At 63.4% G+C, this 57671-nt stretch carries 45 protein-coding genes and 1 tRNA gene (1 of these 46 running past the window's edge); 26 read left to right on the forward strand and 20 right to left on the reverse strand.

The genetic code is table 11. The annotated features are described in order from the left end of the window. On the forward strand, nt 1-704 hold a 704-nt coding region (locus tag HMPREF2526_RS03120; protein WP_070545816.1), incomplete at its 5' end, for an ABC transporter ATP-binding protein. Further along, nucleotides 701-1462: a hypothetical protein gene (locus HMPREF2526_RS03125; RefSeq protein WP_049156979.1), complete on the forward strand. Its 762-nt coding sequence runs from the start codon at nt 701-703 to the stop codon at nt 1460-1462. The genes HMPREF2526_RS03120 and HMPREF2526_RS03125, both read left to right, overlap by 4 nt. A gap of 14 nt (nt 1463-1476) precedes the next feature. Here the strand turns inward: HMPREF2526_RS03125 and HMPREF2526_RS03130 are convergent, their stop codons facing one another. Further along, complete coding sequence (locus HMPREF2526_RS03130) at nt 1477-2232, reverse strand: class I SAM-dependent methyltransferase (protein WP_049156958.1); 756 nt, start codon at nt 2230-2232, stop codon at nt 1477-1479. A gap of 24 nt (nt 2233-2256) precedes the next feature. Here HMPREF2526_RS03130 and HMPREF2526_RS03135 point away from each other — a divergent pair, with 24 nt between their 5' ends. Then, the gene (locus tag HMPREF2526_RS03135; RefSeq protein WP_070545818.1) at nt 2257-3339 is read left to right on the forward strand and encodes a glycosyltransferase family 4 protein; all 1083 of its coding nucleotides are present in this window, start codon (nt 2257-2259) and stop codon (nt 3337-3339) included. Here the strand turns inward: HMPREF2526_RS03135 and HMPREF2526_RS03140 are convergent. Further along, nucleotides 3263-4768: an MmpA family trehalose lipid delivery protein gene (locus tag HMPREF2526_RS03140; RefSeq protein WP_246819851.1), complete on the reverse strand. Its 1506-nt coding sequence runs from the start codon at nt 4766-4768 to the stop codon at nt 3263-3265. The genes HMPREF2526_RS03135 and HMPREF2526_RS03140 overlap by 77 nt on opposite strands. Nucleotides 4769-4779: 11 nt before the next feature. Beyond that, complete coding sequence (locus HMPREF2526_RS03145) at nt 4780-5751, reverse strand: PorA family protein (RefSeq protein ID WP_070545820.1); 972 nt, start codon at nt 5749-5751, stop codon at nt 4780-4782. A 53-nt stretch (nt 5752-5804) separates the two neighbouring features. Between HMPREF2526_RS03145 and HMPREF2526_RS03150 the strand changes: the two genes are divergently transcribed. After that, a complete protein-coding gene (locus tag HMPREF2526_RS03150) occupies nt 5805-7019 on the forward strand; it encodes an acyltransferase family protein (RefSeq protein ID WP_070545822.1) in 1215 nt (404 codons plus the stop codon). Nucleotides 7020-7178: 159 nt separating this feature from the next. Here HMPREF2526_RS03150 and HMPREF2526_RS03155 read toward each other — a convergent pair whose 3' ends face one another. The 3 genes from HMPREF2526_RS03155 to HMPREF2526_RS03165 are packed head-to-tail and all read right to left on the reverse strand — an operon-like array spanning nt 7179 to nt 11191. Continuing rightward, on the reverse strand, nt 7179-10457 hold the full coding sequence (locus tag HMPREF2526_RS03155; RefSeq protein WP_070545824.1) for an alpha-(1->3)-arabinofuranosyltransferase domain-containing protein: 3279 nt from the start codon (nt 10455-10457) through the stop codon (nt 7179-7181). 1 nt (nt 10458) lies between these two features. Beyond that, nucleotides 10459-10656 (reverse strand): DUF2613 domain-containing protein, encoded by a 198-nt coding sequence (locus HMPREF2526_RS03160; RefSeq protein ID WP_010188604.1) that lies wholly within the window; start codon nt 10654-10656, stop codon nt 10459-10461. A 31-nt stretch (nt 10657-10687) separates the two neighbouring features. After that, a complete protein-coding gene (locus HMPREF2526_RS03165) occupies nt 10688-11191 on the reverse strand; it encodes a universal stress protein (RefSeq protein WP_070545827.1) in 504 nt (167 codons plus the stop codon). A 58-nt stretch (nt 11192-11249) separates the two neighbouring features. Here HMPREF2526_RS03165 and HMPREF2526_RS03170 point away from each other — a divergent pair, with 58 nt between their 5' ends. The 7 genes from HMPREF2526_RS03170 to HMPREF2526_RS03195 all read left to right on the forward strand — a co-directional run bounded on the left by HMPREF2526_RS03170 (nt 11250) and on the right by HMPREF2526_RS03195 (nt 23449). Next, nucleotides 11250-12311, forward strand: coding sequence for a glycoside hydrolase family 3 N-terminal domain-containing protein (locus tag HMPREF2526_RS03170; RefSeq protein WP_070545830.1), 1062 nt, complete (start codon nt 11250-11252; stop codon nt 12309-12311). Between the two features lie 34 nt (nt 12312-12345). Next, nucleotides 12346-14037 carry a VanW family protein gene (locus HMPREF2526_RS03175; RefSeq protein ID WP_070545832.1) on the forward strand — a complete coding sequence of 564 codons (1692 nt, stop codon included), beginning with the start codon at nt 12346-12348 and terminating at the stop codon, nt 14035-14037. Nucleotides 14038-14040: 3 nt separating this feature from the next. Continuing rightward, on the forward strand, nt 14041-15822 hold the full coding sequence (locus HMPREF2526_RS03180; protein WP_070545834.1) for an ABC transporter ATP-binding protein: 1782 nt from the start codon (nt 14041-14043) through the stop codon (nt 15820-15822). 639 nt (nt 15823-16461) lie between these two features. Continuing rightward, on the forward strand, nt 16462-17937 hold the full coding sequence (locus HMPREF2526_RS03185) for a SpaH/EbpB family LPXTG-anchored major pilin (protein ID WP_070545836.1): 1476 nt from the start codon (nt 16462-16464) through the stop codon (nt 17935-17937). 193 nt (nt 17938-18130) lie between these two features. Continuing rightward, nucleotides 18131-19039, forward strand: a complete 909-nt coding sequence (locus HMPREF2526_RS03190) for a class C sortase (protein ID WP_070545838.1) — start codon at nt 18131-18133, stop codon at nt 19037-19039. A 4-nt stretch (nt 19040-19043) separates the two neighbouring features. Beyond that, nucleotides 19044-19958 (forward strand): isopeptide-forming domain-containing protein, encoded by a 915-nt coding sequence (locus HMPREF2526_RS12835; RefSeq protein ID WP_083295509.1) that lies wholly within the window; start codon nt 19044-19046, stop codon nt 19956-19958. Continuing rightward, on the forward strand, nt 19958-23449 hold the full coding sequence (locus HMPREF2526_RS03195; protein ID WP_070545840.1) for a prealbumin-like fold domain-containing protein: 3492 nt from the start codon (nt 19958-19960) through the stop codon (nt 23447-23449). The genes HMPREF2526_RS12835 and HMPREF2526_RS03195 overlap by 1 nt, the downstream gene beginning before the upstream one ends. A gap of 85 nt (nt 23450-23534) precedes the next feature. On the opposite strand, the gene HMPREF2526_RS03200 is transcribed toward HMPREF2526_RS03195, so the two are convergent. Continuing rightward, nucleotides 23535-24464 carry a class C sortase gene (locus HMPREF2526_RS03200; RefSeq protein ID WP_070510971.1) on the reverse strand — a complete coding sequence of 310 codons (930 nt, stop codon included), beginning with the start codon at nt 24462-24464 and terminating at the stop codon, nt 23535-23537. A gap of 356 nt (nt 24465-24820) precedes the next feature. Continuing rightward, nucleotides 24821-24894: transfer RNA gene (locus HMPREF2526_RS03210), tRNA-Gly, on the reverse strand. 87 nt (nt 24895-24981) lie between these two features. Here HMPREF2526_RS03210 and dcd point away from each other — a divergent pair. Both dcd and HMPREF2526_RS03220 read left to right on the forward strand, forming a co-directional pair. Further along, a complete protein-coding gene (gene dcd / locus HMPREF2526_RS03215; protein ID WP_046645898.1) occupies nt 24982-25554 on the forward strand; it encodes a dCTP deaminase in 573 nt (190 codons plus the stop codon). Nucleotides 25555-25608: 54 nt separating this feature from the next. Next, on the forward strand, nt 25609-26943 hold the full coding sequence (locus tag HMPREF2526_RS03220; RefSeq protein WP_070545842.1) for a UDP-glucose dehydrogenase family protein: 1335 nt from the start codon (nt 25609-25611) through the stop codon (nt 26941-26943). On the opposite strand, the gene HMPREF2526_RS03225 is transcribed toward HMPREF2526_RS03220, so the two are convergent. Further along, on the reverse strand, nt 26873-28099 hold the full coding sequence (locus tag HMPREF2526_RS03225) for a YibE/F family protein (RefSeq protein ID WP_070545891.1): 1227 nt from the start codon (nt 28097-28099) through the stop codon (nt 26873-26875). The genes HMPREF2526_RS03220 and HMPREF2526_RS03225 overlap by 71 nt on opposite strands. A gap of 121 nt (nt 28100-28220) precedes the next feature. On the opposite strand from HMPREF2526_RS03225, the gene HMPREF2526_RS03230 reads away from it, so the two are divergent. Then, entirely contained in the window at nt 28221-29588 is a 1368-nt protein-coding gene (locus tag HMPREF2526_RS03230) for an HNH endonuclease signature motif containing protein (RefSeq protein WP_070510978.1), read from the forward strand. 94 nt (nt 29589-29682) lie between these two features. Here HMPREF2526_RS03230 and HMPREF2526_RS03235 read toward each other — a convergent pair whose 3' ends face one another. The 4 genes from HMPREF2526_RS03235 to HMPREF2526_RS03250 form a co-directional block, all read right to left on the reverse strand. Continuing rightward, on the reverse strand, nt 29683-30906 hold the full coding sequence (locus HMPREF2526_RS03235; RefSeq protein ID WP_070545845.1) for a pyridoxal phosphate-dependent aminotransferase: 1224 nt from the start codon (nt 30904-30906) through the stop codon (nt 29683-29685). Between the two features lie 10 nt (nt 30907-30916). Next, entirely contained in the window at nt 30917-31528 is a 612-nt protein-coding gene (locus HMPREF2526_RS03240) for a DUF1707 SHOCT-like domain-containing protein (protein WP_371326139.1), read from the reverse strand. A 19-nt stretch (nt 31529-31547) separates the two neighbouring features. Then, nucleotides 31548-32777, reverse strand: coding sequence for a cation:proton antiporter (locus tag HMPREF2526_RS03245; RefSeq protein WP_070517702.1), 1230 nt, complete (start codon nt 32775-32777; stop codon nt 31548-31550). Between the two features lie 69 nt (nt 32778-32846). Next, nucleotides 32847-35735, reverse strand: coding sequence for a (Fe-S)-binding protein (locus tag HMPREF2526_RS03250; protein WP_070545849.1), 2889 nt, complete (start codon nt 35733-35735; stop codon nt 32847-32849). A gap of 112 nt (nt 35736-35847) precedes the next feature. Between HMPREF2526_RS03250 and HMPREF2526_RS03255 the strand changes: the two genes are divergently transcribed. Genes HMPREF2526_RS03255 through HMPREF2526_RS03265 form a run of 3 tightly spaced genes read left to right on the forward strand, consistent with a single transcriptional unit; the run spans nt 35848 to nt 37475 of the window. Continuing rightward, a complete protein-coding gene (locus HMPREF2526_RS03255; protein ID WP_049154769.1) occupies nt 35848-36420 on the forward strand; it encodes a DUF6230 family protein in 573 nt (190 codons plus the stop codon). Then, nucleotides 36410-36874 (forward strand): DUF6114 domain-containing protein, encoded by a 465-nt coding sequence (locus tag HMPREF2526_RS03260; RefSeq protein ID WP_232745439.1) that lies wholly within the window; start codon nt 36410-36412, stop codon nt 36872-36874. Before HMPREF2526_RS03255 ends, HMPREF2526_RS03260 begins: the two co-directional genes overlap by 11 nt. After that, nucleotides 36867-37475 (forward strand): hypothetical protein, encoded by a 609-nt coding sequence (locus HMPREF2526_RS03265; protein ID WP_232745435.1) that lies wholly within the window; start codon nt 36867-36869, stop codon nt 37473-37475. The genes HMPREF2526_RS03260 and HMPREF2526_RS03265 overlap by 8 nt, the downstream gene beginning before the upstream one ends. Nucleotides 37476-37477: 2 nt before the next feature. Here the strand turns inward: HMPREF2526_RS03265 and HMPREF2526_RS03270 are convergent, their stop codons facing one another. The 3 genes from HMPREF2526_RS03270 to HMPREF2526_RS03280 form a co-directional block, all read right to left on the reverse strand. Continuing rightward, nucleotides 37478-39415 (reverse strand): ABC transporter ATP-binding protein, encoded by a 1938-nt coding sequence (locus tag HMPREF2526_RS03270; RefSeq protein WP_070545851.1) that lies wholly within the window; start codon nt 39413-39415, stop codon nt 37478-37480. Then, nucleotides 39416-41134 (reverse strand): ABC transporter ATP-binding protein, encoded by a 1719-nt coding sequence (locus tag HMPREF2526_RS03275; protein WP_070545854.1) that lies wholly within the window; start codon nt 41132-41134, stop codon nt 39416-39418. It lies immediately after the preceding gene. 163 nt (nt 41135-41297) lie between these two features. After that, on the reverse strand, nt 41298-41714 hold the full coding sequence (locus HMPREF2526_RS03280) for a methylenetetrahydrofolate--tRNA-(uracil-5-)-methyltransferase (protein WP_070545856.1): 417 nt from the start codon (nt 41712-41714) through the stop codon (nt 41298-41300). Between the two features lie 160 nt (nt 41715-41874). Here HMPREF2526_RS03280 and HMPREF2526_RS03285 point away from each other — a divergent pair, with 160 nt between their 5' ends. Genes HMPREF2526_RS03285 through HMPREF2526_RS03295 form a run of 3 tightly spaced genes read left to right on the forward strand, consistent with a single transcriptional unit; the run spans nt 41875 to nt 44845 of the window. Further along, the gene (locus HMPREF2526_RS03285) at nt 41875-42657 is read left to right on the forward strand and encodes a phosphoadenylyl-sulfate reductase (RefSeq protein ID WP_070545858.1); all 783 of its coding nucleotides are present in this window, start codon (nt 41875-41877) and stop codon (nt 42655-42657) included. Next, a complete protein-coding gene (cysD, locus tag HMPREF2526_RS03290; RefSeq protein WP_010188641.1) occupies nt 42657-43553 on the forward strand; it encodes a sulfate adenylyltransferase subunit CysD in 897 nt (298 codons plus the stop codon). Before HMPREF2526_RS03285 ends, cysD begins: the two co-directional genes overlap by 1 nt. Further along, nucleotides 43553-44845: a sulfate adenylyltransferase subunit 1 gene (locus tag HMPREF2526_RS03295; protein WP_070545860.1), complete on the forward strand. Its 1293-nt coding sequence runs from the start codon at nt 43553-43555 to the stop codon at nt 44843-44845. Before cysD ends, HMPREF2526_RS03295 begins: the two co-directional genes overlap by 1 nt. An 18-nt stretch (nt 44846-44863) precedes the next feature. Here the strand turns inward: HMPREF2526_RS03295 and HMPREF2526_RS03300 are convergent, their stop codons facing one another. After that, entirely contained in the window at nt 44864-45496 is a 633-nt protein-coding gene (locus HMPREF2526_RS03300; protein ID WP_070545862.1) for an LppP/LprE family lipoprotein, read from the reverse strand. A gap of 58 nt (nt 45497-45554) precedes the next feature. Next, on the reverse strand, nt 45555-46046 hold the full coding sequence (locus HMPREF2526_RS03305) for an LppP/LprE family lipoprotein (protein WP_070545864.1): 492 nt from the start codon (nt 46044-46046) through the stop codon (nt 45555-45557). A gap of 111 nt (nt 46047-46157) precedes the next feature. Here HMPREF2526_RS03305 and HMPREF2526_RS03310 point away from each other — a divergent pair, with 111 nt between their 5' ends. After that, nucleotides 46158-46736 carry a nucleosidase gene (locus HMPREF2526_RS03310; RefSeq protein ID WP_046647134.1) on the forward strand — a complete coding sequence of 193 codons (579 nt, stop codon included), beginning with the start codon at nt 46158-46160 and terminating at the stop codon, nt 46734-46736. 127 nt (nt 46737-46863) lie between these two features. On the opposite strand, the gene HMPREF2526_RS03315 is transcribed toward HMPREF2526_RS03310, so the two are convergent. Continuing rightward, nucleotides 46864-48165, reverse strand: coding sequence for an AI-2E family transporter (locus HMPREF2526_RS03315; RefSeq protein ID WP_210384383.1), 1302 nt, complete (start codon nt 48163-48165; stop codon nt 46864-46866). Nucleotides 48166-48200: 35 nt separating this feature from the next. Then, nucleotides 48201-51647, reverse strand: a complete 3447-nt coding sequence (locus HMPREF2526_RS03320) for a bifunctional proline dehydrogenase/L-glutamate gamma-semialdehyde dehydrogenase (RefSeq protein ID WP_070545866.1) — start codon at nt 51645-51647, stop codon at nt 48201-48203. A gap of 513 nt (nt 51648-52160) precedes the next feature. On the opposite strand from HMPREF2526_RS03320, the gene dnaK reads away from it, so the two are divergent. The 5 genes from dnaK to HMPREF2526_RS03345 form a co-directional block, all read left to right on the forward strand. Continuing rightward, a complete protein-coding gene (dnaK, locus tag HMPREF2526_RS03325) occupies nt 52161-54005 on the forward strand; it encodes a molecular chaperone DnaK (RefSeq protein WP_049155042.1) in 1845 nt (614 codons plus the stop codon). Between the two features lie 3 nt (nt 54006-54008). Continuing rightward, nucleotides 54009-54725, forward strand: coding sequence for a nucleotide exchange factor GrpE (grpE, locus tag HMPREF2526_RS03330; protein WP_070545868.1), 717 nt, complete (start codon nt 54009-54011; stop codon nt 54723-54725). A gap of 133 nt (nt 54726-54858) precedes the next feature. Then, complete coding sequence (gene dnaJ, locus HMPREF2526_RS03335; RefSeq protein ID WP_070517690.1) at nt 54859-56064, forward strand: molecular chaperone DnaJ; 1206 nt, start codon at nt 54859-54861, stop codon at nt 56062-56064. A gap of 13 nt (nt 56065-56077) precedes the next feature. Next, the gene (locus HMPREF2526_RS03340) at nt 56078-56500 is read left to right on the forward strand and encodes a heat shock protein transcriptional repressor HspR (RefSeq protein WP_070517689.1); all 423 of its coding nucleotides are present in this window, start codon (nt 56078-56080) and stop codon (nt 56498-56500) included. A 332-nt stretch (nt 56501-56832) separates the two neighbouring features. Further along, nucleotides 56833-57671 carry the 5' portion of an acetaldehyde dehydrogenase ExaC gene (locus HMPREF2526_RS03345; RefSeq protein ID WP_070545893.1) on the forward strand. Its footprint extends 682 nt past the window's final position, so the window shows 839 of its 1521 coding nt (coding positions 1-839); it begins with the start codon at nt 56833-56835; the stop codon falls past the right edge of the window.

A 57671-nucleotide genomic window follows, 5' to 3' on the forward strand; every position in this document is an offset into this window, starting at 1 on the left:
CCCCGCTACGCACTCTAAAACCGGAAGAGCCCCTTTCTTGCACCTTCGCTGATGGCCGCATCAATTACGTCGTGGGGCTTAACGGCACCGGAAAGTCGACGCTCCTCGGCTGCCTTTCCGGAAGCTTGCGCCCGCGCGGCGGCAGGGTCCTGGTGGACGGGCGGGAGCTGCGCGGTACCGACTATCCGTTGCGCCACGTGGGCAGCTACTTGAGCGCAGAAGATTTCTCACCGCAGCACACCGGCCTGCGCCACCTGCAGTGGATGTGCGCCCTCGCAGGCGCGCCGGTGGAAAAGGCGGAGGCGCTGGTGCGGGCCGTCGGGCTCGAGGAGGCTTCGCGGCGCCCCATCGGAGGTTACTCGTTGGGCATGCGCCAGCGCCTGGGGATCGCCAGCGTCTTGGCGGGAAACCCGCGCAACATTGTGCTGGATGAGCCGCTCAACGGCCTAGATATCCAGGGCGTGTGGTGGCTGCGTGAGTTGCTTGCCGCGTGGGCGGAGGAGGGTCGCTGCGTGATCGTGGCCTCGCATCATCTGCGCGAGGTGGAGGCCACGACCGAGGTTGCCGACGCCTTGGTAACCATCCTCAGCCAGGGCACGGCTCTTGCCCACGGCTCCCTTGAGGACGTCATCGCCTCCACCGGCGCCCCCGACCTCGAATCCGCCGTGGCGGCGCTGATCCCGGAGCTAGGGGCACGGGCATGAAGGCGTGGCAACGCTGGCGGATAAGCCTGCGCGCCGAGTCTGTGCGCCTGGGCGGGGCGCGCGGCCCGCTGGTGCGGGTCGCCGTGCCGCTGGGGTTTGCGCTGCCGCTGGCGGTGACCTTCGGGGTGGCAGCGGTGGCGGAGCACGTCCAGTCCGCGGGAGGCATCCTTCAGGCGCAGTCCGTGGACACTACTAATGCGGCGTATTGGCCCATCTACCTGGGCAGCATCGTGTTTGCGGCATTGGGGGCGTGGGCGCAGGCCACCGCCGGATCGCGGGCCTTGCGTGCGGCGGCGCCGTGGTCAGGGCTGGATCAGCTGGCCCGCTGGTGCTTCCTGGGCGCGCTCGCGGCGGCCGCGACACTGCTCAGCGTCAGCCTGTGCCTGCTGCTCCTGCCCACGTTCTTCCCGGTGCTCTATGGGCAGGTGAACTTCTTCGCGGGCCTGCGCATGGTGGCTCTCGGCCCGGTGTACGCGTGGTTGGCGGTGGGCTACGGTGTGGCGCTGGGCCGGCTGCTGCGCTCCCCGGCGTTGAGCATCGCGGCGCTGACGGTCTGGGCGCTCTTGGTAGAAAACGCGCTGTGGCTCATCCCCGGCGGCGCGCGCCTCACCGGCTGGCTGCCCTTCCTCAACGGCGTCTTCGCTACCGGCCAGGACGTGGCGCTATTCCCGCCTTGGGGCCGTGACGGGGCGCTGGTGTACTTCGCGGCCGTGGGCGTGGCGCTCTGGCTGGCTTCTCTGCGCAGGCGCCTCGACTAAGTCTGACTCAGCCATCAGGCGCGCAGGACGATGACCAGGTTGGAGGTCACAAGCTCCCGCAGCACCGGCACCTTGGTCACCCACCAGGCCCAGGCAGGGTGGTAGCGAGGAAAGGCCGCGAGGAGCTGCGAGCCTTGCGACGTCACGCCGCGCGCCCAGTCCAGGCCTTCGCGTGCGGAAAGCGCAAAGAGCGAGGAGCCAAAGACGTTCTTCGGTGGGTGCCCATGGCGGCGGGTATAGCGGTCCCGGGCGAACTCGCCGCCCACGTAGTGCTCCCACAGGCCGGTCTCGTGCCCGCCGAAAGGTCCCAGCCACACCGTGTAGCTCAAGACCACCAGCCCGCCGGGCTTGGTCACGCGCAGCATTTCCTGGCCCATGTCCCACGGGTTGGGGATGTGCTCGGCCACGTTGGAGGAATACGTGATGTCGAAGGTGTCATCCGCGAAGGGCAAGCACGTGCCGTCGCCGCGCACGGCCTGGGCCACTGAGATGCCGGCGGCGGCCATTTCACCCACGTCCGGCTCCAGCCCCACATAACTGGCACCGCGCTGAGCAAAGGCGGACGCGAAATAGCCGGGCCCGCCCCCGACGTCGAGCACGCGCGCGCCGGTGAGGGACAAAGAATGATCGCGGGAGAGGGCGTCGACAAGCGCGGCGGTGTCCTCAGCCAAACCGCCATAAAAGATGGCGGGCGCTGTCTGCTCGAAGCGGAAGGAGCGCAGCAGCCGCCAGGAGCGGCGCAGGGTGGCCAAGGCGCGGGTGCGTTTCATAACCCACTAGGCTAAAGCATCGTCATGAAAATCCTTCTTTTATGCTGGCGCGATTCCACCCACCCGCAGGGTGGCGGTTCCGAGCGCTACCTTGAGCGCGTCGGCGAGTACCTCGCTGCCCAAGGCCACGAGGTGGTCTTCCGCACCGCGCGCCACATGAACGCCGCCAAGCGCGAGCGCCGCAACGGCGTGCTTTATTCGCGCGCCGGGGCCAAGTTCAGCGTGTATCCGCGTGCGTTGTTGTGGATGCTGTTTGGTGCGCGCGGCGCTGACGTCGTGGTGGATACCCACAACGGCATTCCCTTCTTCGCGCGCCTGGCCACCCGCGCGCCCGTGGTGATCCTGACGCACCACTGCCACCGCGAGCAGTGGCCGGTGGCCGGGCCCGTCCTGGCGCGGCTGGGCTGGTTCCTGGAATCTCGCGTGGTCCCCGCGCTGTATCGCGAGAACACGTGGGTGACGGTCTCGGAGGCCTCGAAGCGCGACTTGGAGAAGTTGGGGATTCACGGCGCGCACATCATTGAGAACGGCGTGGACCCCCTGCCGTCTCACGTGCCCACCTTGGAGCGCGAGGCTGACATCCACCTGGTGACGCTGTCACGCCTGGTGCCGCATAAGCAGATTGAGCACGCGATGGACACCGTGGCGCGGATTCCGGGCGCGCTTCTCGACGTCATCGGTTCCGGCTGGTGGGAATCCCACCTGCGCGAGTATGCGCGCGCCCACGGGGTGGAGGACGGCGTGCGCTTCCGCGGCCAGGTCACCGAGGACTATAAACATGCACTGCTCGCCCGGGCCGACGTTCACCTCATGCCGTCTCGCAAGGAAGGCTGGGGGTTGGCAGTCATGGAGGCGGCCCAACATGGAGTTCCCACGGTGGGTTATGCATTTGGCCTGCAAGACAGCGTCATCGACGGCAAGACGGGCGTGCTGGTCCACCACGAGTCCGAGTTCGCTCCGGCGGTGCGCATGCTTGTCGACGACCCCCTCCTCCGCACCCGCCTCGGCCAGGCTGCCCGCGAATTGGCGGCTACTTTTTCGTGGGAGAAGACCGGCGCGCGCTTCGAAGAATTACTAGAAGCGGAAGTGCGCACCAAGCGGCGCTAAGCCCCCACGGGGCGGATGCCGGTTGCGCGTTCGTGGTGGCGGCGATGCGGCCGTCCTCGACGACCGCGCCCACACCGAGCTCTTCCAGCCGGTCGAGGTCGCGGTTGGTCCAGGCCTCGGCGGCTGCGAGGTAACGCGGCGATGGCTCATCCACTGTCACACCGTCGACGGTGAGCTCGCCGGAGTCGAGTTTGTTGGCGGCTTTGGAGTAGGGGTCGAGGGCGATGCCGCCGTCGAGCGTAATCATGGCGGGGCGGTCGGCGAAGAAGGTCAGGCGCCCGTCGAGCTCTTCGGTGAGCTGGCGGTCGATGCCCGTCTCACGTGGTTTCAACACGGCGAGCTCCCGCGGGGCATCGGGGGCTTGGAGAAGGCAGGCACACAGCGCGACTGCGGCCGGAAGCTGGCGCAGGGCCCCGATTCCGGCAATGGCCAGCGGCAGGGCGAGCAAGGTGAGCTTGGAGGAATCGCGCAGCAGGCCCGCGCCGGGGATGTGCTCGACGGCGAAGGCAGTCAACCCAGGCGCCAGCGCGCCGAGGATGGCCAGGCCCATGCCGGCAACTGCCAAAACTGCGAGGGGGCGCAGCTCGCGCCGAGGAAGGCGAGTGGCGCCCAAGACGGCGAGGGCGGCGACCGCTAGTCCCGCCACGGCGAAGCCGTTCTCACGGGAAGCCGGCACGGCGGCGGCATTCCAGATGCCGCCGAAACCGAGAAGCGAGCCGACCGTGCCCACATAGGCTTCTGCGCGCGGGGCGAAGGCCGCGGCCTGGGCGGCGGGGTCCCCAAAGGCGGCTGGATGTCCAGCCACGAGGCTTGGAACCAACCACGGCAGCCACAACAACACCGAGCCGCCCGCAAAAAGCCACCTTCTTCGCCCTTCGCGCTCACAGACAACCGCGATGAGTCCCCCGAAGAGCCCGCCGGTGGGCGTCAAGGACGCGGCCCACAATGCCAGCCACGCTAGACGGGGGCGACCTTGCAGACAGCCCCACGCGATCACGGGTGCTAACCATGCGGCCACCACCAGGGACCATTGGCCCTGCAGGAGGCGCTCAATGACGAAGGGGTTGGCCACGGCACACGCCATCGCCGCGGATGCGGCCCACGGGCCAGACGTGCGTGCCCACCGGCACGCTACCCACGCCGAGGCACTCGCAGCGGCAAGGATGAAAACTCGAGCCAGCCACGCACCGCCGAGAAGAGCGAGCACGCCATCTTGCGGGGCATTGCGCGCAGGCAGGTCGCCGGCGCCGAAGGCAGAAGCGCTCAAAGCTGGCCGGTCAAGCAGGACCATATCGCGCCACACGAATTCACCCGGCAGCAGAAAAGGCCAGCACACCGCAAGCACGAGCACCCCGCCCCAGAGCCCAAGGGCCCAGCTCACCGCACGGGAACCGGACACCGGAGGAACAGAGCACTGCGAGGAGGACACAGCAGACGCCCTTAAGCGTTCTGGCCACGGCCACGCATGAACATCGCGGCCGCTACCGCCAACAACACCACGCCGATGGCCTTGCCCAGCCAGCCGACGATACCCAAGACCTTCACAGTGTCGATCACCCGGCGCACCGAGTCGAGGTGCTCGGTGAGGGTGTCAGGGGACCAGGTGAGGGGGACGTCGAGAAGCGCACGCTCCTTAGTGTCATCGGCGTCGACCATAGCCTGGGCCTGGGTGGCGTCGGTGGCCCAGAAGATGCGCGGGTGTTGCACCTCTTTCACGATGGTGCCCGTGGTGGGCTCCACCCACACCGTGCGGCTCACCGCGTAGAAGGGCTCAAGGATGACGTGCGAAGCCGGCTTCAGGTGGTAGCGCTCCAGGGATTCCGGCGAGTAGAAGTCACCCGCGGGGCCGGCGCGGTGAGCATCAAAGCCAAAGACCTGGAGGAGCGACACCGGCGCGACGTCCTGGTGGAAGACGTAGGTGGGGATGCCGTCGAGCTTTTCATCGCGAAGGAAATCGATGGGCTTGGCGCTTTGCGTCAGGGGATCGAAAAAGGGATAAGAGCGCTGCTCCGCGCCGGCGGGAAAGAAATAGCTCATGCCATCGCGCTCGATCTCGTTGTCCACGTGCAGGTCAAAAGCCGGGATCTCGATGTGCTGCGTCGTGTTCGGGCCGGCGACCGGATAGGTGGATTCGCGGTTGAGCAGGGAATCCTCGGTGATGTGCACGACGGTCTCGCCATCTACGGTGAGGTCCATGGTGGACTGTGTGCGTGCCACCGAATCCTTGTCCACAGGTGCGGTTGCGGTGTGCCGGGTCAACGCGGCGCCGTCTTGTTCCGCGCGGACCTCGAAGGCCAGGTCCGTGGCTAGGGGCCTCGACTGGTTGTTGTACAGCGGCGGCAGGATGGACCCGAGGATGAGGAAGACCGCGGCGGCAATCGTCACCTGCGCTAGGCGCGAGCGAAGGAACACGTCAGCTCCGATCGGTCGAGGGATGTACTGCAAAAATAGTATCGTAGTGGGCCATGCGCTTTCTCCCTGAGCTCGAAGGCGTGCGTGCGCTGGCCGCATTGGCGGTCGTGGTCACGCACGTGTCCTTCCAGACGGCTACCGGCTGGGCCTGGGCCGAGCGCTTGGACTACGGCGTGGCGGTCTTCTTCGTGCTCAGTGGGTTCTTGCTGTGGCGCCGGCGGCACGCGCATACGGCGCGGCAGTATGTGCTCTCCCGCGTGGCGCGCTTGGCACCGCTTTATCTGGTGTGTGTGGTGGCGGTACTCGCCTTGCTTCCCGACGCCTCCCCCTTAACCCTCCCGCAACTCCTCACCAACCTGACCGGCACGCAGCTGTATATCGCCGATGGGCTGGTGCCTGGGCTGACGCAATTGTGGTCGCTGAGCGTGGAGTTCGCCTTCTATGCGGTGTTGCCGCTTTTGGTGTGGATGTTGGATAAGCTCTCGGCGCGCCCGCGGGTGGTGCTTATTGCTGGTGCTGGCGTGCTGAGTCTGTTCTGGGGTTTCCTGCCATTTGTGGCCGGGTATGAATCCGGTGATGTCAATACGCAGATTTGGCCACCGGCGTATTTTTCATGGTTCGCGGTGGGCATGGTGGCTGCGGAGGCGGAGTCGGCCGGCGTGCGCGTGCGCGCTGGGCGGATCGTGCGTCCGGTTTGCTGGGTGGTGGCTGCGGGCTGCGTGTGGCTGGCCAGCCGCGAGTGGTTCGGGCCGCAGGGCTTGGTCCACCCGGAGCCTGGCGAGTTCGCGCGCCGCATTGCGGTGGGCGCTGTGTGCGGGGCCTGCATCGTGGTGCCGGTGGCGCTGGCGCCCCGTGAGAGCTGGCTTTCCTCGGCGGTGATGCGGGCGTTGGGCCGCTGGTCTTATGGGGTTTTCATGTGGCATGTGGCGGTGCTGGCCATCGCTTTTCCGCTTTTAGGCGTGTCGGCCTTCTCCGGTTCTGCCGGGGATTTCGCGGTGGTGCTGGTCTTCACGGTGGTGGTTAGCTGTGTGCTTTCTGCTGCGACCTACGTGCTTGTCGAGGTACCCGGCCGCGATCTCATCCGCTCCCTCGCCTTTACTCGCGGCCGCATCGCCGTCCCGCGTTCGTTACCGCGCCAGGCAGATAGCCCTGCCGGCTCCGCTTCTGCGAGCTCTGCCAGTTCCGGATCCCATTCCGCTACCGTGGGCTCCGGATCCCTCGCCAGCGCCGCTGGCTCGACTGATTCCGCCGGTTCGGTGGGGTCGTAGACGCCACTTCACACATGGCATTTTCCAGAAGGCATTAGTCAAACGGTTTCCTTGCCCCCAAACAAACCTTTTACATCGCCGCAGATGGTTTCCTTGACCCCAAAGACACCTTCTGACTAATGCCTTTTGAGGGGAACCATCTGGGGCGGGGCCGCGTATCTAGGACGTGCGGCGGGGCGGGAGGCAGGCACACGTGATAGCCGCGACGCACAGCAGTTGCACGAGCAGCGAATCGCCGGCGTAGCCCTCCGCGGGCCAGGGGGCGCGGGCGAGCATCGCGCCCGCGGCCAAGGTGAGCGCGCCCGCTAAGTAGTCGGGGCGCAGCGTGGTCCAGCGGGTAACGCCCCACGCCGCGGCAGCGGCGGCCACACCGGGCAACCCCGCGACGAGTGTCATGGTTAAGACAATGAGCACGATAAGTAGGAGCGAAGCCGAGGGAGAAACACGGCCAGGGGAGAGCGTACGAGAAGCAACGGAAGTGGTGGAGCTGGCTGGGCTGGTCGAGGCTGCGTCGTGAGCTGCGTAAGACGCAGCCGCGACAGAGGTAGCGGAATGGCGGGGGCGACGGGCCATGACGAGCAGGCACAGTGCGGTGGTCAGCGCGGCGAGCGCGCCGCCGAGGCCGAGGCCCACGCGGTAGGCGCGGTCAGCCACGAAGGACATGTGGAAGGTGCCACCGGCGTCGGCGGGAATGAGGAAGGCTTGAGTGTCGGCATCGATGGAGCGCGGCTCGAGGAGCAGTTGTTCCGAGCCGGAGGCCCGCGCTGAATCTTGTGCTGAACCTGACGTCGAGACCGCGGTTGCGCTGGGGGAGCGGAGCTCGCCGCGCAGGCCCTTGTTGAAGGCGCGGCCGGTGATAAGGAGGCGGTCGTAGTCGGCGGGCTCGATGGGGGAACCAGCGGCGAGCGGGGCGTAGCCGTGGTCCGCGCCGGAAGTGGCTGTCGGGTCCGCGCCGGATGCGGCGGCCGAGTCGGCGGCGGAACCGGATAGGTCAGGAAACGAGGCAGGCAGGGGCGCGGGCAAGGAGGACGCGGTATCTGTCAGGGCTGCCCAATCGCCGGTGGTGCGCAGGAGGTGCTGCCCGGCGGATAGGTTGAGGGTGGAGTTGGGGGAGTGGGGGGAGCCGTCGATAAGCACGGGCTTGGTGCCGGCAACCCGCACCGTCATGTCGCGCGGGGAAGTAAAGGAGCGGATGAGGATGCGTTCGTTGTCCTGCTGGAAGAGGAACTGCTCGACATCGGGCGAGGTGTCGGGAACGGTGACGAGGCGGCGCGGGGTGGGCTGGTCCACGATGGAGGCCTCCGCAATTCCGGTGCGGCGTTGCGGCTCGATACGGATAGTGGAGGCCTGCGCGCCGGGCACGCGGATATCGCGGGCGCGGTAGGCCTCCATCGTGACCGTGACCTGAGAATCACCGTTGTGGATGGTCACCTCAGTCGTGCCGGTGGTCATCAGTCGCAGCGTAGGCGAGGCCCACGTGGAGGAAGAATGCAGCTCCAGCCGGCCGGAATCGCCAGGCGCTGGCCACCAGGCAGTGGAGTTCTCGCCGTCGACGGCCGCAGTAAGAGAGCGCGCCGGGTTCGCCCCGCCGAAGGCAGAAGCATCCGCGGCGGACGACGACGCGGTGACGCGGCCATCGTGCTCCACCACCTGGGTCAGTGGGCCGGCGGAGGGATAGTCGCGCAGGCGATTGCGCACCGTCGAGGGGTCGGAGGGCGCCAGCGGCGCGGAGACCGGGCCGGTGAGCGTGCCGTAGTTGCGGTCGCGCAAGGTGGGTGTATCGGTGACGATGTCTGCGTTGGAGGAGACCAACTCATGCGGGCCGGAAAGGAGTGCGAGCGATTCCCCGCCGCCCGCCACGCGCGGCGGGTTGGCAGGCGCCAGGTTCATGGGGAGGTCGGGGTCGAAAACCACGACGTCGACCTCCCCGAAGGTGTGGACCTCGCCCGGAATGTGGGCCGAAGGACCAGAGATGAGGTCGTGGCGCACCGCGACGGCCCCGATGCCGAGGCGCTGCAACACTAAAGGCGCGGACGCAGGATCGCGGGAAATCTGCGCCATCGCACCGTCTAGGCCACGGATAGCCTCGGGCGGGATGAGGGGGATGGCGTCGCGGACGGCCCAGGGGACGTCGAGAAGCGGCTGCGCCGGTTCATCCCGCGTCCAACCCCAGTCTTGGCGGGCGAAGGAGGCCGGCGGGTAGATGAGCACGCGCGTATCCAGGCTGTTCATGAAGGAGGCGGCCGCGTGCCAATAGGCCGGGACGTCCTCGTACGCGCCCTTGGGCAACAGCCGGCCTGCCCACGCGGGAGCGGTCGCACCCATCACCACGAGGCACAGCAGAAGGCCCGCTGCTTGCCGACGCCCCGGGGACAACGTCCGCGGCAACCTCACCCGGGCGGCAATCGCGGCCACGCCGAGTACCAGCGGGATGCGCACCAGCGGGTCGAACTTGTGCACGTTGCGCAGCGCGGCCAGCGGGCCGTCGAGCGCGTCGAGGTACCAGGCGGCATGCGTGCCCAGTACGGCCACGCCCACGAGCAACATCGCAGACCAGAGGCGCGGCAGGCGGGACAGGCCCACCAGGCCTAAGGTGGCAACGCTCACGGTGACGAGCACGAAGACCGGCTCGGTGGCCAGCTCATTGCCGGCGACGCGCTCGGTATCCACAAACGGCGCCCAGCTGGTGGTGCCGCGCAGGATTTCTGCCAGGTTAAGCCAGCGAGTGGTTACGCCGGCGGACTCGATGAATTCCGTAAAGGGCGGGGCATAGCGGCCCAGGATCAGCAGCGGGATAATCCACCACGCGGATACCGCCGCGCATCCGGCCAACCAGGCCAGGCCAGTCTTGCCCGCGCGCCGCCACAACAAAACCAAACCCGCCGGCAAGCAGGCAGCCAGCGTGGCCGTGGCGTTGACCGCGCCCATGCAGGCCACTGCGACCACCGAGGGCGCGGCATCCCGCCAGCCCAACCGGCCTGGCCGTAGGAAGGGCAGCAGCACCCAGGGAGCGAGCATGACCGGCCAGGTCTCCGAGGAAATCGCGCCCAGCGTGGTCAGCGTTCGCGGGGAGAGCGCGTAGAGGAGGCTGCCCATCAGCGCGGCATAGCCCGGCGCGGCGGGAAGTACTGTGCGGACCACGCGGAAGAAACCCAGAAAGCCCACCGCCAGGACTAAGAACCACCAGGCGCGCTGCGCTATCCAATCCGGAAGTGGATCCGCCAGCAAGAAGAACAAGCCCTGCGGGAAGAGATAGCCATAGGCCTGGTTCTGTAGCTGGCCCAGCGTGAAAGTATCGGTATAAGCATGCAGTGCGCCGCGCAAAAAATGCGCCGGGTTGGCCACCAGATCATGTTTGGTATCGGCGGCGGTTAGCCCCCACGGCTGCACCAGAACCACGAGGGCTAAAAAGAAAAGCCCCCCGATGCGTGCGCGCACGCTACTCGCGGGAGCCGTACTCCGGCCCGCCCATCACGGCGTCGGAGGCCTTGACGGAGTTATCGTTCGGTACAGCATCTGCCTGCGAGAATTGGGCAATGCCCAGGATGGTCACGACTCCCAGCGCCACGCCGACGACCGCACTGCCCAGGGCCGGGCCCAGGGTGCGCTTGTTGAGGGAATCGCTGTCGAATGCCATGGCGCCAGATTCTAGCAGCTAAAAGCTGCCTTTAGGAGTCGCTTTCTTCCGCGTCGTCCTCATCGTCGTTCTCCGGCGGCACGATGAAGACCGGCAGACCGGCGTTGCGCACGATGTACTCCGCCGTGGAATTCGTCCACAGCGAGCGGAAGCCGGTGAGGGCGCGAGTACCGGTGACGATGACGTCGATGTTGAGTTCTTGGGCGGCGTCGACAATCGCGCTCTGAATCGTCGTTACGGATTCCACCAGGTGGGCATGGCCCCGCAGCCCCAAGGTCTCCGCCTTGGCGATGCCCTGGCGGCAGATGGCGAGGGCCTCCTCGTAGGCCGGATCGTCCTCCACGCTCTCCGGCGAGACCGTGGATTGGTGCAGCCCGGTGCGGCTGACGGCGCGGGCGGCCTGGCGCGCGGACGGCTCCCACGCGGTGAGGATCTCGACGTCGGTGGGGCGCAGGAGCCGCGCGGCGTACTCGAGGGCGCGGTCGGCGCGGTCGGAGCCGTCATAGGCAATGAGCATGGTCTCTCCGTTATTCATGTGGCCATCCTAACAACCAGGTGTTGCCCGCGCGGGTGCTTCAGGCACACTGGTGGGCATGAGAAAAGCAATGCCTGCCCTCCTGTTGAGTGCTAGCTGTGCGCTGAGCGCGTGTAGCGAGGAGCCTGCGCTTTCCGACGCCCCGCCCAGCGAAACCAGCGCCGCGCCCACTAGCGCCGCGTCGGGGGACTCGACACCACAGGAAGCCGCGCCCGAGGATGTTCGCGCCCGCGCCGCCGCCACACTCATGCCGCCGGCGCTGAACTACGAGGATGCCCGGGCGAAGCTCGAAGCCGGCGTGGGCGGGCTCTTTATCCCGAGCTGGGCCGACCCGGAATTGCTCAGCGATGGCCCGCGGGGAGTAAACGCTTTGCGCGAGGAAATAGGCCGCGACTTCGAGGTCTCCATCGACTTCGAGGGTGGGCGCGTGCAGCGCTTCTCCGACATCTTGGGCGACTATCCCTCCCCGCAGGCCATGGCGGAGGGGCATAGCCCAGAAGAGGTCGAGGCCCTGGCTACGGAGATCGGGCACAGCCTGCGCGCCCACGGCGTGACGGTGGACTTCGCCCCGGTGCTCGACGTGGACGGGGGAGGCCTAGAGGTCGTCGGCGACCGCGCCTTCTCCACCGATCCGGAGGCTTCCGGTGAGTATGGCGCGGCCTTTGCCCGCGGGTTGCAGGCTGCCGGCGTCAAGGCCGTGTTCAAACACTTCCCCGGTCACGGGCGTGCCTCCGGGGACACGCACCTGGGGGAGGCCGTTACCCCGCCCCTGGAAGAACTACATGGACACGAGTTTGTGCCCTTTCACACGGCAATTCCGCAAGCCCCTGAGGCGGCGCTCATGATGGGCCACCTCGTGGTGCCTGGATTGGGGGACGAACCCGCCTCCCTCAACCCGCGGGCCTACCAGCTGGCCCGCGAGGAGCTGGGCTTCGAAGGCACGATTTACACCGATGACCTGGGTGGAATGGCCTCCATCTCGGAGAACTTCAGCGTGCCGGAGGCCGTGGCCGCAGCCCTCGCCGCCGGGGCCGATATGCCGCTGTGGTCCACCGATGAGGACATCAACGCGGTCATCGACGCGGCCGTGGAAGTCGTGGCCCAGCAGGAGGGTAACTAGTAAAAACTAGCTGGCAGGCGTTAATCTCGTACACGTGAAAAAGGCAATCGGACATAGGCAGCAGCGACGCAAGGGGCTTCATGTCACCCTTGGCGTGCTCGTCGGCCTCCTACTCATCGCCGGCATCGCCTATGCGTGGGATGTGATGGCCAACCAGCACAAGGTTCCGCGCGCGACATCGGTTGGCGGCGTGGACATCTCCCGCATGGAGCGCACTGCTGCGGTGGAGAAGCTGGAGCAGGAACTCGGGGACGTTGCGGCTCAGCCCGTGGATATCCGTGCCGGGGAGAAAAGCTCGCAGCTTATCCCCCAAGATTCCGGCCTGAGCCTGAACTATCAGAAGGCCGTCGATGGCATTCCTGACGCCTCCCTGAACCCCTTCTCGCGCTTGTACAGCTTCATCAAGCCCACCCAGGAAATCCCTGTCGCCGTGGACGTCGATGAAACGCAGCTCTCCGGAGAGCTCGAGCGCGTCGGCAACGATCTGAAGGTCGAGCCGGAGGATGGAAACCTGGAGCTTATCGACGGCTCCCTCAAAGAGACCGCACCCAAGCTCGGCCAGGCGGTGGAAGAGGGAGAGTTGCACGAGGGCGTCGTTAAGCACTGGCTCGACCCCGAGGGCGTTGAGGTTGAGCCGATGGTGGTGGAGCCACAGATTAATGATGAGGCGATTGAGGCCATGCGCACCGGGGATGCCGCCCGCGCGCTGGATAACCCGCTCACTCTGAAAGGTGAGAACAACACCGCCGGCACCCTGCGCAAGCCGGAGATTTCCCAGTTCGTATCTATCGCCGCCGAAGACGGCGAACTGCGCCTCAAGGTGGATAAGAACCGTGCGCGCGAGCTTTTCCAGGAGCGCATGCAAGGCTCCGAGGTGCCCGGCACCAACGCCAAGATTTCCTTCAGCGGAAATGACAAGCAGATTACGCCCTCGGTGGATGGCTCCATCATCGATTGGGACAAGACCCTCGAGGGCTTCGAGGAGCGCGTGAGCAGCGAGGATGACCGCGAGTGGGACGCCGATTATAAGCCGGACCCCGCGGACTTCACCACGGAGATGGCGGAGAAGGCCACCTTCGATGAGACCGTGTCTGAGTTCTCCACCGGTGGTTTCTCTGGGGCCTCCGGCACCAATATCCGCCTGGTGGCCCAGCAGGTCAACGGTGCAGTGGTCAACCCGGGCGAGACCTTCTCCCTTAACGGATACACCGGCCCGCGCGGAACCGCGCAGGGCTATGTGGAATCCGGCATCATCATCGACGGCCACGCGGGCAAGGCCGTGGGCGGCGGTATCTCCCAGTTCGCTACCACCCTGTACAACGCCGCCTACTTCGCCGGCATGGAGGATACCGCGCACACCCCGCACTCCTACTACATCTCGCGCTACCCGGCTGGCCGCGAGGCCACCGTCTATGAAGGTGCGATTGACCTGCAGTTCAAGAACACTTCGAACCACCCGGTGCGCATTGAGACCGACTTTGGCAGTGAGATCACCGTGCGCTTCAAGGGCGTGAAGACAGTCGAGGTCGAGTCCATCAACAACGGCCGCTGGGCCAAGACCGAGCCACATCGGAAGTCCGTGAGCGAGGATTGTTCGCCCTCCTCCGGCGCGCCGGGCTTTACCACCTCCGATACCCGCGTGATTAAGGACCTGTCCGGCAAGGAAATCTCCCGGGAGACCACCACCACGGTGTACGACCCGCAGCCCATCGTTACCTGCGGCTAAGCCATGACCCGGCCGATGCACACCGCGGTGAAGGACCCGGCGGACGTCGATCAGCTGGCCCAGCACCCAGTGAAGTTTGCTCGCGTCGCCGGCCTGTTTGCCCCGCACCGCGGCACGCTGCTGCTGGTGGTTGCGCTGATTATTGCCACCTCGGGGCTGACGGTGGTGCAGCCTTTCCTCGTGCGCCGCACCGTGGACGAGGCGATTCCTGAGCACGACACCACGCTGCTGTTGTGGTTGGTCGGCGGCATGCTGGCCATTACCGTGGTCTCCCAGGCCATTGGAGTTATCCAGTCCTTCCTGTCGGCGCGGGTGGGGCACACCATCATGCACGAGCTGCGCACGCAGGTCTTTGCCAACCTGCAGCGCCAATCGCTGCAGTTCTTTACCAATAACCGCGGCGGTGAGATTCAGTCGCGCCTGACCAATGACATCGCGGCCATGCGCGGCATGGTCACCACCACCGCGACCTCCGTGGCCAGCAACCTCACCATGACGGTGGCCACGCTGGTGGCGATGGTGGCGCTTTCGCCCACCCTCTCGCTGTTGTCCCTGGTGGTGCTGCCGCCCGCCGTGTGGCTCACCCGCCGCGCCGCCGTGCTGCGCCGCAGCCTCATGGAGAAAAACAGCCGCGCGCAGGCAACGCTGCAACAGACCATTTCGGAGAATCTGTCTGTTTCCGGCATGCGTCTGGCGGCCACGTTGGGCGCGCAGGAACGCGTCTACGACGGGTTTGAGAAGACCTCCCGCTCCCTCATTCGCTTGGAGCTCGAGTCCCAGCTGGCCGGGCGGTGGCGCATGGCGCTCACCCAGATCATTTTCGGGGTCATGCCGGCGCTGATTTACCTGGTTGCCGGACTGCGCCCGGGGATTACGATTGGCACGCTCATCGCCTTTTCCACTCTGCAGACTCAGATCTTTCGCCCCATCACCGGCCTGCTCAACGTGGGCGCGCAGTGGGTGGCGTCCATGGCGCTGTTTAGCCGCATCTTCGAGTACTTGGACCTGGAGCCGGAGCTCAAGGAGTCCACCGAGCCCGCCCAGCTTGCCGACGCCTCCCTCACCCTCCAGCACGTTTCCTACCGCTACCCAGGCACTGACACCGACGCGCTTTCCGACGTCTCCCTTTCCACCCCGGCCCACACCACCACGGCCCTGGTGGGGCACACCGGTTCCGGCAAGTCCACGGTGGCGGCCCTTCTGGCGCGTTTGGCCGACCCAACCGAAGGTTCCGTGTTCTTAGGCGGAGTCGACCTGCGTGACATTCCTTCCGAGCAACGCTCGGCGGTTATTGGCGTGGTTTCCCAGGAGACCTACCTGATTCACGGCACGGTGCGGGAGAACCTCCTCTTTGCACAGCCGGAGGCGAGCGAGGAGCAGATGTGGGCAGCGCTAAGCGCCGCCCGCGTGGATGGGGTTATCGCCGCGCTTCCCGAGGGCCTCGATACCCTCGTCGGCTCGCGCGGCTACCGCTTCTCCGGTGGTGAGCAGCAGCGTCTCTCGCTCGCGCGCACGTTGCTGCGCGAACCCCAGGTGCTCATTCTGGATGAGGCTACCTCGGCCCTCGACAACGAAACGGAGCGCGCCATCCAGGATGCAGTGCTTGGTGCGGACGCCACCCGCCTGGTCATTGCGCACCGCCTGTCCACCATCCGCGATGCCGACCAGATCGTCGTCCTCGATGCCGGCCGCATCGCCGAACGTGGCACCCACGCCGAGCTGCTTGCGTGCGGCGGTGCCTATGCGGCGCTTCTTCGTGCTGTCGACGAGGCTCAGAGTACGTAGAGAGCTCTTGTCAGGAATCTTAACGCTATTAACTCTTTGGTACGTGGGCTGTTGAAGGCTGAGAATCTAAATGAGTTCAGGGTACCTTGAGCGCTCTTGGTGACGCTTCCTTTTATGGGTCATCAAAGGGGATGTTCTACCTGGTGGTATTGGCAGCATATATGGTTCGTTTCGTCGTCGTTGGAAGGTGCTCTCTGGGAAGCTACTCTCCTGCGTGAAGCTTGCACTCTATGTAACGGGTGTAAAATCGAGCAGGCTTACCCCCTTAAAGGGGCAATATGTTCAGTTTCACACGAAGCTAGATGACGTCTCGAAAACATTAGTTGAACTGCAGAAGGAGTCTTCACGTTTTGGTTGGACGTGCGGATTCTTGAGAAGTTTAGCCGGATTTGCGGGGGAGGAGCTTTAGTTGGGGACTTTGCCCAACACGCTGGGATAGAATCTAGTTATGTAATCCACAGGCTATCGTTAGTTAAGGTTGGGGCCTGCGTAGACGTTTCCACCTGAAAACTACTCTCGGCAGGCGAAAGATTCTTAGCAACGAGTCAGGTCATGGTGCGTGAACCGTGGGGAATGGATTGCACACAGCCAATGAGGCGCGGTGCCTCATTTCAGAACTCGTGTAAAGGACCAGTTTCCGTGAACAAGATCTCTCGTACCGCTCGTTCGGTTACTTTCGCTGCCGTCGTTGGCCTCTCTATGGGTATCTCCGCTCCGGGGGCCCTGGCGCAAGACGGTGCTGTCGATGCACAGCCTGCTGCTGAGCAGGGCGCCGTGAACAAGGCAAACATCAATTTCAACCAAAAGGGCTCTATCACCCTCTTCAAGAAGAAGGGTGCTGAGTCTGGTACTGCGGCTACCGGTAAGGAAATGGCAGACGTTCCGGGTGAGGCTCTGTCTGGCGTGACCTACAAGATCACCAAGCTCGATTACGACTTGCAGAAGGATGATTGGGCGGCGTTCCCGAAGTCGGCTGCTGACGTCAAGGACGACAAGAAGACTGCGGAAACCAAGGAAGAAACCACCGGCACTGATGGCAAGGCAGCTTTCACTGATCTGCCTTTGGGCATCTACTTGGTAGAGGAAACTAACGCTCCGGACGGCATCGTTGCCGGCGCTCCGTTCATCGTGTCGGTGCCGATGGTTAACGAGGCATCGGATGCCTGGAACTACGACGTCATCGCGTACCCGAAGAACACGGAAACCACGACCAAGAAGACTGTCAAGGATGCAGATCAGAACATCCAGGACGCGTACACCTACACCATCAACGCGGATGCTCCGACCTGGGGTGCGGGTAAGAGCCTGACCGCCTTCCGCTTCGAGGACCAGCTGGACAAGCGCCTGGACTTCCAGAAGGTTACTGAGGTCAAGGCTGGTGAGACGACTCTGGCCGAGGGCGACTATACAGTCAATAACCCTGCTGAAAGCGGCAACAAGCTCGTCGTCACCCTGACCGAGCAGGGCCTTGCCAAGGTTAAGTCCGGTGACAAGATGTCTCTGACCTTCGAGGTCAAGCGCAAGGAAGTGGGCGACACCACCGAGCTGAAGAACCAGGCTGATGTCATCTTCAACAACCCGAACACCGGCAACGAGGTCAAGAACAAGACCAACGAGGTCGTGACCTATCACGGCAAGCTGAAGGTTGTGAAGAAGGACGGCAAGGAAGCCGGCAAGGTCCTGGAAGGCGCTGTGTTTGAGCTCTATCAGTGCACCTCGGCCTCCGACCTGGGTTCCAAGATCAAGATTGGTAACGCAGAGAACTGGACCACCGGCGCCGACGGTACCTTCACCATCGATGGCTTGCACGTCACCGACTTCGAGGACAACAAGGAAGCACCGGCTACCAAGAAGTTCTGCCTAGTCGAGACGAAGGCACCGGCTGGTTACGCCAAGTTGGAGAGCCCGATTGAGATCGACTTCACCCGCGAGAATATCGCGGAGACCGGTGAGGGTGACGATGCGATCACCCTCGTATCCGAGATTGAGAACATCAAGCAGGGTACGCCGAACCTCCCGATGACCGGTGGTGCCGGTGTGGGCATCCTGGCTGCTATTGGCGCGGCGATTGTTGCTGCTGGTGCTTGGTTCGCTCGTCGCACCGCACGTAACTAATAGCCGGGCATAGTTCCGGTGGTGCAGACTGTCCATGATGGTCTGCACTGCGGGTCGGGTAACCAACGTAGGGTGCTCGACCCAGTAAGGGGACTGGGCTAGGCATAGGTTGCAGTCCCCTTCTTTCTCTCTCGTTGTTATCCCGGTCGCGCGGTGTTTGCGCGTGGGGCATTGATTTGGATGGTGCGGGTCGTTGACTTCGGTGTTAGACCAAGATTCGAGCCGGCGGCACAGGCGCCGTGGAGGTCTAGTCCTTCCGGTGATAGTCGTTGTCGTCGGGTTGTTGGTGATGCTGTACCCAGTGGTCTCGACTGCCTGGAACAACTGGAATGCCTCACGGATAGCGCAGGAATATGCGCGACTGGATAAAGAGACACCGGCGCAGGTGCAAGACTCCGTATGGGATGCTGCGCATGCGTACAACGAGGAGCAGACTTCGGGTCCGATTCTGGATCCGTGGCTGAACCGTATCGGGGTAGATAATCCCGATTATGAGGCTTATCTGAATCAGTTGGGTGAGACCGAAGCGATGGCCCGCCTTGTATTCCCAGCAATAGACGTCGATCTGCCGGTGTTTCATGGCACCGCGGATAAGACACTTCAGCGGGGCCTGGGGCATTTGTATGGCTCTGATTTGCCGGTAGGCGGATCAGGAACCCATTCCGTCATTACAGGGCACACCGGCCTGGCGAATTCGACGATGTTTGATCATCTCGACTCTGCTTCTGAGGGGGATGTGTTCTACATCCAGGTGGCTGGCCACAAATTGAAATACGTCGTAGACGACATTCAAGTGGTGCTGCCAAGTGAAGTGGATAGTCTGCGTCCAGTCGCCGATCAGGACTACGTCACGCTGATTACGTGCACTCCGTACGGGATCAATACGCACCGCTTGTTGGTGCGCGGTCATCAGGTTCCTTTGGAGCCGGGAGAGGAGTCGGTGTTCGACGCCTCCCACGGTCCGGGCTGGCAGTGGTGGATGTACGCGCTGTTGGCTGCGGTGATTGTCATTGGGTGTTGGCTGGTGTGGTGGCTGCGACGCCAGAAGACGGTTGCTGGAGCACAAGAAGTTATTAATGAGGAAAGTAGCGTGCGGGAGTAAGGCGATGAAGAGGTTGACAAATGCGTGGTCGGCCCGAGTGGCTGCCGTGGGAGTAGCGTGTGCGATTGCGTTCGCAGGGCCGGGAATGGTTGCTGCAGAAGCGGTACAGGTTGCCGGGCAGCAGTCCACTGGTGCGGAACGCACTGTGGCTACGGATACAGTGACAATTCGGCTGACACAAGGCAATCCCAACGACGATGGCCAGGCGCCCTCGGGAAGAATCCAAGGAGTCACAATTCATCTGGACCGGCTTGCCGGTTTGGACCCGACCAACGCTGACGACGCAGCCCGCGTACGGAACGCGAATCTCGACGAGGTCCGTGATTGGCGCACCGATGTGCACGTTGAGCAGATCACCAACGTCAACGGAGAGGTGACGTGTGATGGTCTAGCTCATGGCTTCTATGTGGTGACATCTTCGGCCCCGGATGATTCCTATCGGGAGATCAACCCGTTTGTGGTGGCGGTTCCATTCCACACGGTGGTAGATAACCCGAATCCGGTACCAGGAGTAATCGTGGCTAAGACCCACAAACCGGGTGAAACACCGACGCCGCCGACGACTCCAACGGCCCCGACAACATCACCGACAACTCCGAATACTCCATCGACAACCCCGAGTACCCCGCGGACAACGCCGAAGTTTCCACCGGTGTTCCCACCGTTGATTCCCCCGGTACCACCGACGAAGCCAGGAGAGACACCGCACGAGCCTGGGACAACGCCACCTAACAACCCGGAATCTGGTACAAACACAACTTCAGATTCCCCGAACCGTTCGCAAGGGAATGGCGGCTCATTGGCAATGACCGGCGCAGAAGTACTCGGTGTGGTGGCCGCAGCGCTGGCGTTGATTGCCACTGGATTTGTGATGATTGCCTCTAGCCGCAGGAAGAATTCAGAAAGCGAGGGACGCTAATGTCCTGGACAGATACTCACCCGGCCGAGCCGGTAGTGTACCGCTGGCGCGTCTTAGCGGCGTTCATTGCGGCGCTGGCCCTCATTTTTAGCATTGCTGTACCGGCTGCTCTGCCCGGCATCATTGGTGCTGTCGCCGAAGCACAAACCACGGCCCTGCGCACCGAGCTCGATTCTGCAGACCAGCTGAGCCTGACTTCTGGCGACTCCGCAACGTTTGAAGGCCACTTTGTTGACGCCGGAACCGTGGAGGAGTTGGAGTTCACTGTTGAGACTACAGGACTGGAGTTCGAAGGCACGGCCTACACACTGACTATCGACGGCGAGGTGATCCCCGTCCGCGAAGGAGACAACCTCGTTGTAAAATCGACCAGCTCTTCAGTTACTTTCCGAATCACTGGCCTTTCTACTGACGTGCCAGCGGGAGCAGCTTTCTCATTGAAGATCCCAGCGGTCGTAGAGGATTCCGAAGTGAGTGGGATGGCCGTCGATGCGCGTGGCGTAGCCGAGGAGACTACCAGCACATCTTCAACGGAATCCAGCGAAACCTCAGAAGCTCCTTCGGAAGTGACTGAGCCGCTGGAAATTGCTGACGTAGACGAGGCTCCAGCTCGCCTGGTGGCAGCACCGAACATTACCCCGTACGCTGCAGGCGACCGCACCATCACGATGCAAAACGATGGTTACGTGCTCAAGGGAAGCCGCTATATCCCGAACTTTAAGATTCCGGCCGGTGAGCTTTTTGGCGGCCAGCTGTCCATTCCGCAAGGCACGGTGGTTACCCTCAAATCCAGCGTTAACAGTTATTTATCGACTAACCCTGATGACCTGACGATCTATTACACCGGTGCCAACGGAGGTTGGTATGAGGCGAAGGTGACCTACAAAAGGATTAGCGCCAAGGAATACCAAGTCATCCTGCCGCAGATTACTATTGGTGGCACCGCACAGATTCAGTTTAAGGGTGTTCACCGCGGGCCAGACAATACAGTGTTTACAGCTTCCTTCACTGTTCCTGCGAAAGAAGAGTGCCAAGATCCGGTTACAAGCAGGCAGCCAAAGCGCGAGCTCACCCCAGCTGAATTTGCTGACGGTAGCCCTGTCTACGTTGTGACCAGTGAGCCAAAGGATCTTCGCCGAGATACTTCTATCCTGAGCCGGCAAGTAAATCAAGGCCAAGACTTCCGGTCGGTGGGGGAAAAGTCGCGGTGGGTTTACAACGCCCTCGCCTTCAACTCGAGTGATAACTGGCTTTATGCGGTAAGCCAGATTCGCGGTCAAAATGGTGATCCCTGCTACCCTGCAGGAAATCTCCTGCAGATTAATCCGGCGACCGGTGTGGTACATAACCTTGGGCCTATCCTTACGTCCGGAAGCACCGGTACCCCTTTCGAAACGAGCAGCGACCGGGATCTGCTTAACGCGGGCGTGTATACCAGCGAGGGTTTCTTCGTGGCTAACACGTCTACCTCTGGTACTCGGCGCCTTTATAGAATCGATGTCGATAATGTCACTGCTAAACGCGTGTTCGGAAACCAGCCGTCTTTTTCGGAGGACTGGGCGGTGCTCCCTCAAGCCCAGAAGTACATGTGGGGCTTCCAGAGTAGATCTCAGGCCGGCGACAAGCTGATTCTTGAACGCATCGATACTCAGACCGGGGCAGTCAAGACCTGGGATCTCACGGGAATCAAGACTTTGGACGGGCGCACTATCTCCAACCCCTCCGCCTCGTGGGGCAAGGCATGGACCTATTCCAATGGAAACCTAGGGTTTGGATCGGGTAGTTCGGCTGCGAATCAGCTGGGTTTTGAGCTAAAAATCAGTAACCCGGACTCCGAAAGTCCGACGTTCGAGTTGGTCAACATAATGAACAACCTGCCTGCTTCATTTAACACGGATGCTGCTTCCGATCTGGTGCCGCCGCCGCCAGCGCTGCAATCCAACATTGCAGTGAAGAAGCAACGCTCCGAGACCAAGGCGGTAAACGGCGAGGTCCGTACTTTCTGGACCATTTCGGTGGAAAACACCACAGCTAACGCCAGCTCGGGAGGCACGTTCTGGGAGTACCTACCAACGGATACTCACTATGGGGTGAATGCTTCCGGTCCCACTGCTAAGTTCGAAGGCTTTGGGCCTGGATCCACACTCGTCAACGGGCGTGATCCAGGGCCTAACGAGATTGGCCCGGGGGCCGGTATTTATGCAGGCATGACTGTCCCGTCCGGAGCGGACGGTGAGTCCCGATACATGAAGGGCTATGTTGGTACACTTCCAGGACACGCGAAGGTAGAGTATGTCGTCTCTGCGCCGGTGCGAACGGATAAATACGGCAACCTCAAGACGGTGTGTAGCCCGAACAAAGTGGCTTTCCAAGCCACTGATGGTGAGGCCGGTAGCGACAACGTTGCTACTGAAGCCTGCTTCAGCAAGGTTGCTGTCGACAGTGCACCGCAACCTGTTCCTGGTGCGGCGAATGAATATACCGCGAAGTACAACGTCGTAGTAGCCGCCCCGGATGCTCCCGGCTTCGACACCAATGAGGTGATCTACGGAAAGCTGACGGATACCCCGAAGTTCGTTGGTGCCGCCACGGTTACTGGGGCCACTGTGGTCTTCAAGGACGAGTTCAACAAGACCAGCCAGCCGCAGTCGTACCAGGGGGCCGGTCCGTATGAACTCAACAAGAACGACACTCCAAAGATCATTAAGCCCAAGGGCGTCAATGGAAGCTCCGGGCAGCACGTCTACGAGGTGACGGTGCGCTTCAAGCTGGATCGAACCAAATTGAATAGCACATCCGTCCCTGCCGGGTACCCGAGTCAGCCTGCCGGTAACTCCCGCTGCTACACCAAGGATGGCCTACATGAACCCAACTTTGGCCTCATGAACGAGGCAGAGATGGGCGGTTGGAAAGACACCTCTTGTATCCCGCTGGAGACCAAGCAGATGGATGTCCTGCTTGAAAAGGTTAGCTATGATCCAGCCGCGCCGGACAAGATTCAAACCGACGAGTTGCTCGGTGGCGCGCAGTTCACCGTCCATCGCGGTGATGCTGACGGAAAGCTGAAGCTAAACGCGGATGGCAGCGTCAACACTGATGCTAACCCTGTGGTGAAGCAGTCCACGACCACCACCACGGGCCGTGTGAAGCTCGAAGGTTTGGACGCCCCTGGCGTTTATTACCTCATCGAGACCAAGGCGCCGAACGGCTATAACCTGCTGCCCGCGCCGATCAAGTTCTCCACGGACTGGGATAAGGATGGCAATGCAGTCATCAAGGTGCTCTCTGGAGGGACCGCGATCACCAGTAATAGGTGCGCTGAGTCTGACACCGCTGACAATTGCGTGAAGAAGATCGGCGTCCTTCAGGTCGCTGACATCACCAAGGGTGCGCTGCCCAAGACCGGTGGTGAAGGCGTAGGCCTGTGGGCTCTCGCTGGTGCCGCTATTGTCGCGGCAGGGTGCCTTGCCTTGCGACGTCGCCCGGCATAGAACCAGCGCTTGCAGCTACTTTTAGAAAAGGCCCGCTCTTCCAACAACCAGGGAAGGGCGGGCCTTATTGCATATTCATTGTCGGTTAGGAGTCCTGCGGGTCGTCGTCAAGCACGGCGTCCTTAGCGTTGCTGACATATTTGCGCCACCAGTAGATGAGTAGAAGCATGATGATGGCTGCGGCAGCCAGAATGGCCCACATCCACCACTGCCAGTGCACACCCGAGCTGTTGAATGCGGCCTCGTCTTTCGGATCCATCGGCACTCGGTGGCCGGTGACGAGCAAGCGGTGGGTATTTACGCCGTAGGGAGTACAGGTGATGAGCGTAACGAGGTCTTGGCCCGGTACGCGGTGGAGCGAGCTGGTGTCCGCAGGCTCGACGACCCGAATATCGTGTACCTCGTATTTGAGCTTCTCACCGCCGGCGGCGATGTAGAAAGCATCACCCTTCTTGACCTTGGTGAGATTGTCCCACAGCGTGGCGTTCTGTAGACCTGTGTGGGCAGAGAGTGCTGCGTGCCGGCCCTCGCCGTCGCCTATTCCGCCGACGGGTAGGTCCGTGCCGTAGAGGTGGCCCGCACCGCGGGAGAGTGCCTTCTCCGACGTGCCGTGATAAATAGGCAGATCAGAATCGATGGAAGGGATGACGATGCGGCCCATGGCATCGGTCTCAGACAATACCGACAGGTACTGGCGGTATCGCTGGTACTCGGGGGAGTCTTCGTCATCGGTGGTGGTCCAAGCGTCGTCGATGCTGATCTGGCCCAACCCGGCGTTGTAGGCTTGTGCTTCCTCCCACGCGGTGTGCAGAACCTCAGGCGGGGCTTGTTTTTCGAGCTTCGCGTACTCTTCCGCGGCGCGGGACTGGTTGTAGTTGTTCCATTGCGTGGCTACGACGGGGTAGAGCAGGACGCCAAGGCCGACGAGAATCAGGATCAACGCGATGATGGCGTTGTGGTTGGTGCCTTTTTTCTTGGGTGCGTCGGTGATTCCCGCTGGTTCGTTCTTGCCCATTGTGTCCTGCCTGTGTGGAGTCTGTTGCCGCGCACCCTTGAGTTGACGTGGGGCGCTTGAAGAGATTTTTAGAAGCTCAGACTAGGGAAGGTGCAGTCCTGAGAGAAACCATATCTGTTCCTAGTCGCCGATAACGAAACACAGAGCTTCATACTGATTCAGAATGGCCTCATCGATAGTTAGGATTTGATCTATCGCACGAAGTTCGCGGAGTTCATCGATTGTGCGGGGCGCAAGATCTTGAAGTATATGCTCACGCTCAGAGCGAAGCTCCGCTGTGGTTTTCGGCGTGAAGATAGGGGCTGTCATGGTCCATCCTGCAGGTATGAAATTAGTCCATGAGCTGGAAAGATAAGTGGAGCCGACGACGGGAATCGAACCCGCGCCAGCAGCTTGGGAAGCTGCAGTTCTACCATTAAACTACGTCGGCGCAATGCAGATTGTGCATCGTCGTAAAGCTTAGCACCGCCGCCGCCCGAGGCCATAAAAGGCCCAGTGGGGAGGTAGACTATGAGCCGTGCTTCTTTCTGATCGTGATATCCGTGCCGCCATCGCCGCTGATGCTCCAGAGCGTTTGAGCATCGAGCCTTTCGACGCCGAGATGGTCCAGCCTTCCTCCATCGATGTGCGCTTGGACAAATTCTTCCGCGTGTTTAATAACTCGCGCTACACGCATATCGACCCCAAGCAGGAGATGCCGGACCTCACCAGCGAGGTGGAGGTGGCTGAGGGTGATGCCTTTGTGCTGCACCCAGGTGAGTTTGTGCTGGGTGCCACGCTGGAGAAGTTCACTTTGCCGGCCAACCTCGCAGGCCGCTTGGAGGGCAAGTCTTCCCTGGGGCGCCTGGGTCTGCTGACGCACTCCACGGCGGGCTTCATCGATCCGGGCTTCTCCGGGCACATCACGCTCGAGCTGTCTAACACCGCGAACCTGCCCATTTCACTGTGGCCGGGGATGAAGGTGGGCCAGTTGGCAATCTTTAAGATGTCCTCGCCGGCGGAGGCGCCGTACGGCTCCGGCGCTCTGGGCTCGAAGTACCAAGGCCAGCGCGGGCCAACACCGTCGAAGTCCTATCTGAACTTCCGCTAAACATTCTGCACCTCGTCGGGCAAGCAGGCACAGGAGCGCCTAAAATAGCCGGTTATGCGTATGACTGTTATTGGTACCGGCTACCTAGGTGCGACACACGCCGCCTGTATGGCGGAGCTCGGCCACGAGGTACTCGGTGTAGATGTTGATGAAAACAAGATTGAAGCTCTGAAGGGCGGCCGCGTGCCGTTCTACGAGCCTGGCCTGCCGGAGGTACTCGAGCGCAACATCGAGGCCGGCCGTTTGGATTTTTCCACCAGCTATGATGACGCCGCGGAATTCGCCAACGTGCATTTCCTCGGTGTCGGCACCCCGCAGGCCCACGGCTCCTATGCCGCGGATCTCACCTACGTGGAGTCCGTCATCACGGAGCTCGTGCCGCGTCTCAAGGGCGAGCACATCATCTTCGGCAAATCCACCGTCCCGGTAGGCACCGCGGCGCGGTTGCAGGAGATGGCCGATGAACTGGCCCCAGAGGGCACCAGCGTGGAGATTGCCTGGAACCCGGAGTTCTTGCGTGAGGGCTACGCCGTCAAGGACACCATCACCCCGGACCGCATCGTCCTCGGCGTTGGCGAACTCGCCGAAAGTCGAGCCGAAGAAATCGCCCGCGAGGTCTATGCCCAGCCGCTGGCACAGAACACCCCGTTCATCGTGACCGACTTGCAGACCGCCGAGCTGGTCAAGGTCTCCGCTAACGCCTTTTTGGCCACCAAGATTTCCTTCATCAACGCCGTGTCTGAAATCTGCGAGATTGCAGGGGCGGACGTGGTCAAGCTTGCCGACGCCATCGGCTACGACGAGCGCATCGGCCGCAAGTTCCTCGGCGCTGGCCTGGGCTTCGGCGGCGGCTGCCTGCCCAAGGACATCCGCGCCTTCATGGCACGCGCCGGCGAGCTGGGTGCCGACCAGGCCCTGACCTTCCTCCGCGAGGTCGACGCCATCAACATGCGCCGCCGCGACCGCGTCGTGGACCTGGCCAAGCAGGCTTTCGACGGCTCCCTCCTCGGCCACCGCGTTACTGTGCTGGGTTGCGCTTTCAAGCCCAACTCCGATGACGTCCGCGATTCGCCAGCGCTCTCCGTGGCCGGTTCGCTCTCCCTGGCGGGAGCCGCCGTGACGGTCTATGACCCGCAAGGTATGGAGAACGCCAAGAAGGTGTTCCCGACGTTGAACTACGTGGCGTCGGCAAGCGAGGCGCTCAAGGACACCGAGCTGGTCATCCTCGCTACTGAGTGGCAGGAATTCCGCGACCTCGACCCGGCTGAGGCCGGCGAGCTCGTGGCCCGCCGCCACATCATCGATGGGCGCAACGTGCTCAGCGTCGATGCTTGGCGCGAGGCTGGCTGGACCGTCGAGGCGCTTGGTCGCGTCCTTCCGGCACAGTAAACGCCGCAATCGCGGTGGTCAGCGGTACCGCAAGTGTCAAGGCCATCGCGCCCAGCAGGGAGCGCAGAACCTCCGTGGCGACGAGGTCACTGGAGAGGATCTGCAGGGCTGGGCGCTGCGCCGCCGTGATGAGCATGAGCAGGGGCAGGGCCGCGCCGGTATAGGTCAGCACGATGGTATACACCATGGAAGCGATATGGTCGCGGCCCACCTTCATGGCTGACATGAAAAGCGCGCCGGGCCCGGCTGCGGGGTCGGCGGCGTGGAGCTCGCGCACGGTGGAGGCCTGCGCCACCGCGATGTCGTTGAGGCTGCCGAGCGCGCCGATGATGAACCCGCACAGCAGCACGCCCACCACGGAAACCCCTGGCATGTAGAGCAGTAACTTGAGGTTATCTTCCGAGCTCGAGCCTGTTAGCGCCGTGCTGCTTATCGACGCCCACCCCAACGCCCCCGACAACGCTAGCGCCACCAATGCGCCTCCCAGGGCGGAGGCTGATTTCCAGTTCACGCCGTGCACGAGAGGAACGGCGAGGAAAAGGATGGCCGCGCAGGTCACGAGCGCTAGTGGCAGCGCCGAATGGCCCTCAATGAGAGAGGGGATGAGGTAGAAGAAGACGATTGCCAAGCTGATTACAAGACCCACCAATGCGCGCAGTCCGTGCCAAGCGGCGAAGCCGACGATGACAAGGGCCGCGATGATAGCCCACAACGCAAGGTTTCCATTGCGCTGAAAATCAGCGAAGGCATAGGTGCCGTCGCTGGAAACTGTCAGAATTACCTCGTCACCGGGGTGGAGGGTCGGGTCACTGGCCACGCCATAGAATACGAGCTGCGTCTTGCGGCCTGCGTCTGCGCCGGAGGTCAGGTCAATGAGGGCGCGGGAGCAGGAGGTGTCGTCGCCCTCGGCGGGGATGAGCGGGGCTTCGTCGAAAGCCCGGCCGGCATGGGGATCGCTGCAAAGATGATGATCGATGCGGTTGACGGTTCCGGTCACCTGTGGCTGATTGAGCGCATAGGTAGCGAAGAAATCGGCGCTGGTGTGCTCGGATGGCGGGGTGGTGGGGCGTAGTAGAAACAAACCCGCAAGCGTTATCAGGGCGGAGAGGCTAAGAAAACTGATGAGCCCAGTACGCCACGGATTCAGGTTAGTCATGCCTATCATTGTGAATGAGTTTCATTAAAAAGAAAACTAATGATGACACGATCAACAAGTTATCCACAGGCTGGCGGCGGCGCCGTTGTGCGGTGCGGGTGGGGCGTTTAGCGTTGCTGGCATGAACCTTGTGGAAGCGCATCTTCGCAGCCAGGCGGCGGGCATCGAGCTCGTCGCCGGCGTTGCGGGGCTCAGCTTCGAGCAGCTTCGGGTGTGGGGTCCGGAGTCTGCGGCACGCTCTCTGCTGGCGCTTTTCGACGTCTACTTTGCCTCCACCTCCTTCACCCGCAAACAGGCGCGTGCCGTTTCGGCCGCCCGTGCCAATGGGCACGACCTGCCCACGCTGTTGCTCATTGAGCGCTTCGCAGGAAGGCTGAAGAAACAGCACCAGGCGTGGGATCTGCGCATTGAGCTGTGCGGAATCGCTGGCGATGAGAAGGCCGTGGCCCGCTATGCGCGCAAGCGCATTCGCGAGCTCAGCCCGCCGCCCGCGCCGAAGCCGGGAGTGACAATTCGCCGTGGCAAGGAGCTGTCGAAGCTCACGCTCACAGCCCCGGCCGCGCTCATCGAGGACCTGCGCCCCAATATCGATGAGGAGGATCCGGTGGGGTCCTTCACTGCGGCATTTCGCGAGGGACGTCTCGCCCGCCCCGTGGCCCAGACCCTCGCCGTCATGGAGCTTCCCGAATACGCCACAATCCTTGGCCGCTTGGGCGACCCGTCCACCCCGCGCCCCGACTCCGCCGCGCCCGCTGCTGACGGCACGCCTCCTACCCAGCCCGCCACCACATCTACCCTGCGCCCCGACTCCACGGGTGCCATGCCTCCCACCAAGTCCGCCGCCGCGTCTAGTGCTTCTGACGAGCCTGCCAGCGATGAGACATTCGGGCACGACATCAGCGACCCCGCGGCGCCGGACCTCGGGGATATCGTGATTCAGCTCTCCAACGGCGCGAAAATCACCGGCCAAGAGCTCATCGAGCGGGAGCTCGCCGAAGAAGGCCTCGTCATGCTTGTCGACCGCGTCAAAGGCCCCGTGGAACTCCACCGCACCCAGCGCGTTGCCTCGGAAAAGCAGCGCATCATGGCCAGCGGTGAGCAACCTACCTGTGCCTGGGACCGGTGCCTGTGCGGCGCCGATTACTCTCAGATACACCACATCACAGAATGGCGAAAAGGCGGCGAAACGAACCCCGAAAACCTCACCCCGCTGTGCAAGTACCACAACGCCATCAATGGCTTGCCGGGTCGGGGCCGCATCGTGCGCGAAGACGGCAAAATTAAATGGGTGCCGGCTGGGCCCCGCGATCCGCGGGAACCGGCGCATCCGCACCGCGCGCCGCGCGCCCAGCGCATCCGCGAAAACCGTCAAGAAACAGTAAGCACCGTTGCGAGCCCTAGCACAAGCCGTCGCGCCCAGACCGCAAAGCCGGCCGAATCACGGACATCCACACGTTCCGAGCCGGGAAGCCCCGCCCCGCCGGACTGATAACACCGGCCGGTGAGGGATTCTGCATGCACGTTTGTGTTGTGCTTTCTTTGCGCCGTGGGCCCTATCGCGCGAAGTTCAGGTATCGGCTGTGCTACTGGCGGTAGCTCACCAGGAAGTTGCCGAGTCGCTCAATCGCGTTCTCCAGCTGCGAGGCCCACGGCAGCGTGACCACGCGGAAATGATCCGGCGTGGGCCAGTTAAAGCCGGTGCCTTGCACCATGAGGATTTTCTCGGCGCGCAGGATGTCGAGCATGAGCTTCGCGTCATCGTGAATCTCATACACCTCCGGGTCCAGGCGCGGGAAGCAATACAGCGCGCCCATCGGCTTCGTTACGGACACGCCCGGAATCTCATTGAGCTTCTCGTAGGCAATGTTGCGCTGCTTGAGCAAGCGCCCACCCTCACCGGTGAGCTCATAAATGGACTGCCGCCCACCCAGCGCGACCTGGATCGCGTGCTGCGCCGGCACGTTCGGGCACAGGCGCGTGCCCGCCAGCAAGTCTAAGCCCTCGATGAAGCCACGCGCATGGGACTTCGGGCCCGTCAGCACCATCCAACCGGCGCGGTAGCCGGCCACGCGGTAGGCCTTGGACAAGCCATTAAACGTGATCGTCAGCAAATCCGGGGCCAGCGAGGCAATCGAAATGTGCTTCGCACCGTCGTAGAGAATGCGGTCATAAATCTCATCGGCCAGAATCAGCAGGTTATACTCGCGCGCTACATCCACGATTTTCTGCAGGGTCTCACGCGAGTACACGGCACCCGTCGGGTTATTCGGATTAATGACCACGATGGCCTTGGTCTTCTCCGTTACTTTCGCGCGAATATCTTCAATGGACGGATTCCAATCATCCTCCTCATCACACAGATAGTGCACGGGTGTGCCACCCGCCAGCGACGTCGCCGCCGTCCACAGCGGGTAGTCAGGAGCGGGGATGAGAACCTCGTCGCCGTCGTCAAGCAGCGCCTGCGTCACCATCGAGATCAGCTCGGAGACGCCGTTGCCCAGGTACACGTCATTGACGTCGAAGCTGGGGAAATCCTCCAGCTCATAGCGGGTCACAATTGCGCGCCGCGCCGGGATAATACCCTTCGACGTGGAGTAGCCCTGGGAGGTCGGCAGCGCCGCAATCATGTCGCGCATGATGACATCCGGCGCATCGAAACCAAACACCGCTGGGTTGCCGGTGTTGAGCTTCAGAATGTTGTGCCCGTCGAGCTCCATGCGCTCGGCTTCCGTGGAAACCTCGCCGCGAATATCGTAGGCAACGCCCTGTAGTTTGGTGGATTGATCAAAAATCCGGTTGTGAGTCATGCCGGATATGTTACTTCTGGTTCCACTGTTCCAGCTTGCGTTTGGCCAGATTCATCGCATCCCCAGTAATTTCACTTGCTTGGCGACGCCTCTCCGCCCACTGCGCCTGCTCCAACGCCCGCATCTGTGCGCGTTCTTCAGCGCCGGCGGCCTTGAGCTCGCGCATGCGCTGGCGCTCAATCTGCCGCGCGGAGGGCTGGTGCCAGGACTCGGGGCCCACCTTGGCCACGTACAGCATGATCCACAACGCGGGGATGAGGAAAAGCAGGCCGGTGCCGGTGAGTGCGGCGGTGGCCCCGGACAGGGTGGCGAAGGATGCGATCGCTCCGAACAGTAGCCCGAGGGAGCCAACCAATGCGGTGGCCAAGCGGGGTTTCCGGGTTGACTGGTAGGCGCGCGCGACGTCGCCCTGGGAGTAAATCTTCAGCTCGCTGCTGGCCTTGGTGGGGATATCCATGAAGACTTCTGCCAGCTCGCGGCGGGTAGTGGCGCGCATGACGGCGTCGGTGCGGTCCTCAAACTCATCCATGGTCAGGCGGCCTTCACCCAAGGCCTGGGCGAGGTCGTTGACGGCGTCGGTCCGTTCGGCGTCGGAAAGCCGCATGCTGAAGGGATTAGTCACGCCCTATATTCTAGCAGCCCTATTCTTCCGCCTTGGCGGGCTCTTTTCCGCGCACGAGGCTGGAGAGGAACGGGAAGATTGCAACGGTGAGTGCGCCGCCGGCGATGAAGATGGAGGCCATTTCACTATCGACGATGCCCGAACCCACCGCAAGCGTCATCACCGCCACGATGATGGGCAGGCCGGTCGCCGCGTAAAGGGCCACCTGGATGCGCTCGCGGGTGGTTTCGACGTCGGAGCCGGTCTGGTGGATGTTCTCGCGCAGGAACACCGGCAGGCCGCGGGTGACCAAGATGAGCAGCGGAATGCCGAGGACCTTGAGGGGTTCGTCCACGATGACTTTCCAGTCAATCGCCATGCCAGAGACCACGAAGAAGACGGGGATGAGCATGGAATAAAAAACGACGTCGAGGCGGTTCTCCAAGCCCTTATGGAACTCATCGGGAATGATGCGGTTGAGGATGATGCCCGTCGCGAAGGCGCCTAGGACAATGTCGAGTTCGAATACCGCCGTCACCGCCATGAGGATGGCCAGCATCAGGATGATGAGGCGCATGATGGTCTGATTGGTGGAGCCCGCCCCGGAGATGAAAGCGTCCTTGAACCACGGCATGAGGGTAGTAATGGCGAAGGGCATGACGGCGACGGCCACGGCAATGCCGATGAAGGCGAGAAGAATCAGCATCGTTGTCCACGTGGAGCGTGTTCCCAGCAGGAGTGCCATCGCGGTAATGGGCGCGACCTCACCGATTGCGCCGTGGATAACCACGGAATCGCCTACTCGCGTGCCCAGGAGCTTGTCCTGTTTGAGCATCGGCGTGATGGTGCCCAGGGCGGTGGAGGTCAAAGCGATGGCCATGACGATGGCGCCGGGGATGTCGTCCATGAGGAAATAGGCGCCGACGCCACACGCCACCACGCAGAGGAGCCACGTGGATAACCCTGTGGCGGCTTCCTTCGATTTCAGGGCGGCGAGGTCAATTTCGAAACCTGCAAGCAGGAAAAGCGCACCAACGCCAAGCTCCTTGAGCATCCCGATGCCGGGGTCCTCGTGGGCCAGGCCCAACATCGACGGGCCGATGAGCATGCCGAAGAAAATAAGCAGCGCCACGGCCGGCATCTTCTTGCCAAGCGCATGGGACACCAACGGCGCCAGCAGCGCCACCGCCATAATCCATGCGAAGGACACCAGCGAGTCGGTGTAATTATTTTCGCCCGAGGCGAGGACGTAGGTCACGTCAGATTGCATGGAGTAGAGCGTACCTGTGCGAAACCAGGCATGCCTAGCTCACGCGGCGCTGCTGTGGTTGACGTCGCACTAGTCTTTGCTTTCCGACGCCCCCTCTTCCGACACGCCTGGCGCCTCCGGAGCCTTCGGCACGGCGCCCGCGTTTGGTGCACTCGGTGCTGTTGGTGCAGGCGGTGCCTTCGGCACCGAAGGAGTATCCGTGGGTGCTTGCGGTGCGTTTGGTGCAGCGGGGGCACTGGGAACGCTCGACGCTGGTGCCGCCGGTGCACCGGGAGCGCTTGGCGTTGTTGCAGCCTTGGGTGCCGCCGGTGCAGTCGGTACAGCTGCAGCGTTTGGCGACGATGGTGCACCGGGCGCCTGGGGTGCGGCTGGTGCCTGCGGTACAGAGGCTGCGTTCGGTGTCGGAGTGTGTGCAGATGGAGCTGCGGGTGCGTCTGGCACGGACGGTGCGGTAGGTGCTTTGGGAGCACTCGGCGCTGTAGGAGCGGTTGGAGCTCCTGCGACATGTGGCGCAGCTGGGGCCTGCGGTGGACTGGGAGCTGTTGGAGCAGATGGACTCTGTGGTGCACTGGGAGCAGAGGGCGCTTGTGGCGCAGATGGAGTCGAGGGTGCTGCAGGCGTGTTCGGCGCGCTGGGGGCAGTCGGCGTTGATGGTGCCTGCGGTGCAGCGGATGGAGCCGTTGGCGCGCTCGGCGCGGCAGGGGACGTTGGCACTGCCTGTGGTGCGCTGGGCGCGGCAGGTGCTTGCGGTGCGCTCGGCGCAGACGGAGCTGCGGGCGCGCTGGGGGCAGTCGGAGGTGTCGGCGCCGCAGACGTACTTGGTGCAGCGGTGGGGGCCTGCGGAGAGCTTGTTGGGGCAGATTCCGCAGCGAGTGTTTCCGGGGAAGGTGCGGTGGAATCTTCCACGGGCAGGCGGCGGGGAGTGTCGAGGAAGGCCTTCTCGCGCGGGGCGGGAAGGTCGCCGGAGGGGGCAATGGCGTCGCGAAGCATGAGCGCCACATCGCTGACCTGTGTCTGCGGCGCGATGGACTTCACACCACCCGTCAGCATGACATTGCAGAACGGGCAGCCCGTCGCAATCTGCTCGGCACCGGTCGCCACGGCCTGCTCCGAGCGGAACTCGTTAACTCGCTTGCCCTGGTTTTCTTCCATGAACATGCGCGCGCCACCGGCACCGCAGCAGAAGGCCTCGTCGCGGTTGTGGTCCATCTCCGCCAGCGTTGCGCCGGTCGCCTCGACGAGTTCACGCGGCGGGTCGAAGACCTTGTTGTGGCGGCCCAGGAAGCACGGGTCGTGATACGTGACGGGTCGGCGGTTCTCCGGGGAACGCGGCACCGGCACGAGCAGCTTCTCCCGCACCAAACGGTTGAGCAGCTGCGTGTGGTGCAGCACATCAAAGTGGCCGTCGAAATCGGGATACTCGTTGCGGATCGTGTTGAAGCAGTGCGGGCACGTCGTGATGATTTTGCGCTGGCCTTTGGGGACGCCGGCGAAGGCGTCGTTAAGCGTGGCAACATTCTGCTCCGCCATCACCTGGAACAGGAACTCATTGCCAGCACGGCGCGCCGGGTCACCGGTACAGGTCTCGCCCGTGGCCAGCACACCGAACTTCACGCCCGCAGTGTGCAGCATGTCCACCACCGCGCGCGTCGTGGCGCGGCCCTTGTCGTCGTACGCACCCGCGCAACCGACCCAGAACAGGTACTCCAGGTCCGAGAAATCAGTGGCGTCCTCGCCGATGATCGGCACCTCAATGCCGTCGGCACGCGCCTCATCGATCCACGCGCGGCGCTCCGAAGCGTTGCGCCCCCACGGGTTGCCCTTCGTCTCCATGTTCTTAAACAGCCCGGTCAGCTCCGACGGGAAGTCGGACTCCGCCAGCACCTTGAAGCGACGCAGGTCCGCCACGTGGTCGATGTGTTCGATATCCACCGGGCACTGGTCAACGCAAGCACCGCAGTTGGTGCAGGACCACAGGACGTCATCATCAATCGTGCCCGCCATCGCCAGCACGTTGAGCCCCTCATGCGGGTTGTAATTATCCAGCGCGCTCTGGCGCAGGTCCATCATGAGCTTCTTCGGGCTCAGCGGCTTCTCGGTGTTCCATGCGGGGCACAGGTCCTGGCAGCGGCCGCATTCGGTGCAGGAGGAGGCGTCGAGAAGCATCTTCCAGCTTCCCGGTTCGAGGTCCTCCAAGTCCGGCGTGGGGAGAGCGCCCAGCGCCTTCTCGCCGTCGGCGTTGCGCTGGAAGAAGATGTTGAAGAACGCCAGGAAGCGGTGCCACATCACGCCCCACTGGAAATAGTGGGCGATGCACGCGATGAACACCAGGCCCGTCAGCAGCTTCACCAGGGCAAAGAATTGCACCATGCTTGGCGACGCCGGCAGCACCCCCGCCACACGCATCGTCAAGAAATCAGCCCACGGGGAGCCACCGCCGTACGTGGCGATGGCGGCGGCCTTGACGGCGAGCATGCCGAGGCCTTCGAGGAAGACGATGGCCTCCACCAGGCGTGCCGGGAAGACCTGCGAGTTGTAGAAGCGGCTGCCGCGATCGGTGTGGCCGAGTTTCAGGCGCACGCCGATGAGGAAGCAAATGCCGAGCACGGTGCCGATGGCGAGGACCTCTTCGATGAAGTGGTACACCGGCCAGTCGCTGAGCCACGGCCAGCCCTTATCGGGCGCGAAGGTTTGAATATAGGCCTCGAACCACACGATGGCGCCAAAGAGGAAGCCCACCATGACGAGCCAGTGCGCGGCGTTGACCAGCGGGCGGCCTTTGAAGTGGGTATGGCCGAAGACTTCGATGAGCACGCGACCAAGGCGCGCCAGGGGCCGGTCGGTACGGTTCAGCTGCGTGGGCCCGCCGGAGCGGATAAACCGAAACAGCGCCGTGAGGCGGTAGAAAAAGTACAGCCACACCGGGATCGATGCGGCGATGGCAACCCAGCCGAACATGCGCGCTCCTTTAATTGCTGCTGTGCGTGCCTCCTACCTTAAATCCCCCGGCCCCAAATCAGTGAGTCAGCATTCAGCTATCATCTTGAGGGCTAAGAATTCAGGAGGCGTTGTGGGCAGAATCAATGTTCCGAAGGCCGCGGTGGGCCTCGTTGCGGGCTTCGCAGCATTCGGAGTGGCCGGAGTTGCGGTTGCGCAGGGCGGTCTGACGGCGAATCTGGCGCTCTCGGGTACGTTCTTCAACGTCAACATTCGTCACTTGGAAGGCGATGGCTTTTCCTTGTTTGTGGATAGCGACAAGAAGGGCGAGGAGGATGTTCCCACCGCGCGGCTGAAGATGGAACACGCCGTGGCCTCGGATTTGTGTCTTTATGTCACCACTGACCTGCCTGCGGTGGGGGAGTCCACGCTCGCGCTCAAGGCGAAGGGCGATAACAGTGTGGAGGCCACTGGTCTCCTCGTTGGTGCGTCGAATATCGAGGGCTCGCTGGTCATGCAGGACGCGAACGTGGGCATCGACGCCAGCCAGCTGTCCCAGTCGGCCGACCCGGGGACGTGGGGCCTCTATGCCAAGCAGGTTTCGCTGACTGCCGACGACGTGCGCGCCACCTCCATCGGCGCGAAGACGCTATCCGCAAAGAATGTGGGCGTCTCTGTGGAGCGGGGCCGCGGCAATGTCTGCTGATCACGCTAGGGATTCCGACGCAGCACTGCATGGAGCAGAAGCGCCGGATTCTCTCGATGTTGACCAGGCTGTAGCTCCCGCGGCAGCCACAGGCGGGGCGTGGGGGCGGTTTAAGACGTGGCGCGCCGGGCGGCCGTTTATTCCGGGGCTGCTGCTCATTCTTTCGGGCATCGTCATCGCTATGCCGGCCTACTTCACGGTGCAGATCTCGGACCTGCTCGTCATGATTTCTACCGTGTCGGGTGTGTCCACCCTGCTTATCGGGGCGTTGCTGGTCATGTTTGGCCTTGGCGCGTGGTTCCGTCCCACCACTGCGACGTACCTGGGGGTACTGGGCATCATCGTGGCGGTCATTGCGCTTCCCACCTCCAACTTGGGAGGCTTTCTCATCGGTTCGCTACTCGGCATCATCGGCGGCGCGCTGACCTTGGCCTGGGAGCCTAGCGATGGCTAAGCTCCGTCGTTTGCGTTGGCATCAGAGCGTGGTTCGCCCTGCGCGCGTGAAGGTCGGGGTAGCCGTGCTCAGCGCGCAGATCCTGGTGAGCAGCGCGGGACCAGTCGGGGCGCAGGTTGCCCCAGCGCAGCCTTATTTTTCCACCGTGCGAGCGGACGAGGTGACTCTGACGGGGAACGTGAAAGCCACATTGGGTACGATGCCCGCCCGAGACGGCGAGGTGCGCGTTATCGAGCTCACCGGCGAGCGCCTTGCCGTGCGCAACCTTGCCATCACGCTGCCGGGCAACGCCGGCGATGGGCTGCTCACCACCGGCGGGGCCATAACGACGGTGGAGCCCGCGCGCATCGTGGCGACGTCCCTGACCTCCACGCCCACCGTCGAAGGCGCGCGCACCGTGCCCGTCACGGCAGACCTCACCGGCGGTGACATTCATGCCGTCCTCGACCAGCTCGGTATACCCCAGCCGAATCCTGTCCCAGACGCCGAGCTTCCCGACGCCCTCATGGAACACCTCTCCCTCACCGACGTCACCCTCGAGTTAGCAAACCTCACGGGTGACACGTTCTCGGCCCCGATAATGTCCGTGACGGTCGACTAGCGTTAGTCCTCGCGGAACTGGTGGAGGCGCCAGTAGGCGCCTTGGGCGTCGAGAAGCTCGGCGTGGGTGCCTTGTTCGACGATGCGGCCTTCTTCCATGACGATGATGAGGTCGGCGTCGCGAATCGTGGACAGGCGGTGCGCGATGATGAAGGACGTGCGGTCCGCGCGCAGCGCATTCATGGCCTGCTGAACGAGCACCTCGGTGCGGGTATCCACTGACGAGGTGGCCTCGTCGAGGATGAGCAGCGCCGGCTGCGCCAGGAAAGCGCGGGCGATGGTGATGAGCTGGCGCTCGCCGGCGGAAATTGCGCCGCCATCCTGGTCAATCTTGGTGTCATAGCCATCGGGGAGGGAGTGGACGAAGCGGTCCACGTAGGTGGCCTTCGCGGCGGCGATGACCTCCTCGTCGGTGGCGTCGAGGCGGCCGTAGCGGATGTTGTCCATGATGGTGCCCTCAAAGACCACGGCGTCCTGCAGTACCATGCCCACCTGGGAGCGCAGCTCGCGGCGCGAGATCTGCGCGGTGTCCACGCCGTCGAGGCGGATGGTGCCCGAGTCGATGTCGTAAAAGCGCATGATGAGGTTGACCAGCGTGGTCTTGCCAGCACCCGTGGGGCCGACAATGGCCGCGGTCTGGCCGGGCTCCACGCGCAGGTTGAGGTCCTGGATGAGCGGCTTGTCGGGGTCATAGGAGAAGTCGACGTCGTCGAACTCCACGAGCCCCTTCGCGCGCCCACCCAAGCGGGAGGTGGATTCCTCGGCGGGTTCTTCCTCGGCGTCGAGGAATTCGAAGACGCGCTCTGCCGAGGCCACGCCCGACTGCACCTGCTGCATCATGCCGCCCAGCTGGCCCAGCGGCTGGTTGAACTCGCGCGAGTACTGGATGAAGGCCTGCGCGCCGCCCAACGTCAGCGTGCCGGAGGCCACCTTCAACGCACCCAGCACCGCGATGACCACGTAGGACAGGTAGGAGATGAACTGCATGATCGGCATCATCATGCCCGCCAGGAACTGAGCCAGCGAGGCGGAGCGGAACAGCTCCTCGTTGCGCTTATCAAAATCCTCCGTCATGGAATCGATGCGTCCGAAGACAGTCGCCAGATCGTGGCCGGAAAAGGCTTCTTCGACCTGTCCGTTGAGGTCACCGGTGGCCTTCCACTGCGCCTTGAACTGCTTTTGCGCGCGCGAGCCAATGACCGCAATCACCACTGCGGTCAGCGGCAGCGCCAGCAGCGCCACGAGCGCTAGCTGCCAGGACACGGTGAACATCATGACCGTGATGCCCACGACCATGAGCAGGTTATAAAACAGCTGCGAAATGGCCTGCTGCAAGGCGGACTGGATGTTGTCGGCGTCGTTGGTGGTGCGCGAGAGGAGGTCGCCGCGCGACTGCGTATCGAAGTAGTTCAGCGGCAGTGCGTTGAGTTTGGCCTCGATGCTCTCGCGGAGGTCGAAGACGATCTTCATGACCATGGAGTTGAGCAAGTAGCCCTGCCACCACTGGAAGAGCGAAGACACCACGTACATCGCAATTACGATGCCGATAATCGTGCCCAACGTGGAGAAGTCGATGCCGAAGCCAGGGTTCAAGTCCATGGCGGAAGCCATGTCGGCGAATTTATCCTGCCCGCCCGCGCGCAGCGCCGCGATGGCCTGCTCCTTGCTCATCCCAGCGGGCAGCTGGCGGGAAATGACGCCGGAGAAAATGACGTCGGTGGCCTTGCCCATCACCTTCGGCGCGGCCACGGCGAGGAACACACAGATGATGTTCATCGCCGCAATCGCAAACAGCTGCACCTTAAACGGCGCGAGCAGACCAAAGAGGCGCTTGGCGGAGGGCCAGAAGTTCTTGGCCTTGCGCGGGGCGTTCTCGCCGGTCTTCTCCTCGATCTCGGCAGTGGTGTCTTCACTCAACGTAGCGTTATCCTGCTCAGTCATTTATGCCACCTCCGAGGTCTTCTGGGATTCCACAATTTCGCGGTACGTCTCGGAGGACTCGAGCAACTCCCCGTGCGTGCCGCGGGCTACGACGCGCCCGGCGTCCATGACCACAATCTGGTCGGCATCCACAATCGAGCTCACGCGCTGCGCCACGATGATGGTCGTCGCCTCCGCGGTGTACTCGCGCATTCCGGAGCGCACCGCGGCATCCGTCAGTACGTCGAGCGCGGAGAAGGAATCATCAAAGAGATACACCAACGGGCGGGCGACGAGCATGCGCGCGATGGACAGGCGTTGGCGCTGGCCGCCGGAGACGTTGGTGCCGCCCTGCGCGATGTGCATGTCGAGGTCCTCAACAAAGTCAGCTTGCGCCACGCGCAGCGCGTTCCACAGCTCCTCGTCGGTAGCCTCCGGTGCGCCCAGGCGCAGGTTGGAGGCCACGGTGCCGCTAAACAGGTAGGGCTTCTGCGGCACGAGGCCTACACGCTTGACGACGTCCTTCCGCGCCATGTCGGCGATATCGGTGCCGTCGAGAAGCACTCGGCCCTCGGTGGGGAGGTAGAGGCGCGGGATGAGGGAGAGTGCGGTGGTCTTGCCGGAACCGGTCGCGCCGATGAGCGCGGTGGTGGTGCCGGGGGTGGCGGTGAAGGAGACGTCGTGAAGCACGGGCGCTTCGGCGCCGGCGTATTGGAAGGAGACGTTGTCGAATTCGACGACGCCCTCGGAGCGCTCCGGGGTGCGGGGCTGGTCCGGCTCGGTGATGGAGGGCTCGTGCTCGAGGACGTCGGTGATGCGGCGCGCGCAGATGACCGCGCGCGGGAGGATCATCGCCATGAAGGTGCCCATCATGACTGCGGCGAGGATCTGCAGCAGGTACTGCAGGAAAGCGGTCAGTGAGCCGACCTCCACGAGGCCTTCGTCCACGCGGTGGCCGCCGAACCAGAGGACCGCGCCGGTGGCCACGTTGAGAATGACGGTGATGATGGGGAACATGAGGATGAACAGCTGGCCGACCTTGAGGGAGAGATTGGTCAGGTCGCGGTTGGCGGTGCGGAAGCGCTCGGCTTCGTGCTCCTCGCGAGTGAAGGCGCGGACGACGCGGATGCCGGCGATTTGTTCGCGCAGGGTGCCGTTCATGACGTCGAGCTTGCCTTGCCAGGCGCGGAAGAGCGGCATGAGCCGGACGATGATGAGGGAGATGGCGGCCAGCAGCACGATGACGGAAACCGCGACGAGCCAGGACATCCCGGCGTCTTCGCGGATGGCCATGATGACGCCGCCGATGGACATGATCGGCGCGGTGACCATGAAGTTGAGCATCATCATGTAGACCATCTGGATTTGTTGGACGTCGTTAGTGCCGCGGGTGATGAGGGTGGCGGTGCCGAAGTTGTTCATGTCCTCGGCGGAGTAGCGGGTGACCCGGCGGAAGATGTCGGAGCGCAGGTCGCGGCCGAGGCCCATGGCGGTGCGGGAGCCGAACCAGATGGCGGCGATGGCGGCGAGGACTTGGACGAAGGCCACGATGAGCATGATGCCGCCGGTGCGCCAGATGTAGTCGATGTCTACTTGGGCCACGCCTCTGTCGATGATCTTCGCGTTGAGCGAAGGCAGGTAGAGCGTAGCCGCGGTGGAGAGCGCTTGGAGGAGCAGCACCGCGATGACGTAGCCGGTGTACGGCTTGGAGCGGGATAGAAGGATGCGAACGAGTTCCATGTGCCAGCGTTTCGTGCGTGTTGGCGGCCGCGCCGGGCCGCTGGAGAGCATTGACCGCGCAAGTCTATCCCGCTAGACGCGAGCGCGTCTAGCGTGGGTATCGGCAGCAGGCTTCCCTTATGGCTGCGCGAGCGACTAGCTCGCGCGCTCGCGCGCTCGCGCGCTAGAAGCAGACCGGCGCGCGCTGGGCCCGGGTAGTGACGGCGGCCCAATCTTCCACGTCGTCGGTGGGGTGGCACAGGCCCTCCCACGTGGTGATGGCCACGCCGCGGGCCATGAGCTCCAGCAAAACTAGGTGGCGGTCGCCGGAGGCGGCGAGTTGGTTGAGGTCCGCGTGGCTTATATCCGCATCGGGGCCGAAGCCCACGCGCACGTTGCCGATAAGTCGCAGGCGCGGCGTGGTCCCCCTCGGGCACGGCGAGGCGGCGGATTCCGCGCCGGAGAGTCCGGCGAAACGGCGCAGCAAACCAAACGGCGCGGGGCGCTCGCAGTAGAGGTCCACGCACAACCCGGCTTTGATGAGCCGCTCGGCGGTGGAGAGTGCTGCGGGGCCGTCCCCGACGATGGCAACACGCTGCATGAGAACCCCTTCGGTTCGAAAAATAGACTGTCTAGTCTGTAAATCTAGTCCGCTCGGTTCATTCTGGCTAATTTTTATTCTTCCTAGTACCCAAGCTCACAGCCCTCGCACCCCTCTGTGGGGCTGCACGCAAGCCCAGCTCCCTTTAATGTGAGGAGTCATGACCGAACCGATCAACCTGCTGGACCGCGGCGACTACCGCGACCCCAGCATTAGCCCCGAAGGCACCCGCGACACCGCGCCGCTGGAACCTGCCGTGGCCCAGCGCAACCAGGAACTCGTCGACGAGTGGGCCGATAAGCTCCACGATGCCTCCGCCGACACGATTACCGCCTGGGCCGCCGAGCACGCACCCGGCCGCCTCGCCGTCACGATGTCCATGGAAAACACCGTGCTCGCCGAGCTCGCGCACCGCGCCCACTTAGACGCCGACCTGCTCTTTATCGACACCGGCTGGCACTTTCCGGAGACGCTTCAGGTGGCGGGGGACGTCGCCAAGCGCTATGCGGACCTTCCCTTGGTGCGGGTCCTGCCGATTCTGAGCCCCGAGGAGCAGGACAAGATTTACGGCCCGCGCCTGTATGCGCGCGATGTGGCGGCGTATAACCGCATGCGCAAGGTGGAACCGCTCAACATGGCGATGGACCCGTACGTCGGGTGGGTCACCGGCCTGCGCCGCGCCGATTCCGAGCACCGCGCCACCGCGCCGGCGCTGAGCTTGGACCGCACCGGCCGGCTGAAGATTTCCCCGATTATTACCTGGGACCTCGACGACACCGACGCTTATATCAAGGAACACGATCTCATCATCCACCCCCTCACCCTGCAGGGCTACCGCTCCATCGGCTGCGCGCCGTTGACCTTCCCGGTAGGCGAGGGCGAGGATGCGCGCTCCGGGCGCGTTTTCGCTGACGGCAAGACAGAATGCGGGTTGCACGAATAATGACTCTTTCACCACACCTTAAAGACTTAGAGAACGAATCCCTCCACATCCTGCGCGAAGTCGCCGGGCAATTCGACAAGGTAGGCCTGCTCTTTTCCGGCGGCAAGGACTCCGTCGTCGTCTTCGAGCTCGCCCGCCGCGCCTTTGCGCCCGCTACCGTTCCCTTCGAGCTGATCCACGTCGATACCGGCCACAACTTCCCGGAGGTCATCGACTTCCGCGATCAGCTCGTCGCCGAGACCGGCGCGCGCCTGCACGTCGCCCACGTCCAGGATTGGATCGACCGCGGCGACCTCCAAGAGCGCCCCGATGGCACCCGCAACCCGCTGCAGTCCGTGCCGCTGGTGGAGACCATCGCTGAGCGCGGTTATGACGCCGTCCTGGGTGGCGCGCGCCGCGACGAGGAACGCGCCCGCGCCAAGGAGCGCATCTTCTCCATCCGCGATTCCTTCGGTGGCTGGGACCCGCGCCGCCAGCGCCCCGAGCTGTGGGACCTCTACAACGGCGGCAAAATGGCCGGCGAAAACGTTCGCGTCTTCCCCATTTCTAACTGGACTGAGTCCGATATTTGGGAATACATCGGCGCGCGCAACCTGCAGCTTCCCTCCATCTACTATTCGCACCAGCGCGAGGTATTTAACCGCAACGGCATGTGGCTGACCCCGGGCGAATGGGGCGGCCCGCGCGAGGATGAGCCGCTGGAGACTCGCACCGTGCGCTACCGCACCGTGGGCGATATGTCCTGCACCGGTGCCGTGGAATCCACCGCCGCCTCGCCTGATGAGGTGCTCGCGGAAATCTCCATTTCCACCCTGTCCGAGCGCGGTGCCACCCGCGCCGATGACAAATTGTCCGAGTCCGCCATGGAGGACCGCAAGAAGGAAGGCTACTTCTGATGACGACTACCCTCGCACCGAATGTCGGCGCGCTCAAGCAGCGCGATACCCTGCGCCTGTGCACCGCCGGTTCCGTCGATGACGGCAAGTCCACCTTTGTGGGCCGCCTGCTTTATGACACCAAGTCCGTGCTCGCGGACCAGGTGGAATCCATGGAGCGTTCTTCTGCCGACCGCGGCTTCGACGGCATGGACCTGTCGCTGCTTGTCGACGGCCTCCGCGCCGAGCGCGAGCAGGGCATCACCATCGACGTGGCCTACCGTTACTTCGCTACTGATAAGCGCACCTTCATCCTCGCCGATACCCCGGGCCACGTGCAGTACACGCGCAACACGGTCACCGGCATGTCCACGTCCCAGGTGGTGGTGCTGCTTGTCGACGCCCGCAATGGCGTCGTCGAGCAAACCCGCCGCCACCTCAACGTTGCCGCGCTTTTGGGCGTGTGCCACGTGATTCTGGGCGTGAACAAGATCGACCTGGTGGATTACGACGAGGCGACCTTCCGCGCGATTGAGGCGGAGTTCAACGACATTGCGGCGCGCCTGGGCATCACTGATTCGGTGGCCATCCCGATTTCTGCGCTCAAGGGCGATAACGTGGTGGAACGCTCCACCAACATGGACTGGTATGAGGGCCCGACGGTCCTGGACACGCTGGAGACCGTCCCCGTGGCGACCGGCCGCGCCGATGACCTGGACTTGCGTTTCCCCATCCAATACGTCATCCGTGAGCACGCCACTGACTACCGCGGCTATGCCGGGCGCGTGAAGGCCGGGCACGTGGCGGTGGGGGATGAGGTGACCCTGCCGGGCGGGCGCACCTCGACCGTCATCGCGATTGATACCACCGATGGCCCGCTTGGATCCGATGAGGCGGCGCGCGCCGGCGACTCCGTGGTGCTGCGGCTGGCCGACGAAATCGACTTGGCCCGCGGTGACCTCATCGCCGGGACGCAGCGCCCGGAGGAGGTGCGCGAGTTCGCCGCCACCGCGGTGGTCTTGACGGAAAAAGAGCTGCGCGCAGGACAGATGGTGAAGCTGCGCTATGGCACAGCATTGGTCAAGGCGCGCGTGGCATCGGTGGACCGCATCCTCGACCTAGACGGCGTGGCCGATGTTGAGGCCCCGGAATCCGCAGCACTCAATGACATCGCTTTCATCACCATCCAAACGCAGGCTGAGCTTCCCGTGGAGGACTACGCCGCCCGCGGCGCGGTGGGTAATTTCCTGCTCATCGATCAGTCGAGCGGCAACACGCTGGCCGCTGGCTTCGTGGGCCAGCGCCTGCGCTAACGGTGGCGAACCGCCGCGCTAGCTTGTCGGCGGGACGTCGCCAGACATGATGACCTTCTGCTGGCCGTCGTCCCAACGGAAGCCGGCATGCGTTTCGCCGGTGTGCCCCGCATTGGATTCGCCCTCGCGCGGCCAGTGGTAGGTCACGGCGATTTCGTTGCCGCTGACCTGCTCGACGGTGGGGAAGAAACCATAGGGCTCGGCGGTGGCGGTGCCCAGGTACTCGCCCTTGTGGAAGAGCATGATGTGGTACGGCGAGGAGGACGTTCCGCGCTCGATGCTGATGGTCTGCCAGCTCAGCTCCGCGCAGGGATCGAACTGCGAGAAATCCACCAGCGTCCAGTTGTTGTCATTCCACGGTGGAACCGTGCCAATGCCTGATTCATAGGCCGCGTGGGCGTCGATATCCTGGCAGGATTCCGCATCGTCTGTAGGGGACTCGGCGGGCAACGTCGGCGAGGCAACCGCGGCCGGCGACGATGCAGCGGGGCCCTCGGCGCCCTCTGCGTTATCCGGAGTGCTATCCGTTGCGCTGCTCTGCACGGAATTGAACATCGGCGAGTCCGCAGAATCCTGCGCCGCGTTGTCCTGGGAACAGGCGGCCAGCGGGAGGCAAATAAGGGCAGCGCCGATGAAGGCGGACCTGAGCATGATGTTCCTTTCCTAGTGTGTGCGCCTCATATAGGGCGCACGACTAGCTCTATCTTATCTAGCCCATCGGCGGAACATCGCCGCTCATGATGACTTTGTGCTGGGCCTCGTCCCAACGGAAGCCGGCGTGTGTCTCTCCCGTCGGCGCGGCATTGGCATCGCCCTCTTGTGGCCAGTGATAGGTTACGGAAATCTCGTTGCCATTGACCCGCTCCACGCTGGGGAAGAAGCCATAGGGCTCGGCGGTGGCGGTGCCGATGTACTCGCCGTAGTGGAAGAGCATGATGTGGTGCGGCGAGGAGGCAGTTGCGCCCTCGATGGAAATGGTCTGCCAGCTCAACTCCGCGCATGGATCGAAGTGGGAGGAATCAACCAGAGCCCAGTCGTGGCCATTCCACTGCGGAACCTGGGCGATGTTGTCGTTGAAAGCCGTCTGGGGGTTTCCTGCCTCGCAGACTACGGGGCTGGCTTGGGCTTCTTCGGGGCTGCTGCAGGCGATAAGGGGGAAGCACAGCAGTGCGGTTGCGGCGAATACTCGTGGGGTGAACATGGTGTTCTCCTTTCTGAGGTCTCGGTGTGGTTCCAGACCCTACAAGTGGCCGCAACGCTCAGAACAGAGATGTGGAGAGCATTCCTCGGGCCAGCGGGTAGTCTCGCAGGCATGGAGAATCTTTCTGGTCGTACCTTGTTCGTCGCCGCCGTGGACGCTGAAGCCACGCATGTGCCGGAAGGAGCGCCGCTGCTCATCACAGGTATTGGCACGGTGCCCGCCGCCATCGAGCTGACGGCGGTTTTGGCCTCAGCGCAGCAGCTGCCGGAGCGCGTCATCAATATCGGCACTGCTGGCGCGCTTCGCGACGATCTTGCTGGCGTCTTCGAGATCTCGCACGTTCGCAAGCACGATTTCCACTTGGAGGTGCTCAGCGACGTCTCTCGTTATCTCCTCCCCGAGGTCATTGAGTTAGAGACCTCCGGAAAGCTGCCCACTGAGACTCTGGCGACGGGCGATTCCTTCATCTCGGACACCCCTACCCGCACGCGCCTTGCCCAAGATTCCGCGCTGTGCGATATGGAGGGCTACGCCATCGCCGCGGTGTGCCGAAAGTTTGGTGTGCCGTGCACGTTGCTCAAGCAGGTATCGGATACCGCGAATGAGGAATCCTATGGCTCTTGGGCCTCGGTGCTCGATCGCGCCGCGGAGGAGCTGGCCGTCGCTTTCGGCACGGTAACCGCAGACTAGGCCCTCGACACGGAAACTGCCCTAGCTGACAAAGTTATGCCCCGCCATTGAAGCGGGAGCACTGGTTTTGGCAGATAGGGCAGTTATACGGCCAGGGAGAGCCATGAAAGCTGCGCTGCAGCTTTGGCTAGCGGGCGCTGCTGGCTTCCAGCTTCTCGTAGAGCTCCATGACGGTGTCGTGGCCCTCTGACGTAGAAATCTTGATGTTCTTGGCTTCGATTTCGCCGGCGCGCAGGCTGGCCATCTCCTGGTGATAGCGGAAAACCACGGCAATGGTGGCCGCCACCGGGACGGCCAGGAAGGCGCCGATGATGCCCGCCAGGGCGGAACCCACGGTCACGGAGAGCAGCACCATTGCTGCGTGCAGTCCCATGGCCTTGGACTGCAGCATCGGCTGGAGCACGTTGCCCTCCACCTGCTGGACAATGATGATGAGGGCAAGTGCCAAGAGGGCCTTGGTGAGGCCATCTGAAACCAGCGCGATGATGACGGCCAAAGCACCCGCAGTGACCGCACCGATGACTGGGATGAAGCTGGCGAAGAAGGTCACCACGCCGATGACGAGAGCCAGCGGAACCTGGAGGACCCAGAGGCCGAGGCCGATGAGGAGGCCGTCGACAGCCGCGACGGCTGCTTGTGCCTGAATGAAGCCGGACAGCGTATTCCACACGCGAGTCAGCAGCTCAGTGGCGTGCCAGCCCGCGGAGTAGCCGGAGTAGGTGCGCAGCCACGGGAGGAACTTGTCGCCGTCCTTGAGAATGAAGAAGGCGACGAAGAGCATGATGGCGAGCGCCATGGCGATGGAGCTGGCCATCGATACACCGGAAATCACCCCGGTGGCGATGTTGGAAGCTTGGCCCTTGAGGAAAGCCATGGCGTCATCAAGCACTTCCTGCACCTTCGCCGCATCAATCTCAATGGGCAGGTCCTTGGCCATATCGACGAGCTTGTTCAAGCCGCCCTCAGCTTGGCTGACCAGGGACGCACCCTGGGAGGACACCACCGGGGCCATCGCCGCGAACACTCCGCCGATGATGGCCAAAAAGCCCAGCAGCGTGGTGATCGCGGCCAGCGCGCGGGGGAATTTGTGCGCGCGCAACCAGTTGGTCACGGGGAAGAGCACCGTGCACACCAGGATGGCCAGGATGACCGGCAGCAGGCCTACCCAGATGAACTTCAGCAGGTAGCCGGCTAGGCCGACGCCCGCCACCACGATGATGAAGATCAAGCACACCTTGGCCAGGGAGATGGCGTCGCGCCCGAGAACGCGGGACTTGTCATCGGTTTTCGAGACAGGGAGGGCGGCTTCTTCGCTGATGGGCTTCGCAGCAGCGGACTGTTCTGCGGCTTCAGAAGCCGCCGCGTCAGAGGCCGTGGAGGGCTGGGGGTCGGTGCCCGGGCGGGCACCGTCACCATTGTTGTTTCTCATGCGCTACATCTTCTCATATGAGCGCAGGAAACGAGTTATGCGCGGATGCTGCTTACCTGGCGGATGATGCCGAAGCGGTGCATCGTCACCGAGACTGCCTGCTCCAGGAGGAAGGGTAGAAGCTCGCGGCGGCCATCGGCCAACACCGGCTGGTCCAAGACCACGGAGTTGGATTCCACCGCTGCCTCAAAGAGGCCCGGCTCCACGGAACCAACGACGCGCACGCGGCCCGACTCCAGGCGAGCGACCTCACGGGCGAAGGTTTCTGCTTCCACGGCGTCGACCTTAAAGCCCAGTCCACGCAGCTCCGCAGCCTTCTCCGGGGCGGCGCTGAAGCGCACCGGGGAGTCGGTGCGGGTGGCGGCGAGGGCGAGGCGGGAGACGTCGCGAAGCGCGGCGTCCGAGGCGATGCGCACCTGCAGCGGGGTCAGCACCGGGCGGTAGCGGAAGACGTTGGCCTCGCAGACCAGGCCGGAGCGGTCGTGCTTGCGGCCGAACTCCTGCTGCCAGGCCAGCTCGTCGAGCTCTGCTGCGCGCCACAGCCAGGCGGTGTCCTCCTCTGAAAGATCGAGGTCACCGAAGGCGCGCAGCTGGGCCGCCACCGGCTGCGAGATATCCACGTCGAAGGGGCGCAGCGGGCCCTCGGACCAGGTGCCGAACTGCGCGACATAGTTCGGGCCGCCGGCCTTGGCACCCGGGCCCATGACGGACTGCTTCCAGCCGCCGAAGGACTGGCGCTGCACAATCGCGCCGGTAATACCGCGGTTGACGTAGGCGTTGCCCACCTCGACGCGCTCGAGCCAGTAATCGATCTCATCGTTATCCAGCGTGTGGATGCCGCCGGTGAGGCCGTAGCCGGTGGAGTTCTGCCATTCGATGGCCTCCTCCAGAGTCTCCGCGTGCATGATGCCCAGCACCGGGCCGAAGCACTCGTTGACGTGGAACCAGGAGCCGGGACGCACGTTATCGCGAATACCCGGCGACCACAGGGTGCCTTCCTCGTTGAGCTTCTTCGGCTTCACCAGCCACTTTTCACCCGGCTCCAGCTGGGTCAGGCCGCGCAGCAGCTTCTCACCTGGGGCTTCGGCCAGGCCATTCATCGTCGTCGTGATGTCGTAGCCGGGGCCGGTGATGAGGGTCTCGACGGCGTCGACAAGCTGGGAGCGCAGGCGCTGCGACTCGCCGGCCGCGCCCACAAAGATAACCAGGGAGGAGGCCGAGCATTTCTGGCCGGAGTGGCCGAAGGCAGAGAGGTACAGGTCCTGAATGGCCAGGTCCGGGTCCGCGGACGGGGTGATGATGAGCGCGTTCTTGCCGGAGGTCTCCGCCATGATGTTGAGCTCCGGCTTCCAGGAGCGGAAGAGCTTGCCGGTATCGGAAGCGCCCGTGAGGATGACGGCGTCGACGTCGGCGTGGGAGACCAGAGCGCGGCCGGCATCACCCTCGTCGGTGAAGACGAGCTGGACCAGATCCGGGTCGAGGCCCTGTGCCTCGAGGCCGGCGCGGAAGGCGTCCACGACGAGCTTCGCACAGTGCACGACCTGCGGCGCAGGCTTAATGATGACGGCGGAACCCGCAGCCAGGGCGGCCGCGATGCCGCCGGTGGGGATGGCCACCGGGAAGTTCCACGGCGGGGTCACCACGGTCACGCGGTAGGGCGTGAACTCGGCGGCGTAGTTCTCCAGCAGGCGCGCGGACTGCGCGTAGTAGGTGCAGAAGTCGATGGCCTCGGAGATTTCCGGGTCGGTCTGCGTGACAGTCTTATTGGCCTCGTAGGCGGCCACGGAGATGAACTCGCCGCGGCGGTTGGCCAGCACATCGGCCACGGCCTCGAGCGCGCGGGCGCGGTCCTCGGCAGGACGGGAGCCCCACTCGGCGCCGAGCTCGGCGGCGCGGGCCACGTGCTTGTCGACGACCCCAGTGTCCGTCACCTCGTCCACCCCGTGCTCGCCCGGGTCGGTAGCCAGGGCCTTAAGCGCCCACTCGCGGTTAGCCTCCAGGGCTGGGTCGGTGTCCGGCTCGTTGGCGAAGCGCCCGGTGCGCGGTGCCTGGCGGCCGGCTGCCTGCTCGGCCTCCTCCAGGCGGTTCTGGGTGCGGCGCGGGCCGGCGAAGGTATCCCAGCGCTGCGCGACGGCCTCGCGGAAGACCCCCTCCTGGTCCTTCAGCGCCTGCTCCTCCGGGGCGAAGAGGGCGTAGAGGAAGTTCTGCGGAGCGGAGTTCTCCTCCAAGCGGCGCACCAGGTAGGAGACCGCGACGTCGAAGTCCTCCATGTGAACCACTGGGGTGTAGAGGATCTGGCGGCCCTCGAAGGCCTCGCGGACCGCGGTCTGCTGGGCCGGGGACATGCCTTGGAGCATCTCGGAATCCATCATGCGCATCACGCCGCGCTTGGTGCCCAGCTTGTAGGCAAACGCCGCGGTGTAGAGGTTGTGGGTGGCCACGCCGATGCGCACGCAGTCGGCGAACTCGGGGCGCAGAATGTAGTCGAGCAGGCGGTAGTAGTTGGCATCCACCTCATCCTTGGTGGAGTACGGCGCGGAGGGCCAGCCGTGGATTTCTCCCTGGACGTGCTCCATGGAGAGGTTCGCGCCCTTGACGATGCGAATCTTGATGCGGGAGCCGCCCTCGGCCACGCGCTGCTTGGCGAATTCGGCCAGGTGCACCAAGGCGTCGAAGGTATCCGGCAGGTAGGCCTGCAGGACGATGCCTGCCTCGAGGTTGATGAACTCCGGTTCGCTGAGCAGCTCGGTAAACAGGCGCACCGTGAGGTGGAGGTCGTGGTACTCCTCCATGTCCAGGTTGATGAAGACCTTGTCGGGGCGGCGCGCGGCGGCCTCATACAGCGGGCGCAGGCGCTCCTTGAGACGGACCAAGGAACCCTCGATATCCCAGGGGTTGAGCTGGGCCACCATGGAGGAAGCCTTGACGGACACGTAGGTCACGCGCGGGTTCTGGATGAGCTTAAGGGTGCGCTCGGCGCGGGAGCGCGCCTCGTCGTCGCCCAGCACTGCCTCACCGAGGAGGTTGAGGTTGAGCTGCTCGCCGGACTCGGCGGCCTTGTCCAGGGTCTTGTTCAGGGCATCGCTCTCGGCATCGAGGACCAGGTGTCCCACCATCTGGCGCATACGCATACGAGCGAGCGGCATGACCAGGTTCGGCAGGATCGGTCCGAAGAAACCACCCAGGCCCACCAGCGATCCGTTGATGAGGCCGAGGAAGGAAGCATCGTAGGTGGTGGTGACGGACTTCAGCGCGTGGGCTGCCACCTTGTCATCTTCCGGCCGCATGACGCGGTCGACGAAGTCCATGGTGAAGGCCACTCCGTCCGGGTTGCGCAATAAGTCGGCGAGTTGTTCTGTGGCCGGGTCCTGCTCATCGGCGGTGGAGGCGAGCCAGGAGTGGGCTTGGGCCGCGGCGGCGTCGATCAGCGCGGCGTCGATGTCGGCGGATTCGGGCACGGGGGTATGAGCATCGTTAGTCATTGAGATTCCTTGTGTGATCAGTAGTGATGGGTAGGGCTGAAGGGCTAAGCCAGGTGGACCGGCGGCCGGTCGCCAGCGCGGCGGGTGCGCAGCACAGGGGAAATCATCGAATCTGTGTCCCTTTTCTCAATGGGTACCGAGACGTGGCGGCACAAGGCGGCGGGATGTGTCACGTCGAATGTGCGGACAGTATATGAAATCCTTATCACTCAATCCAGCGTGGGGGCGGCTATGTCACGGTTGGCTAGCCCCGTTTCCTGAGAGCTGTGAGTTGCATTACATTTGTGCTAGATGCGAGGCTGTTGAGCTGGGAAAATGGAGAAGTAAAAAACAAAGTTGAGTCAGGTGGGAACAACTTTGGTGGCGGCGCCGTTGTGTAGGTTGAGTGACCGGCGCTCAGGTTTGGATGACAATGGGTGCCGCTTCTGTTAGAGTTCAACCCTGAACGCGGCGGAAGTTGAGTCGCGCACTATCAACTTAAGAACAAACCCCAACAAGCAAGGAGAAAAGATTATGGGACGCGCAGTAGGAATTGACCTCGGTACCACCAACTCGGTCGTATCCGTACTGGAAGGTGGCGAGGCCACCGTTATCGCTAACTCGGAGGGTTCCCGCACCACCCCGTCCGTCGTGGCTTTCGCTAAGAACGGCGAAATCCTCGTCGGCCAGTCCGCTAAGAACCAGGCGGTTACCAACGTTGACCGCACCATCCGTTCCGTTAAGCGCCACATTGGTACTGACTGGACCATCGACATTGATGACAAGAAGTACACCCCGCAGGAGATTTCGGCCCGCACGCTCATGAAGCTGAAGCGCGACGCCGAGGCTTACCTGGGTGAGGACGTTACCGACGCCGTTATTACCGTCCCTGCTTACTTCGAGGACTCCCAGCGCCAGGCCACCAAGGAGGCCGGCCAGATCGCAGGCCTCAACGTCCTGCGCATTGTTAACGAGCCGACCGCCGCTGCACTGGCCTACGGCCTGGAGAAGGGCGAGCAGGAGCAGACCATCCTGGTCTTCGACCTGGGTGGCGGTACCTTCGACGTCTCCCTGCTGGAGATCGGTGACGGCGTGGTTGAGGTTATGGCTACCGCTGGTGACAACCAGCTCGGTGGTGACGACTGGGACCAGCGCATCGTCGACTGGCTCGTGGATAAGTTCAAGGCTTCCCAGGGCGTTGACCTGACCAAGGATAAGCGCGCCGTCCAGCGCCTGCGTGAGGCTGCGGAGAAGGCCAAGATTGAGCTGTCCTCCTCCCAGTCCGCCAACATCAACCTGCCGTACATCACGGTGGACGCGGAGAAGAACCCGCTCTTCCTGGATGAGACCCTGTCCCGCACCGAGTTCCAGAAGATCACCCAGGACCTGCTGGACCGCACCAAGGAGCCGTTCAACCAGGTCATCAAGGATGCTGGCCTGTCCCTGTCCCAGGTTGACCACGTGGTTCTCGTCGGTGGCTCCACCCGTATGCCGGCTGTGTCCGACCTGGTGAAGGAAATGACCGGCAAGGACCCGAACAAGGGCGTTAACCCGGACGAGGTCGTGGCAGTCGGCGCTGCTCTGCAGGCTGGCGTGCTGCGCGGTGAGGTCAAGGACGTGCTGCTTCTCGACGTCACCCCGCTCTCCCTCGGCATCGAGACCAAGGGTGGCGTGATGACCAAGCTCATCGAGCGCAACACCACCATCCCGACCAAGAAGTCCGAGACCTTCACCACGGCTGATGACAACCAGCCTTCCGTGCAGATTCAGGTCTACCAGGGCGAGCGTGAGATGGCTTCCGCCAACAAGCTGCTCGGCTCCTTCGAGCTCGGCGGCATCGCCCCGGCACCGCGCGGCGTACCGCAGATTGAGGTCACCTTCGACATCGACGCCAACGGCATCGTCTCCGTCTCTGCTAAGGACAAGGCCACCGGCAAGGAGAACACCATCAAGATTCAGGATGGTTCCGGCCTGTCCCAGGAGGAGATCGACCGCATGGTCAAGGATGCCGAGGCTCACGCCGAGGAGGACAAGAAGCGCCGCGAGGAGCAGGAGACCCGCAACCAGGCGGAATCCACCTCCTACCAGACCCGCAAGTTCATGGATGAGAACGCCGACAAGCTGCCGGAGGATCTCAAGACCCGCGTGACCGAGGCTGCCGACGCCGTCGACGAAGCCCTCAAGGGTGATGACATTGAGGCGATTAAGTCGGCCGTCGAGAAGCTTGGCACCGAGTCTCAGGAGCTGGGCAAGGTCCTGTACGAGGCACAGGCTGCTGAGGCAGGTGCCGAGGGCGCCGCTGCTGGTGAGACCGCTGGTGACCCGAACGTCGTCGACGCCGAGGTTGTCGACGAGGACGACGAGAACAAGGAGAAGTAAACCATGACCTCCCCTCAGGACCCGGGCAACCCGGCCAACACCGACCCTGAGGCAACCTCCGCTGAGGCTGCGGAGGCTGCCGCCGCCGAGGCTGCTTCTGCCGACGGTGTCGTGGATGACGCCACGACGAACACTGCTGAGGCGCAGGCTGATGCTGCCACCGCGAACACCGCTGAGGCAGAGGCCGCGGTTGAGGATGCCGCCCGCGACATCACCGAAGAAGCGGCCGCTGGTGAGGACACCGTTGCAGAGGATTCCCTGGAGGCTCAGCTGGCTGAGCGCACCGAGGACCTGCAGCGCCTCAACGCGGAGTACACCAACTACCGCCGCCGCACTGAGCGCGACCGCCAGGCCGTGATCGAGACCACCAAGGCCAAGGTCCTGGCAGACTTCCTGCCTATCCTTGATGACCTGGAGCTCGCACGCCAGCACGGTGACCTCAACGAGGGCCCGCTCAAGGCCATCGCGGACAAGCTCACGGGCGTGCTGACCAGCAACCAGCTGACCTCGTTCGGTGCCGAGGGCGATGCCTTCGACCCCGAGGTGCACGAGGCGGTTCAGGACCTGTCCACCGGTGACGAGCAGGTCATCGGCACGGTTCTGCGCCGCGGCTACACGGTGGGCGAGCGCGTCGTGCGCACCGCCATGGTGATTATCGCCGACCCCGCCGAGTCAGCCGATGCCGCTGACAGTCCGGATACCCCGGATAACGCAGAATAGGTATCGCAGGTGGCGTCAGGGCTCAGTGTTCCTTGGCGCCACTGTTCTTTTCACTACTTAGTTAGCATTTTTACTTAGCAAAAATCTTAAGACCCAACCGTTTATCGATTCTCCTGAAAGGAGGAGATGCCCAGTGAACGCTAAGCCAGAATGGGCAGACAAGGATTATTACGCGGATCTGGGGGTCTCCTCATCCGCTACCGCTGAAGAAATTAAGCACGCGTACCGCAAGCTGGCCCGCCAGAACCACCCCGACGCCAACCCGGATAACCCCGCGGCGGCGGAGAAATTCAAGCAGGTGGCCGAAGCCTATGATGTGCTGTCTGATAAAGCTACCCGCAAGGACTATGACGAGTTCAAGGCCATGATGCGCGGCGGCGGCTTTGGGCGGAGAGGAGGCGCCGGGTTTCCCGGCGGGTTTCGATCCACGCACATGGGTGGACCGGGTGCGCAAGACTTCGACCTCTCGGACATCTTCGGAGGATCCGCTCGAGGAGCGTCTCAAGGCGGCGGTCTTGGGGATATCTTCGGTGGCGTTTTCAACCGCGGCGGTGGTGCTGGCCACACAGCTCGGCCGTCGCGGGGGGCCGACGTCGAAACGCACATAACCCTCGACTTCCGCGAGGCGGCCAAGGGGACCACCATCCCGCTGCAGCTGAGCGGCGAAGCCCCCTGCACCACGTGCCACGGTTCCGGGTCCAAGACCGGCAAGCTGTCGACGTGCTCGACGTGTGATGGCACCGGGTTCACCTCGGAACAGCGCGGCTCTTTCGGTTTCTCGGCGCCGTGTACCGACTGTGGGGGCACTGGCCAGCGCGCGGAGGATCCGTGCGCGGATTGCTCTGGCACCGGAACGGTACACCGCACCCGCTCGATTACGGTGCGTATCCCTGCCGGAGTTATCGATGGCCAAAAGGTGCGCCTGGCTGGCCAGGGCGAAGCGGGGCCGAACGGCACCCCGTCCGGCGATCTCTTCGTGGCGGTTACGGTGAAGCCCGACAAGGTTTTCACCCGGGAAGGCGATGACCTACACGTCACCGTCCCCGTCTCCTTTGCGGAGCTGGCCTTGGGTGACACCATCACGGTGCCGACCCTCGATTCGCCCGTGCGCGTCAAGGTACCGGCGGGAACGCCCGACGGGCGCACGCTGCGCGTCAAGGGTCGCGGCGTGGCCAAACGTGGCGGCAAGGCCGGCGATCTCATGGTGACCGTGCAGGTCACCGTGCCTTCCACGCTGGATGCTGCGGCCTCCTCGGCGCTGCGCAGCTACGCACAGGCGGAGAAGGACTCCGGCTTCGATCCGCGTGCCGGCTGGGCCGGCAACACGGTGACGCGCTAGAAGGAGGTGTGAGATGAGCAAGGACGACACAAATCGAACCGATGCGGCCCAGCCCAAGGCGATGTACGTCATCTCTGTTGCCGCGGAACTTTCCGGCATGCACGCTCAAACATTGCGCACCTATGACCGGATGGGGCTGGTCTCCCCAGCCCGCACCTCCGGGGGTGGGCGCCGCTATTCCGAGAGCGACATCGAGCTCTTGCGCAAGATTCAGACGCTCTCGCAAGATGATGGCGTGAATCTGGCCGGCATCAAATCCATCATCGAACTGACCGCGGAGCGGGACCGCCTCGCGGCCGAGCGCGATGAGCTGCAGGCGGAGGTCGACCGCCTGCGCAGCCAAGCACGTCCATCGCGCGGCGAGCTGGTCCACGTACCACGTTCTACCTCCGTGGTGATGTGGACGCCGCGGCGCAACCGCCGCCGCGACAGCTAGGCACTTCCCCCTCCTTCAGGGAGGGGGTTCTTTTCGTTTTGAGCCAGTCGGCCTGAGGCTCCGCGCTCTCCACTTAATAAGTGCCCGAGTTGCCAAAGATCCACGGTCCAGAGCAATTGTGGGCATGATCTTTGGCAACTCGGGCACTTTTTCTGGCGGCAACCGTCCAGAAGAAAAAGCTTTCCTTGTAGAAAACGTGAGTTTGTTGAAAAATAGCGCTACACTCGCACCCAACGTTGTGCGGCCTGTCACATTTCTTGGAGAATGTGTTCGAGAACCACTGGTGAAGGCGCAACGGAAACCCTTAAGACAACGAGAAAGGTGCGATGACCATGACTTTGTACGCTAACCCCGGAACCGCAGACGCCATCGTCAACTTCCGCGAGCGCTATGACAACTACATCGGCGGCGAGTGGGTACCGCCGGTCGACGGCGAGTACATGGACAACATCACCCCGGTGACCGGTGAGGTTTTCTGCCAGGTGGCCCGCGGCAAGGAAGCCGATATCAACTTGGCCATCGATGCCGCGGAGAAGGCCTTTGAGACCTTCGGCAAGACCACCCCGGCAGAGCGCGCGCTTCTGCTGCACCGCATCGCCGACCGCATCGAGGAGAACTTGGAAAAGATCGCCGTCGCGGAGACCTGGGAGAACGGCAAGGCCGTGCGCGAGACCCTCGCCGCCGACATCCCGCTGGCGGTCGACCACTTCCGCTACTTCGCCGGCGCCATCCGCGCGCAGGAGGGCCGCCTGTCGCAGATTGACCAGGACACTGTGGCTTACCACTTCCACGAGCCGCTGGGCGTTGTGGGCCAGATTATCCCGTGGAACTTCCCGCTGCTCATGGCAGCGTGGAAGATCGCGCCGGCGCTGGCTGCGGGCAACACCATCGTGATGAAGCCCGCCGAGCAGACCCCGGCCTCCATCCTGCTGCTCATTGAGATCATTGAGGACCTTCTGCCGAAGGGCGTGCTCAACATCGTCAACGGTGTAGGTGAGGAAGCAGGCGTGGCGTTGTCCACCTCGGACCGCATCGCCAAGATTGCCTTCACCGGCTCCACCCCGGTGGGCAAAATCATTAACAAGGCCGCTGCGGACAAGGTCATTCCGGTCACCCTGGAGCTCGGTGGCAAGTCACCGTCCATCTTCTTTGCGGACATCATGGACAAGGA

This window comes from Corynebacterium sp. HMSC070E08, from assembly GCF_001808895.1.
Classification (GTDB): Bacteria; Actinomycetota; Actinomycetes; order Mycobacteriales; family Mycobacteriaceae; genus Corynebacterium; species Corynebacterium hiratae.

Excerpts from the sequence above, each read along its gene's own strand:
- cysD (WP_010188641.1), top strand. The coding sequence starts at position 42,657 with ATGACTCTTTCACCACACCTTAAAGACTTAGAGAACGAATCCCTCCAC.
- HMPREF2526_RS03265 (WP_232745435.1), top strand. The coding sequence starts at position 36,867 with ATGGCTAAGCTCCGTCGTTTGCGTTGGCATCAGAGCGTGGTTCGCCCT.
- HMPREF2526_RS03310 (WP_046647134.1), top strand. The coding sequence starts at position 46,158 with ATGGAGAATCTTTCTGGTCGTACCTTGTTCGTCGCCGCCGTGGACGCT.
- HMPREF2526_RS03170 (WP_070545830.1), top strand. The coding sequence starts at position 11,250 with ATGAGAAAAGCAATGCCTGCCCTCCTGTTGAGTGCTAGCTGTGCGCTG.
- HMPREF2526_RS03195 (WP_070545840.1), top strand. The coding sequence starts at position 19,958 with ATGTCCTGGACAGATACTCACCCGGCCGAGCCGGTAGTGTACCGCTGG.
- HMPREF2526_RS03260 (WP_232745439.1), top strand. The coding sequence starts at position 36,410 with ATGTCTGCTGATCACGCTAGGGATTCCGACGCAGCACTGCATGGAGCA.
- HMPREF2526_RS03150 (WP_070545822.1), top strand. The coding sequence starts at position 5,805 with ATGCGCTTTCTCCCTGAGCTCGAAGGCGTGCGTGCGCTGGCCGCATTG.
- HMPREF2526_RS03220 (WP_070545842.1), top strand. The coding sequence starts at position 25,609 with ATGCGTATGACTGTTATTGGTACCGGCTACCTAGGTGCGACACACGCC.
- HMPREF2526_RS03250 (WP_070545849.1), bottom strand. The coding sequence starts at position 35,735 with ATGTTCGGCTGGGTTGCCATCGCCGCATCGATCCCGGTGTGGCTGTAC.
- HMPREF2526_RS03280 (WP_070545856.1), bottom strand. The coding sequence starts at position 41,714 with ATGCAGCGTGTTGCCATCGTCGGGGACGGCCCCGCAGCACTCTCCACC.
- HMPREF2526_RS03230 (WP_070510978.1), top strand. The coding sequence starts at position 28,221 with ATGAACCTTGTGGAAGCGCATCTTCGCAGCCAGGCGGCGGGCATCGAG.
- HMPREF2526_RS12835 (WP_083295509.1), top strand. The coding sequence starts at position 19,044 with ATGAAGAGGTTGACAAATGCGTGGTCGGCCCGAGTGGCTGCCGTGGGA.
- HMPREF2526_RS03130 (WP_049156958.1), bottom strand. The coding sequence starts at position 2,232 with ATGAAACGCACCCGCGCCTTGGCCACCCTGCGCCGCTCCTGGCGGCTG.
- HMPREF2526_RS03135 (WP_070545818.1), top strand. The coding sequence starts at position 2,257 with ATGAAAATCCTTCTTTTATGCTGGCGCGATTCCACCCACCCGCAGGGT.
- HMPREF2526_RS03125 (WP_049156979.1), top strand. The coding sequence starts at position 701 with ATGAAGGCGTGGCAACGCTGGCGGATAAGCCTGCGCGCCGAGTCTGTG.
- HMPREF2526_RS03200 (WP_070510971.1), bottom strand. The coding sequence starts at position 24,464 with ATGGGCAAGAACGAACCAGCGGGAATCACCGACGCACCCAAGAAAAAA.
- grpE (WP_070545868.1), top strand. The coding sequence starts at position 54,009 with ATGACCTCCCCTCAGGACCCGGGCAACCCGGCCAACACCGACCCTGAG.
- HMPREF2526_RS03275 (WP_070545854.1), bottom strand. The coding sequence starts at position 41,134 with ATGGAACTCGTTCGCATCCTTCTATCCCGCTCCAAGCCGTACACCGGC.
- HMPREF2526_RS03320 (WP_070545866.1), bottom strand. The coding sequence starts at position 51,647 with ATGACTAACGATGCTCATACCCCCGTGCCCGAATCCGCCGACATCGAC.
- HMPREF2526_RS03285 (WP_070545858.1), top strand. The coding sequence starts at position 41,875 with ATGACCGAACCGATCAACCTGCTGGACCGCGGCGACTACCGCGACCCC.
- HMPREF2526_RS03245 (WP_070517702.1), bottom strand. The coding sequence starts at position 32,777 with ATGCAATCTGACGTGACCTACGTCCTCGCCTCGGGCGAAAATAATTAC.
- HMPREF2526_RS03340 (WP_070517689.1), top strand. The coding sequence starts at position 56,078 with ATGAGCAAGGACGACACAAATCGAACCGATGCGGCCCAGCCCAAGGCG.
- HMPREF2526_RS03300 (WP_070545862.1), bottom strand. The coding sequence starts at position 45,496 with ATGCTCAGGTCCGCCTTCATCGGCGCTGCCCTTATTTGCCTCCCGCTG.
- dnaK (WP_049155042.1), top strand. The coding sequence starts at position 52,161 with ATGGGACGCGCAGTAGGAATTGACCTCGGTACCACCAACTCGGTCGTA.
- HMPREF2526_RS03315 (WP_210384383.1), bottom strand. The coding sequence starts at position 48,165 with ATGAGAAACAACAATGGTGACGGTGCCCGCCCGGGCACCGACCCCCAG.
- HMPREF2526_RS03305 (WP_070545864.1), bottom strand. The coding sequence starts at position 46,046 with ATGTTCACCCCACGAGTATTCGCCGCAACCGCACTGCTGTGCTTCCCC.
- HMPREF2526_RS03160 (WP_010188604.1), bottom strand. The coding sequence starts at position 10,656 with ATGGCATTCGACAGCGATTCCCTCAACAAGCGCACCCTGGGCCCGGCC.
- HMPREF2526_RS03225 (WP_070545891.1), bottom strand. The coding sequence starts at position 28,099 with ATGACTAACCTGAATCCGTGGCGTACTGGGCTCATCAGTTTTCTTAGC.
- HMPREF2526_RS03180 (WP_070545834.1), top strand. The coding sequence starts at position 14,041 with ATGACCCGGCCGATGCACACCGCGGTGAAGGACCCGGCGGACGTCGAT.
- HMPREF2526_RS03295 (WP_070545860.1), top strand. The coding sequence starts at position 43,553 with ATGACGACTACCCTCGCACCGAATGTCGGCGCGCTCAAGCAGCGCGAT.
- HMPREF2526_RS03270 (WP_070545851.1), bottom strand. The coding sequence starts at position 39,415 with ATGACTGAGCAGGATAACGCTACGTTGAGTGAAGACACCACTGCCGAG.
- HMPREF2526_RS03235 (WP_070545845.1), bottom strand. The coding sequence starts at position 30,906 with ATGACTCACAACCGGATTTTTGATCAATCCACCAAACTACAGGGCGTT.
- HMPREF2526_RS03165 (WP_070545827.1), bottom strand. The coding sequence starts at position 11,191 with ATGAATAACGGAGAGACCATGCTCATTGCCTATGACGGCTCCGACCGC.